The 55,607-nt window shown below is 62.2% G+C and carries 54 protein-coding genes and 1 tRNA gene (1 of these 55 running past the window's edge); 28 read left to right on the top strand and 27 right to left on the bottom strand.

The genetic code is table 11. The features are described from left to right. The 4 genes from ACIP1G_RS12580 to ACIP1G_RS12565 all read right to left on the bottom strand — a co-directional run. Nucleotides 1-457 carry the beginning of an OprD family porin gene (locus tag ACIP1G_RS12580; RefSeq protein ID WP_400737210.1) on the bottom strand. The gene continues 821 nt to the left of window position 1, outside the view, so 457 of the gene's 1,278 nt are visible here — the first part of the coding sequence; it begins with the start codon at nucleotides 455-457; the stop codon falls past the left edge of the window. 198 nt (nucleotides 458-655) lie between these two features. After that, entirely contained in the window at nucleotides 656-2,089 is a 1,434-nt protein-coding gene (locus ACIP1G_RS12575) for an MFS transporter (RefSeq protein ID WP_400737207.1), read from the bottom strand. Nucleotides 2,090-2,091: 2 nt separating this feature from the next. After that, nucleotides 2,092-3,168 carry an MBL fold metallo-hydrolase gene (locus ACIP1G_RS12570; protein WP_400737204.1) on the bottom strand — a complete coding sequence of 359 codons (1,077 nt, stop codon included), beginning with the start codon at nucleotides 3,166-3,168 and terminating at the stop codon, nucleotides 2,092-2,094. Between the two features lie 157 nt (nucleotides 3,169-3,325). After that, on the bottom strand, nucleotides 3,326-3,820 hold the full coding sequence (locus ACIP1G_RS12565; protein ID WP_400737202.1) for a cupin domain-containing protein: 495 nt from the start codon (nucleotides 3,818-3,820) through the stop codon (nucleotides 3,326-3,328). Nucleotides 3,821-4,065: 245 nt separating this feature from the next. On the opposite strand from ACIP1G_RS12565, the gene ACIP1G_RS12560 reads away from it, so the two are divergent. Further along, nucleotides 4,066-4,446, top strand: a complete 381-nt coding sequence (locus ACIP1G_RS12560) for a YidH family protein (protein WP_400737199.1) — start codon at nucleotides 4,066-4,068, stop codon at nucleotides 4,444-4,446. Between the two features lie 10 nt (nucleotides 4,447-4,456). Further along, the gene (locus tag ACIP1G_RS12555; RefSeq protein WP_400737196.1) at nucleotides 4,457-4,765 is read left to right on the top strand and encodes a DUF202 domain-containing protein; all 309 of its coding nucleotides are present in this window, start codon (nucleotides 4,457-4,459) and stop codon (nucleotides 4,763-4,765) included. A gap of 359 nt (nucleotides 4,766-5,124) precedes the next feature. Here the strand turns inward: ACIP1G_RS12555 and ACIP1G_RS12550 are convergent. The 7 genes from ACIP1G_RS12550 to ACIP1G_RS12520 all read right to left on the bottom strand — a co-directional run bounded on the left by ACIP1G_RS12550 (nucleotide 5,125) and on the right by ACIP1G_RS12520 (nucleotide 9,883). Then, nucleotides 5,125-5,200 (bottom strand) — tRNA-Gly (locus tag ACIP1G_RS12550). A gap of 63 nt (nucleotides 5,201-5,263) precedes the next feature. After that, complete coding sequence (pgsA, locus tag ACIP1G_RS12545) at nucleotides 5,264-5,824, bottom strand: CDP-diacylglycerol--glycerol-3-phosphate 3-phosphatidyltransferase (RefSeq protein ID WP_400737194.1); 561 nt, start codon at nucleotides 5,822-5,824, stop codon at nucleotides 5,264-5,266. A gap of 33 nt (nucleotides 5,825-5,857) precedes the next feature. After that, nucleotides 5,858-7,681: an excinuclease ABC subunit UvrC gene (gene uvrC / locus ACIP1G_RS12540; protein WP_400737191.1), complete on the bottom strand. Its 1,824-nt coding sequence runs from the start codon at nucleotides 7,679-7,681 to the stop codon at nucleotides 5,858-5,860. Between the two features lie 6 nt (nucleotides 7,682-7,687). Beyond that, entirely contained in the window at nucleotides 7,688-8,326 is a 639-nt protein-coding gene (uvrY, locus tag ACIP1G_RS12535) for a UvrY/SirA/GacA family response regulator transcription factor (RefSeq protein WP_003251380.1), read from the bottom strand. Nucleotides 8,327-8,389: 63 nt separating this feature from the next. Further along, on the bottom strand, nucleotides 8,390-8,779 hold the full coding sequence (locus ACIP1G_RS12530) for a helix-turn-helix domain-containing protein (protein ID WP_400737188.1): 390 nt from the start codon (nucleotides 8,777-8,779) through the stop codon (nucleotides 8,390-8,392). Between the two features lie 119 nt (nucleotides 8,780-8,898). Further along, on the bottom strand, nucleotides 8,899-9,330 hold the full coding sequence (locus tag ACIP1G_RS12525) for a GNAT family N-acetyltransferase (RefSeq protein ID WP_400737186.1): 432 nt from the start codon (nucleotides 9,328-9,330) through the stop codon (nucleotides 8,899-8,901). Nucleotides 9,331-9,496: 166 nt separating this feature from the next. Continuing rightward, nucleotides 9,497-9,883: a DUF488 domain-containing protein gene (locus ACIP1G_RS12520; protein WP_400737183.1), complete on the bottom strand. Its 387-nt coding sequence runs from the start codon at nucleotides 9,881-9,883 to the stop codon at nucleotides 9,497-9,499. Between the two features lie 127 nt (nucleotides 9,884-10,010). Between ACIP1G_RS12520 and ACIP1G_RS12515 the strand changes: the two genes are divergently transcribed. Beyond that, nucleotides 10,011-11,627, top strand: a complete 1,617-nt coding sequence (locus tag ACIP1G_RS12515; RefSeq protein WP_400737180.1) for an inorganic phosphate transporter — start codon at nucleotides 10,011-10,013, stop codon at nucleotides 11,625-11,627. A 106-nt stretch (nucleotides 11,628-11,733) separates the two neighbouring features. Here ACIP1G_RS12515 and ACIP1G_RS12510 read toward each other — a convergent pair whose 3' ends face one another. From ACIP1G_RS12510 to ACIP1G_RS12500, 3 genes are all read right to left on the bottom strand, one after another. Next, the gene (locus ACIP1G_RS12510) at nucleotides 11,734-12,429 is read right to left on the bottom strand and encodes a glutathione S-transferase N-terminal domain-containing protein (RefSeq protein ID WP_400737177.1); all 696 of its coding nucleotides are present in this window, start codon (nucleotides 12,427-12,429) and stop codon (nucleotides 11,734-11,736) included. A gap of 87 nt (nucleotides 12,430-12,516) precedes the next feature. After that, nucleotides 12,517-13,014, bottom strand: coding sequence for a PaaI family thioesterase (locus ACIP1G_RS12505; protein ID WP_400737176.1), 498 nt, complete (start codon nucleotides 13,012-13,014; stop codon nucleotides 12,517-12,519). Nucleotides 13,015-13,071: 57 nt separating this feature from the next. Next, nucleotides 13,072-14,454, bottom strand: a complete 1,383-nt coding sequence (locus ACIP1G_RS12500) for an amino acid permease (protein WP_400737174.1) — start codon at nucleotides 14,452-14,454, stop codon at nucleotides 13,072-13,074. Between the two features lie 255 nt (nucleotides 14,455-14,709). Between ACIP1G_RS12500 and gcvA the strand changes: the two genes are divergently transcribed. Together gcvA and ACIP1G_RS12490 are read left to right on the top strand one after the other, a co-directional pair. Then, nucleotides 14,710-15,606: a transcriptional regulator GcvA gene (gene gcvA / locus ACIP1G_RS12495; RefSeq protein WP_346646842.1), complete on the top strand. Its 897-nt coding sequence runs from the start codon at nucleotides 14,710-14,712 to the stop codon at nucleotides 15,604-15,606. Nucleotides 15,607-15,781: 175 nt separating this feature from the next. Then, a complete protein-coding gene (locus ACIP1G_RS12490) occupies nucleotides 15,782-17,032 on the top strand; it encodes an aspartate aminotransferase family protein (RefSeq protein WP_400737171.1) in 1,251 nt (416 codons plus the stop codon). Nucleotides 17,033-17,035: 3 nt separating this feature from the next. On the opposite strand, the gene ACIP1G_RS12485 is transcribed toward ACIP1G_RS12490, so the two are convergent. Beyond that, on the bottom strand, nucleotides 17,036-17,338 hold the full coding sequence (locus ACIP1G_RS12485) for a hypothetical protein (protein ID WP_201199645.1): 303 nt from the start codon (nucleotides 17,336-17,338) through the stop codon (nucleotides 17,036-17,038). A 245-nt stretch (nucleotides 17,339-17,583) separates the two neighbouring features. Here ACIP1G_RS12485 and ACIP1G_RS12480 point away from each other — a divergent pair, with 245 nt between their 5' ends. Next, on the top strand, nucleotides 17,584-18,009 hold the full coding sequence (locus ACIP1G_RS12480) for a hypothetical protein (RefSeq protein ID WP_400737169.1): 426 nt from the start codon (nucleotides 17,584-17,586) through the stop codon (nucleotides 18,007-18,009). A gap of 73 nt (nucleotides 18,010-18,082) precedes the next feature. Continuing rightward, nucleotides 18,083-20,194: an elongation factor G gene (gene fusA / locus ACIP1G_RS12475; RefSeq protein ID WP_400737167.1), complete on the top strand. Its 2,112-nt coding sequence runs from the start codon at nucleotides 18,083-18,085 to the stop codon at nucleotides 20,192-20,194. A 130-nt stretch (nucleotides 20,195-20,324) separates the two neighbouring features. Here the strand turns inward: fusA and ACIP1G_RS12470 are convergent, their stop codons facing one another. Beyond that, nucleotides 20,325-21,767 (bottom strand): SulP family inorganic anion transporter, encoded by a 1,443-nt coding sequence (locus ACIP1G_RS12470; protein ID WP_400737165.1) that lies wholly within the window; start codon nucleotides 21,765-21,767, stop codon nucleotides 20,325-20,327. 89 nt (nucleotides 21,768-21,856) lie between these two features. After that, nucleotides 21,857-23,017 carry a hypothetical protein gene (locus tag ACIP1G_RS12465; RefSeq protein WP_400737163.1) on the bottom strand — a complete coding sequence of 387 codons (1,161 nt, stop codon included), beginning with the start codon at nucleotides 23,015-23,017 and terminating at the stop codon, nucleotides 21,857-21,859. 157 nt (nucleotides 23,018-23,174) lie between these two features. Here ACIP1G_RS12465 and ACIP1G_RS12460 point away from each other — a divergent pair, with 157 nt between their 5' ends. Together ACIP1G_RS12460 and aceA are read left to right on the top strand one after the other, a co-directional pair. Next, nucleotides 23,175-23,909 (top strand): secretin N-terminal domain-containing protein, encoded by a 735-nt coding sequence (locus ACIP1G_RS12460; protein WP_400737161.1) that lies wholly within the window; start codon nucleotides 23,175-23,177, stop codon nucleotides 23,907-23,909. A gap of 490 nt (nucleotides 23,910-24,399) precedes the next feature. After that, the gene (gene aceA / locus ACIP1G_RS12455) at nucleotides 24,400-25,725 is read left to right on the top strand and encodes an isocitrate lyase (RefSeq protein ID WP_012273289.1); all 1,326 of its coding nucleotides are present in this window, start codon (nucleotides 24,400-24,402) and stop codon (nucleotides 25,723-25,725) included. Between the two features lie 264 nt (nucleotides 25,726-25,989). On the opposite strand, the gene ACIP1G_RS12450 is transcribed toward aceA, so the two are convergent. After that, complete coding sequence (locus tag ACIP1G_RS12450) at nucleotides 25,990-26,232, bottom strand: hypothetical protein (RefSeq protein ID WP_400737158.1); 243 nt, start codon at nucleotides 26,230-26,232, stop codon at nucleotides 25,990-25,992. Nucleotides 26,233-26,979: 747 nt separating this feature from the next. On the opposite strand from ACIP1G_RS12450, the gene ACIP1G_RS12445 reads away from it, so the two are divergent. The 14 genes from ACIP1G_RS12445 (at nucleotide 26,980) to nuoN (ending at nucleotide 43,004) form a co-directional block, all read left to right on the top strand. Beyond that, nucleotides 26,980-27,642 carry a lysoplasmalogenase gene (locus ACIP1G_RS12445; protein WP_400737155.1) on the top strand — a complete coding sequence of 221 codons (663 nt, stop codon included), beginning with the start codon at nucleotides 26,980-26,982 and terminating at the stop codon, nucleotides 27,640-27,642. Between the two features lie 381 nt (nucleotides 27,643-28,023). Next, nucleotides 28,024-28,437, top strand: a complete 414-nt coding sequence (locus ACIP1G_RS12440; protein WP_201199660.1) for an NADH-quinone oxidoreductase subunit A — start codon at nucleotides 28,024-28,026, stop codon at nucleotides 28,435-28,437. A 9-nt stretch (nucleotides 28,438-28,446) separates the two neighbouring features. Then, entirely contained in the window at nucleotides 28,447-29,124 is a 678-nt protein-coding gene (locus ACIP1G_RS12435) for an NADH-quinone oxidoreductase subunit B family protein (protein ID WP_008096180.1), read from the top strand. A gap of 79 nt (nucleotides 29,125-29,203) precedes the next feature. Next, complete coding sequence (gene nuoC / locus ACIP1G_RS12430; RefSeq protein ID WP_201199662.1) at nucleotides 29,204-30,985, top strand: NADH-quinone oxidoreductase subunit C/D; 1,782 nt, start codon at nucleotides 29,204-29,206, stop codon at nucleotides 30,983-30,985. 2 nt (nucleotides 30,986-30,987) lie between these two features. Next, nucleotides 30,988-31,485, top strand: a complete 498-nt coding sequence (gene nuoE / locus ACIP1G_RS12425; protein ID WP_003251433.1) for an NADH-quinone oxidoreductase subunit NuoE — start codon at nucleotides 30,988-30,990, stop codon at nucleotides 31,483-31,485. Next, a complete protein-coding gene (gene nuoF, locus ACIP1G_RS12420) occupies nucleotides 31,482-32,861 on the top strand; it encodes an NADH-quinone oxidoreductase subunit NuoF (RefSeq protein ID WP_400737152.1) in 1,380 nt (459 codons plus the stop codon). The genes nuoE and nuoF overlap by 4 nt, the downstream gene beginning before the upstream one ends. Before the next feature lie 132 nt (nucleotides 32,862-32,993). Next, nucleotides 32,994-35,708, top strand: coding sequence for an NADH-quinone oxidoreductase subunit NuoG (nuoG, locus tag ACIP1G_RS12415; RefSeq protein ID WP_400737149.1), 2,715 nt, complete (start codon nucleotides 32,994-32,996; stop codon nucleotides 35,706-35,708). Then, nucleotides 35,705-36,712, top strand: coding sequence for an NADH-quinone oxidoreductase subunit NuoH (gene nuoH, locus ACIP1G_RS12410; protein WP_172221305.1), 1,008 nt, complete (start codon nucleotides 35,705-35,707; stop codon nucleotides 36,710-36,712). The genes nuoG and nuoH overlap by 4 nt, the downstream gene beginning before the upstream one ends. Nucleotides 36,713-36,723: 11 nt before the next feature. After that, complete coding sequence (nuoI, locus tag ACIP1G_RS12405; RefSeq protein WP_003251442.1) at nucleotides 36,724-37,272, top strand: NADH-quinone oxidoreductase subunit NuoI; 549 nt, start codon at nucleotides 36,724-36,726, stop codon at nucleotides 37,270-37,272. Between the two features lie 10 nt (nucleotides 37,273-37,282). Beyond that, nucleotides 37,283-37,783 (top strand): NADH-quinone oxidoreductase subunit J, encoded by a 501-nt coding sequence (gene nuoJ, locus ACIP1G_RS12400; protein WP_060494616.1) that lies wholly within the window; start codon nucleotides 37,283-37,285, stop codon nucleotides 37,781-37,783. A gap of 3 nt (nucleotides 37,784-37,786) precedes the next feature. Beyond that, on the top strand, nucleotides 37,787-38,095 hold the full coding sequence (gene nuoK / locus ACIP1G_RS12395; protein ID WP_003251446.1) for an NADH-quinone oxidoreductase subunit NuoK: 309 nt from the start codon (nucleotides 37,787-37,789) through the stop codon (nucleotides 38,093-38,095). Beyond that, nucleotides 38,092-39,945, top strand: coding sequence for an NADH-quinone oxidoreductase subunit L (gene nuoL, locus ACIP1G_RS12390; protein WP_400737145.1), 1,854 nt, complete (start codon nucleotides 38,092-38,094; stop codon nucleotides 39,943-39,945). The genes nuoK and nuoL overlap by 4 nt, the downstream gene beginning before the upstream one ends. 49 nt (nucleotides 39,946-39,994) lie before the next feature. Further along, the gene (gene nuoM / locus ACIP1G_RS12385) at nucleotides 39,995-41,527 is read left to right on the top strand and encodes an NADH-quinone oxidoreductase subunit M (protein WP_400737142.1); all 1,533 of its coding nucleotides are present in this window, start codon (nucleotides 39,995-39,997) and stop codon (nucleotides 41,525-41,527) included. A 7-nt stretch (nucleotides 41,528-41,534) separates the two neighbouring features. Next, on the top strand, nucleotides 41,535-43,004 hold the full coding sequence (gene nuoN, locus ACIP1G_RS12380) for an NADH-quinone oxidoreductase subunit NuoN (RefSeq protein ID WP_025339926.1): 1,470 nt from the start codon (nucleotides 41,535-41,537) through the stop codon (nucleotides 43,002-43,004). Between the two features lie 69 nt (nucleotides 43,005-43,073). Here nuoN and ACIP1G_RS12375 read toward each other — a convergent pair whose 3' ends face one another. Further along, nucleotides 43,074-43,337, bottom strand: a complete 264-nt coding sequence (locus ACIP1G_RS12375) for an ogr/Delta-like zinc finger family protein (protein ID WP_400737139.1) — start codon at nucleotides 43,335-43,337, stop codon at nucleotides 43,074-43,076. A gap of 200 nt (nucleotides 43,338-43,537) precedes the next feature. Here ACIP1G_RS12375 and ACIP1G_RS12370 point away from each other — a divergent pair, with 200 nt between their 5' ends. Next, on the top strand, nucleotides 43,538-43,918 hold the full coding sequence (locus tag ACIP1G_RS12370) for a helix-turn-helix domain-containing protein (protein WP_400737136.1): 381 nt from the start codon (nucleotides 43,538-43,540) through the stop codon (nucleotides 43,916-43,918). Here the strand turns inward: ACIP1G_RS12370 and ACIP1G_RS12365 are convergent. From ACIP1G_RS12365 to ACIP1G_RS12355, 3 genes are read right to left on the bottom strand one after another with little or no spacing between them, the layout of a single operon-like run. After that, a complete protein-coding gene (locus ACIP1G_RS12365; protein WP_400737133.1) occupies nucleotides 43,915-44,277 on the bottom strand; it encodes a hypothetical protein in 363 nt (120 codons plus the stop codon). The two genes, ACIP1G_RS12370 and ACIP1G_RS12365, sit on opposite strands and share 4 nt — an antisense overlap. Then, nucleotides 44,270-44,617, bottom strand: coding sequence for a head completion/stabilization protein (locus tag ACIP1G_RS12360; protein ID WP_400737130.1), 348 nt, complete (start codon nucleotides 44,615-44,617; stop codon nucleotides 44,270-44,272). Before ACIP1G_RS12360 ends, ACIP1G_RS12365 begins: the two co-directional genes overlap by 8 nt. A gap of 11 nt (nucleotides 44,618-44,628) precedes the next feature. Continuing rightward, the gene (locus ACIP1G_RS12355; protein ID WP_133974121.1) at nucleotides 44,629-44,877 is read right to left on the bottom strand and encodes a helix-turn-helix transcriptional regulator; all 249 of its coding nucleotides are present in this window, start codon (nucleotides 44,875-44,877) and stop codon (nucleotides 44,629-44,631) included. A 220-nt stretch (nucleotides 44,878-45,097) separates the two neighbouring features. Here ACIP1G_RS12355 and ACIP1G_RS12350 point away from each other — a divergent pair, with 220 nt between their 5' ends. Next, nucleotides 45,098-47,164, top strand: a complete 2,067-nt coding sequence (locus ACIP1G_RS12350; RefSeq protein ID WP_400737127.1) for a TonB-dependent receptor family protein — start codon at nucleotides 45,098-45,100, stop codon at nucleotides 47,162-47,164. Nucleotides 47,165-47,337: 173 nt separating this feature from the next. Here the strand turns inward: ACIP1G_RS12350 and chrR are convergent, their stop codons facing one another. After that, complete coding sequence (gene chrR / locus ACIP1G_RS12345) at nucleotides 47,338-47,898, bottom strand: class I chromate reductase ChrR (protein ID WP_400737125.1); 561 nt, start codon at nucleotides 47,896-47,898, stop codon at nucleotides 47,338-47,340. Nucleotides 47,899-48,055: 157 nt separating this feature from the next. Between chrR and ACIP1G_RS12340 the strand changes: the two genes are divergently transcribed. Further along, nucleotides 48,056-48,274 carry a hypothetical protein gene (locus tag ACIP1G_RS12340; RefSeq protein ID WP_346643306.1) on the top strand — a complete coding sequence of 73 codons (219 nt, stop codon included), beginning with the start codon at nucleotides 48,056-48,058 and terminating at the stop codon, nucleotides 48,272-48,274. Here ACIP1G_RS12340 and ACIP1G_RS12335 read toward each other — a convergent pair. The 4 genes from ACIP1G_RS12335 to ACIP1G_RS12320 form a co-directional block, all read right to left on the bottom strand. Then, a complete protein-coding gene (locus ACIP1G_RS12335) occupies nucleotides 48,258-50,507 on the bottom strand; it encodes an Orn/Lys/Arg decarboxylase N-terminal domain-containing protein (protein ID WP_400737416.1) in 2,250 nt (749 codons plus the stop codon). The genes ACIP1G_RS12340 and ACIP1G_RS12335 overlap by 17 nt on opposite strands. 472 nt (nucleotides 50,508-50,979) lie before the next feature. Next, nucleotides 50,980-51,738 carry a DNA polymerase III subunit epsilon gene (gene dnaQ, locus ACIP1G_RS12330; RefSeq protein ID WP_400737122.1) on the bottom strand — a complete coding sequence of 253 codons (759 nt, stop codon included), beginning with the start codon at nucleotides 51,736-51,738 and terminating at the stop codon, nucleotides 50,980-50,982. Between the two features lie 51 nt (nucleotides 51,739-51,789). Further along, complete coding sequence (rnhA, locus tag ACIP1G_RS12325) at nucleotides 51,790-52,236, bottom strand: ribonuclease HI (protein WP_400737120.1); 447 nt, start codon at nucleotides 52,234-52,236, stop codon at nucleotides 51,790-51,792. Between the two features lie 15 nt (nucleotides 52,237-52,251). After that, nucleotides 52,252-53,025, bottom strand: a complete 774-nt coding sequence (locus ACIP1G_RS12320) for a class I SAM-dependent methyltransferase (RefSeq protein WP_400737117.1) — start codon at nucleotides 53,023-53,025, stop codon at nucleotides 52,252-52,254. 85 nt (nucleotides 53,026-53,110) lie between these two features. On the opposite strand from ACIP1G_RS12320, the gene gloB reads away from it, so the two are divergent. Together gloB and ACIP1G_RS12310 are read left to right on the top strand one after the other, a co-directional pair. Beyond that, nucleotides 53,111-53,890 (top strand): hydroxyacylglutathione hydrolase, encoded by a 780-nt coding sequence (gene gloB, locus ACIP1G_RS12315; RefSeq protein WP_400737114.1) that lies wholly within the window; start codon nucleotides 53,111-53,113, stop codon nucleotides 53,888-53,890. 100 nt (nucleotides 53,891-53,990) lie between these two features. Further along, on the top strand, nucleotides 53,991-55,421 hold the full coding sequence (locus ACIP1G_RS12310; RefSeq protein ID WP_400737113.1) for a transglycosylase SLT domain-containing protein: 1,431 nt from the start codon (nucleotides 53,991-53,993) through the stop codon (nucleotides 55,419-55,421). The last annotated feature ends 186 nt before the right edge of the window (nucleotides 55,422-55,607 follow it).

The following is a 55,607-nucleotide window of genomic DNA, read 5'->3' as shown; positions in this document are numbered from 1 at the left end:
TGAGCTGGCGCGTATCGTCGATAAAGGCAACCGGCAGCAGCGGGCGGTGCTCCCCGACTTTAAGCTCGGTCCTGGAGTAACGCACCTTGCCGGTCAAGGCGGCGCGGCCATAGTCGTGTACCTGTTGGCCTTTGCTGTCATCGTAGGGAATGACGCTATCCGGCCCCCGACCACCGCCGCCATCCAGGCGATAGGCATATTGCCCTGACACATCGAGACCGAATTGCAAGGGGCCTTCGGTGTAGCCAGAGATGGCACGAAAATCGAACCCCTGGGTCCAGCTACCGACCCGTGACTGTGGCGCGCCGTTTTGTTTGAAGTCGCGATCCAGGTAGAAGTTGCGCAGCCCCAGACTGATCTGGCGGTCTTTCACGAAGTCTGCCTGGGCAGAAATCGGCACGAACATCCCCATCAGGCCCGCAGCAACGCCGCTGGCCAGCCAATTTTTATGGAACATCGAGGTGAGCCCTTCTGAGGTGTGCAAAGCACAGCCGTGGGAGCAGATCAGTTGGCCGAAAGGCAGAGCTCCGGCACTCGACCTACCTTGTTATTTTTATGACCACTTACTGAATCGGAGGGGGCGGCCGGTGTGTGAATGCGTGCAGGAGCGACGTTGTGTCGCCCCTGCACGGGGCGGGAGCGAGCCCTCAGGGCGTCAGGCAAAACGCTGCTGCAGTTTCTTCGCTGTACGGTCAGGGTTGAGGCAAAGGATGCTGACAAAGCCCATTACCACCAGGTAACAACCAATGTAGGCGAACGAAGCATTCATCCCTTCGGCCAGCCGTGCGGTCATTTCCAGGCTTTGTGGCGCGCCCTTGGTCACTTGCAGGTACCCTGCCCGCTCCATCAGAAGGCCGACCATGACCGGCGCCACGATCCCGCCTAGCGACGCTACGGCCGTCAGCGTTGCCATGACCGCCCCACGTTGTTTGGACGCAACGCAAAAGGCCACTGCCGTTGGCGCGAGGGGAAAGGTCATCGCCAGCCCTGCGGCAACCACCAGCAGGGTGACTGCGGCGTACCCTTGCAGGTGCGGAAGAATCAGGAAACAGACCCCGGACAACAGCAGGACCAGGCCGAACGAGGCACCCAAGGACAGGTAAACCGAAACACCGCGGCGCATCATTACCCGTGACGCATAACCCAGTACACCCAAGGTCAACGCGCCGAACAACCACGGAAAGGTCGATACCAGCCCGACCATCTCGGGCGAAAGCGACACTACCGCCCCCAGGTAACGGGGCGACCAGGTGGTCAAAAAGCCCTGCGCCCAGAAGCAACCGGCACCTGCCAGCGTGGCAACGATGAACATTTGCGAGCAGAACACCCGAAAAATAGGCACCTGCTCAAGCGTGTCCGACTTTTCTGCAATGCTCGCTCGCGCCTTGGCAGGGGGCTGGTCTTGCGCCGGCTCCGCGCCTGGTGCGTCCTCCTGATGCTTGCCCTTGAGATGGCTGTAGGGGCCCTCCTTGGCGACCACCAGCCAGAGTACCGACCAGATCAAGCCGACCAAGCCGAGAAAACCGAATGCCCAGCGCCACCCCCACTGCGGGTGGGCAATGATATAGGCCAGGATTGGCGCTGCAACGATCGGCCCCAAGGTTGAGCCAATGGCGACCAGGGTGCTGGGCAAACCGCGCTCCCGCGCCGGGAACCAACCGTGCACATGGTGCAGGGTCGTCGGTGTAGCGGGCCCTTCGGCGGCGCCAAGCACTATCCGGGTCACCAGCAGTATTGCAGCGCCGCCGCCAAACAGCATTGGAAACTGCAACACCGACCAGAGCACCCCCATGGTCAACAAGATCCATCGGGTTGGCACCTTGGCCGCGAGAAAACCTACACACACTGCACTGATTGCAAACAGAAAGAAAAAAGCGCTGCCAATGAAACCGAACTCACTCGCCGACAAACCGAGCTCACTCATCGCAGGCTCGGCAACCAATCCCAGCACAGCCTTATCGGCAAAATTGATCATCTGAAAGATCACCAGCATGCCGGTGATCAACCAGGCGCGGCGATTCATCTGCCCCTTGGCGACCGCAGCACGCAGTGTATGAGGCGGATATGCGGTTTGAGTCAGCTCTGTCATGTTCACACCTCGACGGCTTCAGACGCATGCAAAACAGTGTTGGAGGAAGCTGCAGTTACAGGGCCAGCAACGCGGAAGCTATCGTTATCTTCTGCCGCGTAGACCATGCCGCTGAAGTCACGGCGGGCGGCCCGGAGCATTTTTTCGATGTCTGCCGCGCCCGGCACATTCGGCACGATATGGTGCAGGATCAATTGGCTGACACCCGCTGCCTGCGCCACCTTGCCGACCTGCTCGTACGAGGTGTGCGACTCCTCGAGGTGCACGGCAATACCTTGACGGGTCGGCCCTTCGGGGAAGGTGGCGAGGATAGCATCCAGGTCGATGACTTCATGCAGCAGCACGTCGGCGCCCTTGGCCAGGCGGATGCAGTTTTCCGAATACGTCGTGTCACCGGAAATCACCACCGACCCGTACTGGCTGTCGATACGGAAACCGAAGGCTGGGTAGCACAGGCGGTGATCAACCAGAATGGCCGAAACCACGACTTTCTCGTCTCGATAAACCTCGAATGGGTCCATCACCGGGTGACGGGCCAGCACGGGGTCAGCCTTGGCTTCGGCCGGCACTTCGATGTCGTGGCCATAAACCCACTGGCTGGGGCTGGAGCGCCCTTCGTCGGCCATGCGGATGGCAACGTCAGAGGCGAATACCCGGTTGATCAATGCATCCACGACATCAGCCGTGCCGACCATCGGGTGGTCCCCGCCGCAGCAACCGGGCACCACAGGGTGATCGCCGTGACTATGCAGGGCGGGTACGCGCGGCGGTTTGGCCGGGCCGTAAACGTGAATCGGCTGGCTGAAGGACTCGCCCGGTACCTGCCAGCCAGTCAGCAAATAAGAGCCCAGGTCGTAAATATGATCAGAATGGTGATGGGTGATAAAAATCGCGCGCAGTTGATCCCACGTGCAATGAGAGCGGTAGTTACGAATACTGCCCATGCCACAGTCGAATACATAGGAACAGCCATCAACGACAACCGCTGTCGAGATACCGGCGCGGCTGGCCGAGACCACTGGCCCACCACCAGTGCCGAGTGTGTGAACAGTCATTCCGGAATGATTTGCCTGGCTCATCTGACTACCTTCTTATTCTCATTAATTAAAAATGCGGGTTATTGCCAAATCAATTTAATTCAGGCATTGGGCATATCACTATGCGGTTCTCGCTGGGTTTATATTCATTTCTGCTTTGTGCAAACAGCCACCCCGGCGGGATGGCTGAGCCGCTGGTTCATTCGAAATTCGGCGAAGTACCGGGTTTGGCAAACAGGATGTTGCGCAGCCCGGACAGCCTGACCACCTCTTCGGGGCTGGCCTGGTTGTGCAGCTCATCGAACAGGCTGGACAGGTCGTTACCCGGGCTTACCCAGAACAGCCCGCGGGCGGGCTTGTCCGCATCGATGCGGTACCCATGGCTCGAACCGCGTGGCCAGCAGACGTGATCGCCAGGCTTGGCGGTAAGCCACTCGCCATCCTTGTACAGCGAATACTCGCCCTCCAGGACGAACACGTGCTCATCCTGGATAGGGTGCGTATGCGGCGGTATGAAGCTGCCGGGCGGGTCATAGGTCAACCAGGCAAAACTGCTCTGATCATCCCCACCAAGAATCGGCCAATACGAAGTACCCAGCACGTTCCAGACTTTACGGCCGATCATGGATTTTATGTCGTCAACACCGAAAGGCAGTGGCACGTCTTGCGCGGAGTGCAGTTTCCCGGACGCCATGTAGTTCACCTCTTTGAAATATAATTGATCGGATGCTTTACCCAGCCTGACCTTAGCCAACCGACCAATGTGTGGGCTATGCAGATATTCGAGCAACGCTGTGCTTTTTTAGTAAGGCCATTGCCAAGAAGTGCATAGCGTTCAGCAAGAACTGCCCTAGCCAGGCAAACAAAACCATTCAGAATGCCAACGCAGGCGGTCGATCGACCGTACAACACCGGTGTTTAAATAGAAGGTTTGTTGCCATGCAGCATCCACCCGCTGAAAAATCGCTGAAGTCCAGATTCCGTCAGGTCTTTGCACTGGCCGATGGATACGAGCCCGACCCACGCTTCACGCTCGCCAATGAGCGCACCTTTCTGGCCTGGATCCGCACGGCCCTTGCCCTGCTTGCCAGCGGCATCGCACTGGATGCATTGCCACTGGAGCTGTTGGCCGGGCGCCCCCAAACGCTGCTGTCCTATGCCCTGACTGGCATGGCGCTGCTGGTCAGCGTCAATGCGACCCTACGCTGGCTCAACGTCGAGCGCGCCCTGCGTCATCGGCAAGCGCTTCCGTACCCGATCCTGGCACCGCTGCTGGGCTTGTTCGGGCTGATCGTTTCCACCCTGCTGTTGCTGCCTTGAGGGCCCCCAAATGCCCCTGCATGACGACCAAGGCCTGCAGCCCGAGCGCACGGCGCTGACCTGGGAGCGCACGGTACTGTCTACCCTGGTATTGGGGTGCATCGTTTTTCGTCATCCCCTGGCCCATTACGTTGCCATGACCACACTCATGCTCATGGCATTGGCTATCGGCACCGTCTATTCGCTGTTGATTAGCGGCGGCTATCGCAGATCGGCGCGGCACATCCGCGAAGAAAGCTCGGCCCCCCGACTGGGCGCTGTGCTGGCATTGGGGTTGGGCGTTGTGCTGCTGAGTATTGCAGCGTTGTGCGGCGCTTGATCTGTGTACCACCGCAAACCTCAAGGTATGCACCTGGAAGTCCTAACTCGGCCTGATAAAGCATTTCGGCTGCCAGGTGCTTGGCACAACATTTTTATTGCCTTTGAGATCGAGCGCCGGCCGCGCGGCGCTTCGCGGCACAAGGCCGCTGTCTGTTTCGGGCCAGTTACGCCTGTGAGGTCAAGCGACCGCGCAGACCTGGAGCCTGATGCAGAATGCTTGAAGTTATTTTTGAGGGTGCGGGTCAACCGCCAGCTTGAGCCTGGGCAAAAATGCGCAAGGCATAAATTTCAGGCACAAAAAAAGAGGCCCTTAAGGCCTCTTCTTTGTGATCCCAGCGACGCACTGAGGATCGAATTTGGAGCGGGAAACGAGACTCGAACTCGCGACCCCGACCTTGGCAAGGTCGTGCTCTACCAACTGAGCTATTCCCGCGTCGTGATGGGTGCCATTCTAGCGATTTTCAAAACCGCGTCAACCCCTTGATTCAAAAAACTTTTATTTTTGTTCCGAACCTTCGCGCAGGTGCGGCCAGGCGGCCAGCAGGTAGTGCGCCATCGACCACAGCGTCAGCCCCGCTGCGACCAGCAACAGCACATAACCCACGATCACCCAGAACGTCACACCCGGCGGGTTGGCCAGCAGGATTACCAGCGCCAGCATCTGCGCGGCGGTCTTCCACTTGCCGAGGTTGGACACCGCCACATGCGCCCGCGCGCCCAGCTCAGCCATCCACTCGCGCAGCGCCGAGACCACGATCTCACGGCCAATGATCACCGCCGCCGGCAGGGTCAGCCAGAAGTTGGCGTGGGTCTGCACCAGCAGCACCAGGGCCACCGCCACCATCAGCTTGTCGGCCACAGGGTCGAGGAAGGCGCCGAACGGCGTGCTCTGCTGCAGGCGACGCGCCAGGTAGCCGTCCAGCCAGTCGGTGGCAGCGGCAACCGCGAACACGCTGCTGGCGGCCATGTAGCTCCAGTGATAGGGCACATAGAACAGCAGGATGAAGATCGGGATGAGCAGGACGCGTAGAACGGTGAGCAGGTTTGGAATATTCATCGGTACGACTGGCCGCAAGTTGAGCCCGGCATTCTACTCGCTATGCAGGCTGGCATAAATTGATTCGGCAAGCTTTTTACTGATGCCGGGGGCTTTGGCGATTTCATCGATACTGGCGCGGTTGAGCTCTTGCAGGCCGCCGAAATGTTTCAGCAGGTCGCGGCGGCGCTTGGGCCCTACCCCGGCGACATCTTCCAGGCTGGATACCCGACGGGCCTTGCCGCGGCGGGCACGGTGGCCGGTGATGGCAAAACGGTGGGCTTCGTCGCGGATCTGCTGGATCAGGTGCAGGGCCGCAGAATCGCCCTTGAGGGTGAATTCGTGGTGCACGTCGTTCAGGTACAGGGTTTCGAAACCGGCCTTGCGGGTGACGCCCTTGGCCACGCCCAGCAACGTCAGGTCGGTAAAGCCCAGCTCCTGCATCACGTCGCGGGCCATGTTCAGCTGGCCCTTGCCGCCGTCCACCAGCAGCACGTCAGGCAGCTTGCCCTCGCCGTCCTTGATGCGCCCATAGCGGCGGGTCAGGGCCTGGTGCATGGCCGCGTAGTCGTCGCCAGCGGTAACGCCTTCGATATTGAAGCGGCGGTAGTCGGACTTCAGTGGGCCTTCAGGGCCGAACACCACGCAACTGGCCACGGTGGCTTCGCCGCTGGAATGGCTGATGTCATAGCATTCCAGGCGCTGCGGCACTTCATCCAGGCCCAGCACTTCGGCCAGGGCCTCGAAACGTGCGGCCATGTGCTGGCGGTTGGCCAGGCGGGCGTTCAAGGCTTGCTCGGCGTTGGTTACCGCCAGCTGCTGCCAACGCGCGCGGGTGCCACGTACCCGGTGGCTGATGCTCAGCTCGCGGCCGCGCAGGGTGTGCAGTGCTTCGGTAATGGCGTCGAAGTCTTCGTGTACCACGTTGACGATCAGTTCACCCGGCAATTCGCGTTCGGCATTGCCCAGGTAGTACTGGGAGAGAAACGCAGCCATGACCTCGGCCACCTCCTCCTCGATGCCTACCTGCGGGAAGAAGTTCTTGCTGCCCAGTACCCGCCCGCCGCGCACGCTGATCAGGTGCACGCAGGCGCCGCCCGGGTTGACGAACGCCGCAATGACGTCGACGTCGCCGCTGCCGCCTTCGATGTATTGCTGGTCCTGTACACGTCGCAACAGGGCAATCTGGTCGCGCAACTCGGCAGCCTTTTCGAAATTGAGGGCCATGGCGGCCTTTTCCATTTCGGCATTCAGCTCGTTGCCCAGTTGCTGGCTGCGGCCTTCCAGGAACATGACCGAGTGGCGCACATCCTCGGCGTATTCCTCGGCAGTGACCAGGTCAGTGCAGGGCCCTTTGCAGCGTTTTATCTGGTACTGCAGGCACGGCCGGGTACGGTTGGCGTAGTAGCTATCCTCGCACTGGCGCACGGAAAAGGCTTTTTGCAGCAAGCTGAGGCTTTCGCGAATGGCACCGGCGCTGGGGTACGGACCGAAATAGCGGCCCTTGGCCTTTTTCGCCCCACGGTGGATCCCCAGCCGCGGGAACTCGCCATCGGACAGGAACACATAGGGGTAGGACTTATCGTCGCGCAACAGGATGTTGTACGGCGGCCGCCATTCCTTGATCAGGTTCTGTTCCAGCAACAACGCCTCGGTTTCGTTGGCGGTGATGGTGGTTTCGACCTGGGCAATGCGGGCTACCAGCGCGGCGGTCTTGGGCGCCAGGCCGGTCTTGCGGAAATAGCTGGCCAAGCGCTTCTTGAGGTTCTTGGCTTTGCCCACGTAAAGCAGCCGGGCTTCGCCGTCGAACATCCGGTACACGCCCGGGCGACCGCTGCAGGTGGCCAGGAAGGCGCTGGCATCAAAAACTTGGGACATGAGGTTTTACAGGCTTGCGTCAACCATACCGTGGCGAACGGCCAGCAAGGTCAGTTCGACGTCGCTGGTGACCGAGAGTTTTTCAAAGATCCGATAACGGTAAGTATTGACGGTCTTGGGCGAGAGACACAACTTGTCGGAGATGATCTGCACTTTCTGGCAGCCGACAATCATCAGGGCAATCTGGATTTCCCGCTCGGACAGCGCGTCGAACGGCGAGCCCTGGGGCTGGAACGGTTTCAGCGCCAGCTGCTGGGCAATCTGCGGGCTGATGTAGCGCTGGCCGGCAAAGGCCAGACGGATGGCCTGGACCATTTCGTCAAGGCCTGCACCTTTGGTCAGGTAGCCGGCTGCGCCGGCCTGCAGCAGGCGCGTGGGGAACGGGTCTTCCTCGCACACGGTCACCGCCACCACCTTGATGTCCGGGTGGCTGCGCAACAGTTTGCGGGTGGCTTCCAGGCCGCCGATGCCGGGCATTTTCACGTCCATCAGCACCACGTCCGGCTTTAGTTCGCGGGCCAGCTTGAGTGCCGACTCGCCCGAATCACCCTCACCCACCACCTGCAGGCCATCGATGTCGGCCAGCATGCGTGTAATACCGGTTCGTACCAGATCGTGATCGTCGACCACTAAGACCCTAATCAAGCACACACCTCGTCAGCAGGGCGATTGGATCCCGCCACCTTAACAAAATTTTTCAAAGCGGGCTTAACGCATTGCTTCTGTCAGAAACGCCTTACGCTCAACTGTGAGAGACCTCACTGTTTGCCGGGGCTTATCAGTGTTGGCCAAACGCCCCAGCAGGTGCCAAAGTGCCGCCTGATCGTCGAACGACAGCTGCCGGAAAGCCCCCAGCAAACCGGACTCATCCGTGCTCAGGCCTTCGAGTGGTGCCGGGGTGCGGATACCGCTGAGCACATACAGCGCATCCACGCCCTTGGCCGCCAAGGCCGCCAGGTAATCGACCCGCGGCGTGCGTTCGCCGCTTTCGTACTTGCCCTGTGCGTTGGGTTCGACCCCGCCGATATCGCCAAACACACGCTGGGTCATGCCCAGGCGCTCACGCTCTTCCCGCAGCCGCGGCCCGATTCCATTCATGGGGTCCCTCCTCAATCCTTGATTTCAATCATGCGTGGCCTGCCCGTTTGCAAGCAGCCGTGAATGCCTGAGTTCACTATGCCCATGCTCTTCGATGACGACAAGCCATCATTGAGCCATTATTCGATTGTGCGCTGCATGCGCACAAAGCAATCGTCCTCGCCCATCTCGACAAAGCCATGGCGCTGGTACAGCAGCCGCGCCGGGTTGCTGCGAAACACCATCAGCCGCAGCAGCGGCAAGCGACGCTGTCTGGCCCATAGCGCCAACTGCTCCAGCACCCAGCTGCCGACGCCACGCCCACGGTGTTCGGGTAGCAGGTGCAGTTCGCGGATGAACAATGCCTGGCGGTCCTGGCTGAGGCTGCAAAAACCCAGCAAGGTGTCGCCCTCGGTCACCAGCCACTGCTCGCGCCAGCCCCAGGCTTCGTCGAAGGCCTCCTCGATCCACAGCAGGTCGTATTCGCGGTAGTACGGCAGCATGGCACGGCGGGTGAGGTCGCGGGCGAAGGTGCAATGGTGGTCGTTGGCGGGGGTTAGCTGTAGGGGCATGGCTATTCAAGCTCTCAGACGCGTTTTTTTGTAGGAGCGGCCTTGTGTCGCGATAGGGCCGCAACGCGGCCCCACGGTTTCAGCGCCAAGGCATCAATTGTCGGGGCCGCTGCGCGGCCCTTTCGCGACGCAAGGCCGCTCCTACAGGAGCCAGTACACGCCCCCATCATCGGGCATAACACACCGGCGAACTCCCAGGCCCACGCCTGTCCAGCTCATCTTCCAGCCAATCGGCCAACACCCGGGCATTGTTATGCTCGGTGTCCTTGCCCGCATAAAGCAAGGTCAGCGTGCCCTTCCCGGCCAGGTCCAACAGCGGGTACCAATGCTGCGGATGGGCTGCCAGCTCTTGCTGGTAACGCTGGGTAAAACCGGCAAAATCCACTTCACCCTGGTGAAATGCCTTGCGCAATAAATCCGAAGGTGCCACTTCGCGCAACCACTGCCCGTGCAGGTCTTCCTTGCGTTTATTACGTGGCCACAGGCGGTCGACCAGCACGCGCTGGCCATCTTCTTGCTCTACCGCATCGTAGACGCGCTTGCAGCGAATCATGGCTTCTCCTGCCTTTACCGTCCGTCTTGAGCCTAGATAATTCATTGATCGAGGTCACGGCCGGGTTACGAATTGTTTCTATGCTCAAGGCCTTCGGCACCCTCCCCCAACGCCGACCGGAGCCCCCATGGCAACCCCGTCACTGGCCAGCCAGCCGCAACTGGCCCATCGCGATTCCCGCCCGCAGCTTGCCCATAAACCCGGGCGTGCAACCCTGGTGTTGTTCTTCGGCCTGCTATTGGCCGGTATCGCCTACACCGGCTGGAGCCTGAAACAGGATGTGACGGCCAGCGGCACAGTAATCACCACGGTAACACCCTTCCTGTTGCTGGGCCTGGCGCTGCTGATTGCCCTGGGCTTCGAGTTCGTCAATGGCTTCCATGACACCGCCAACGCAGTAGCCACGGTCATCTATACCCACTCGTTGCCGGCACCGGTGGCGGTGGTGTGGTCCGGCCTGTGCAACTTCCTGGGTGTGCTGCTTTCCAGCGGTGCAGTGGCGTTCGGCATCATCGCCCTGCTGCCGGTAGAGCTGATTCTGCAGGTCGGTTCCTCAGCCGGTTTTGCCATGGTCTTCGCCCTGCTGCTGGCAGCCATCATCTGGAACCTCGGCACCTGGTGGCTGGGCCTGCCAGCGTCGTCTTCGCACACCCTGATCGGCTCGATCATCGGTGTGGGCGTGGCCAATGCGCTGATGCACGGGCGTGACGGCACCAGCGGCGTGGACTGGGCCCAGGCCAGCAAGGTTGGATATGCCCTCCTTTTCTCGCCATTGATCGGCTTTGCCTGCGCCGCCCTGTTGCTGCTGGCACTGCGTGCGCTGGTCAAGCGTAAGGAGCTGTACCAGGCGCCTGAAGGCCGCACCCCGCCGCCGTGGTGGATCCGTGGCGTACTGATCCTGACCTGCACCGGGGTGTCTTTTGCCCACGGCTCCAACGATGGCCAGAAAGGCATGGGCCTGATCATGTTGATTCTGGTCGGCACCCTGCCAATGGCTTATGCGCTGAACAAGACCATGCCCAATGAACAGGCCCTGCAATTTTCCGCCATTGCCGAGGTGACTCGCCAGGCGCTGCTGGGTAGCGAGCCGCAGGCAGCTCCGGCCGACCCGCGTCAGGTGCTGACGCTGTTCATCGCCGAACCCAAGGCCAGCCCGCAACTGGTACCAGCATTGGCAGCGCTGACCGGGATGATCGGCGATCAAGTCAAAGGCTACGGCTCGCTCAAGCGCGTTCCGGCCGAAGCCATGGCCAACGTGCGCAATGACATGTACCTGGCCAGCGAAGCCATCCGCCTGATCGAGAAAAACCAGCTGGTGGCGTTCGATGCCAACACCCGCAGCCATGTGCTGTTGTTCAAGACCCAGCTGGACGACGCTACCCGCTACATTCCGTTATGGGTAAAGGTGGCCGTGGCCATTGCGCTAGGTCTGGGGACCATGGTCGGCTGGCGGCGCATCGTGGTCACGGTGGGCGAGAAGATTGGCAAGACTCACCTGAGCTACGCCCAAGGTGCTTCGGCCGAAGTGGTGGCGATGTGCACCATTGGCGCGGCGGACATGTTCGGGTTGCCGGTATCGACTACTCACGTGCTGAGTTCCGGCGTGGCCGGGACCATGGTGGCCAATGGGTCGGGGATTCAGAAGCGCACGCTGGTCAATTTGCTGATGGCCTGGGTACTGACCTTGCCAGCGGCAATGCTGTTGGCCGGCAGTTTATACTGGCTGCTGAACCAGATTTTCTGAACCTGTACACCAACCCCTGTAGGAGCGGGTTTACCCGCGAATGCGTCGGTAAACCCAACATCGCATTCGCGGGCAAACCCGCTCCCACAGGACCGGAGTCAACTACTCAACCTGGGATTTTCAGGCCCCGCTGCACCGCAGGCCGCTCAAGGAACGCCGCCAGCACCCGCTGCACTTCCTTGAACTGATCAAAGCCCACCAGCTCACGCGCGTTGTACCGCTCCACCAGGTTACGCACCCACGGGAAGATCGCGATATCGGCGATGCTGTACTCGTCGACCATCCACTCCCGGCCTTTCAAATGCCGGTCCAGCACACCCAGCAGGCGCTTGGACTCGTTGACATAACGGTCCCGCGGGCGCTTGTCTTCATATTCCTTGCCAGCAAAGAAATGGAAGAAGCCAACCTGGCCGAACATCGGCCCGATGCCGCCCATCTGGAACATCAGCCACTGCAGGGTCTGGTAACGCTGGGCCGGATCCTGGCTGAGCAGCTGGCCACTTTTCTCCGCCAGGTATTGCAGAATCGCCCCCGACTCGAACAGCGGCAGCGGCTGCCCGCCTGGGCCATTGGGGTCGAGAATAGCGGGGATCTTGTTGTTGGCGCTGAGCGAGATGAACTCAGGGCTGAGCTGGTCGTCGTTGTCGAAGCTGACCTTGTGCGGCTCATAGGCCAGGCCGATTTCTTCGAGCATGATCGACACCTTGACGCCGTTGGGCGTCGGCAGCGAGTACAGTTGCAGCAGTTCGGGGTGTTTGGCGGGCCACTTGCGGGTGATGGGGAAAGCACTGAGATCGGTCATGATCAACCTTGCCTGGGGAATGAACCTGTCACTCTAGAGACATCCCCGGCCGCTGACCATCACCGACCACTCATCAGCGCTGGCAGCTCAAGCTTGCCCATGGGCCTTGAGCTTGAGCTTTTCGGTATCGACACGGACGAACACCGAGTCGGCCGTCACGGTCAGCACATCGTCGGCCCAGACTTCGCAGACCACCCGGCTCTTGCGCCCCACTTCACCTTCCACACGCGCCTTGAGCAACAGCTCGACGCCCATCGGCGTGGGTTTCAGGTAGGTCAGGTTGAGCGTGCCAGTAACGCAGTCGATGCGCGGCAGGCTGCCCGGCTCGCGGCCTTCGTTGCGGTAGTGGTAGGCCATGGCCGTCCAGTTGGAGTGGCAGTCGACCAGCATCGCCAGCAGGCCGCCGTAGACCAGGCCGGGCCAGCCGATGAAGGTACTGTCGGGGGCGTGCCGGCACAACAGGTGGATGCCGTCGGCATCCCAGTGGCTTTGCAGGTGCAGGCCGCTGGGGTGGGAGCAACCGCAGCCATAGCAGGTGCCGTCGGGTGCAGCGAGGGCCTGGAGGGAAAGGGAGTGCTCGTTCATACGCTTCCTGTGCTTATAGATATGGGGGCGCGCAACGCCCCCATTAAAGCAGAATCATCAGGCCGTCTGCGCAACCACCTTGGCGCTGCGCTGGGTCAGCGAAACCAGCAGGATGAACGCGGTCACCCCGGCGGTCATCAGCGTTTCGTAGCGGTAGGCATCACTGAACAGCATGTAGCCCAGCACCATGACGATGGTGCCGATCACCAACCAGGTCAGGTACGGGAACAGCCACATCTTCAGCTCCAGCGGCCGCCCTTCACGCTCGGCACGGGCCCGCATGCGCAATTGCGACACGGCAATGACCAGGTACACCAGCAAGGCAATGGCGCCAGTGGTGGACAACAGGAAGCCAAACACCTTGCCCGGGAACACATAGTTGACCAGGCACCCGGCAAAGCCGGCCAGGGTGGAGAAGATGACCGCTACGGTCGGTACGCCAGAGCCCGAAATGCGCTTGGTCACGCTCAGCGCCTGGCCGCGGGCGCCCAGCGAATAGAGCATGCGCGACGCGGTGTACAGGCCCGAGTTCATGCAGCTGGTCACGGCCACCAGCACCACCAGGTCGACCAGCAACTTGGCGCCCGGCACGTTCAGCACTTCCAGCACGCGCTGGAACGAACCGACCGCTTTCAGCGCAGGGTCGTTCCACGCAACCAGCGAGACCACCAGGAAGATCGACGCCAGGTAGAAGATGGCGATGCGGTACACCACCAAGTTGGTGGCGCGGCGAATCTTGTCTTTCGGGTTGGCGGTTTCGTCAGCGGCGATGGTGACAATTTCGGCGCCGAAGAACGAGAAGATGGTGATCAGCACGCCACCCAGCACGGTGCCGAAGCCGTTGGGCATGAAGCCGCCGTTGTCCCACAGCCGGCTGACCCCGGACACCTCGGCCAGCGGCCAGAAGCCGAATACCGCCAAGGTACAAACGCCGATGAAACCAATGATCGCTACCACCTTGACCAGCGCGAACCAGTACTCGAAGGCACCGAAGTTCTTCACGCTTACCAGGTTGGTACCCGACAGCACCAGCATGATCAGGAAGGCGAACAACCACGACGGCACGCCGGGGAAGTAGGCATGCAGGATGTCAGCGCCGGCAATGGCCTCGACCGGAATGATCAGTACCCAGAACCACCAATACAGCCAGCCGATGGTAAAGCCGGCCCAAGGGCCGATGGCTTCGGAGGCATAGGTGGAGAACGAGCCGCTGTTGGGGTTGGCAATGGCCATTTCGCCCAGCATGCGCATTACCAGCAGTACCAGCAGGCCAGTCATGGCGTAGGAAATGAGAATGGCCGGGCCGGCGGTGGCGATGGCGTTGGAAGACCCGATGAACAGGCCGGCGCCGATGATACCGGCGATGGAAATCATGGAAACCTGACGGGAGGTCAGGCCGTGCTGCAGGGAACGCTGTTTCTTGTTGTCTTGCGAAGCCATGAAGAACCCTCGAATGGGTCGGCCGCAGCGTAGCGGCTGAAGGTCGGAGCAGAATTCTTATAAATTTCTGATGTTCGTTGTTGTTGTTTTGCAGGTGCCGGAAGCGGGTACTGACCTCCTCTTCGCATGACCGGTTGTAATCGTTGATCCAGGTCAGTATTAATCTATAGGGCGGGGTCAACAAACGACCTTTTCGAAACACATGATTCCGTTATGGAATGAACTCCTTCCTTTTTTGCTCGGTATTTGCCCGTCATGTCCAAACGCCTGATGCCTTCGACCACCGCCCTTCAGTGCTTCGAAGCGGCCGCCCGCCACCTCAGCTTCACCCGCGCGGCGCAGGAACTGCACCTGACCCAAAGCGCCGTCAGCAAGCAGGTGGCGCAGCTTGAGGACATGCTTTCGCACTCGCTGTTCCAGCGCATTCGCCGGCGCCTGCACCTGACCCCGGCCGGCGCGCTGTACCTTACCGAAGTGAACAAGATCCTCACCCAGATCGATATTTCCAGCCGCTACATCCTCAGCTACGGCGACGAAACCGAAGTGCTGCGCATCGCCACCCAGCCGACCTTCGGCGCACGCTGGCTGGTGCCCAAACTCAAGGGTTTTGGCGACCGCTACCCACGCATTCACCTGGACATCCGCAACGAGTTGGAGCCATTCGACCTGGTGCAGGCCAAGGCCGACATCGCCTTTTTCTTCGGCCAGGGCACCTGGCCTGGGGCAACCTGCATCGAGCTGTTCAGCGAAGAAGTGGTGCCGGTATGCAGCCCGCAGCTGCTGGCCAACCACCGTTTCGACAGCGCCCAGGCGCTGACCGAGCACCGCCTGCTGCAATGCGTGTCACGGCCGGAGGCCTGGCACGAATGGTTCCTGGGGTTGGGGCTACATAGCCAGAACAGCTACCACGGGCCGCGCTTCGACACGTTCTACCTGTGCATCCGCGCGGCCATCGCCGGTTGCGGCATTGCGCTGATTCCGCGGTATCTGGTGGCTGAAGAACTGAGTGAGGGCAAGCTGGTGGTGGCTTGGGACCACCCGGTGGCCAGTAATGGCCGGCACTTCATTGCCCATGCCGAACATGCGGCCGAAGTGCCCAAGATCAGGGCCTTTGTGCAGTGGATTCGGGAGCGGGTGGCTGAGGGGGACTGATGTTTCCTGATCCGGCCTCTTCGCGGGTGAACCCGCGAAGAGGCCAGCAAAGGCAACACAAATCAATAGCCAGATCACGAATCCATGGAATGACCGCAATCGAATAATTCGTTTGCGGAATAACCCGTCAACACGCTTGGATAATAAGAAACTCGAACAAGGTCCGCGTGCCCCCATGAACCAGGAAAGTATCAGCCAATCCATTGCCATCGTTCACCCGATCACACTTTCCCATGGCCGCAATGCCGAAGTCTGGGACACTGACGGCAAACGTTACATCGACTTCGTCGGCGGTATCGGCGTGCTTAACCTGGGCCACTGCAACCCGGCCGTGGTCGAGGCAATCCACGCCCAGGCCACCCGCCTCACCCACTACGCTTTCAACGCCGCCCCCCATGGCCCGTACCTGGCGCTGATGGAGCAACTGAGCCAGTTCGTACCGGTCAGCTACCCACTGGCCGGCATGCTCACCAACAGCGGCGCGGAAGCGGCGGAAAACGCCCTGAAAGTGGCCCGTGGCGCCACCGGCAAGCGCGCCATCATCGCCTTTGACGGTGGCTTCCACGGCCGCACCCTGGCCACCCTGAACCTCAACGGCAAGGTCGCCCCGTACAAGCAACGGGTCGGCGAACTGCCCGGGCCGGTGTACCACCTGCCCTACCCCAGCACCGACACCGGGGTTACCTGCGAACAGGCGCTCAAGGCCATGGACCGCCTATTCAGCGTTGAGCTGGCGGTGGAAGACGTGGCAGCGTTCATTCTCGAACCGGTGCAGGGCGAAGGCGGTTTCCTCGCCCTTGACCCGGCCTTTGCCCAGGCCCTACGCCGCTTCTGCGATGAGCGCGGCATCCTGATCATCATCGACGAGATCCAGTCGGGCTTTGGCCGTACCGGCCAGCGCTTCGCCTTCCCGCGCTTAGGGATTGAGCCCGACCTGCTGCTGTTGGCCAAGAGCATTGCCGGCGGTATGCCGCTGGGTGCAGTGGTCGGGCGCAAGGAACTGATGGCGTCGCTGCCCAAAGGTGGCCTGGGCGGCACCTACTCGGGCAACCCGATTGCCTGTGCGGCGGCCCTGGCCAGCCTGGCGCAGATGACCGACGAGAACGTAGCTACCTGGGGTGAGCGCCAGGAGCAGGCCATCGTCAGCCGCCATGAGCACTGGAAAGCCTCGGGGCTGAGCCCGTTCATCGGCCGCCTGACCGGCGTGGGCGCCATGCGTGGCATCGAGTTCGTCAATGCCGATGGCAGCCCGGCTCCGGCGCAACTGGCCAAGGTGATGGAAGCGGCGCGGGCCAAAGGGCTGCTGCTGATGCCCAGCGGCAAGGCGCGGCACATCATCCGCCTGTTGGCACCGCTGACCATCGAGACCGAAGTGCTTGAAGAAGGTCTGGATATCCTCGAGCAGTGCCTGGCCGAGCTGAACTGAGCTTTACAGGCCCAGTTCTGCCGGGGTGAGCATGTCAGACTCGAAGGCAATCCAGCCGCCTTCGAGTTCGGCGTGGCCGTTGACGATCGGGCCGTAGTAGGTCAGGCCGTTCTCCAGGGTCACGCAGATGTGCGTGGCGTTCTTTTCGGGCGCCGCGAGCGTACCGACGAAATGCACCTTTTTCAGGGTCTCGGTCACCGCCTCCAGGCCAACGCGCATGTTGGGGTTTTCCGAGGCCTCGGTATCACCCCCGCGGTCTTCGGCGCTGATGGTGACGGTGGCGATGTACGGGTACTTGGTGCTCAAGCGGGGTTACCTCAGTGGGGGTTTGGCGTATGGGCGCGTAGAGTACGGCAGGCGGTCTCGGTTGTCTCTACTGGCCTCTTCGCGGGTGAACCCGCTCCCACAGGTACAACACAGCCTTTGAATACTGTGCATTCCCTGTGGGAGCGGGTTTACCCGCGAAGAGGCCGGCCCTGCAAAAGATGATCTGCAGGCCCCGATCTGTTAGGGTGCCCGCCGATGCACGCCACACCACACGAGGATCCCGAGTGAGCGCCGAAGAACCCCTGATCGCCGACCTGTTCGATGTCGACAAACGCCTGTCCCTCAAGCCCGTCGTGGACTTCAACAGCTACCTGCGCAACGCCTTCGGCGAGGGCCCGTGCCGCTGCCACCGTTGCGTGGAAGGTGCCGACCAGAGCACTTACAGCCACGCGCACAATTTCACCTTCGAAGGCCGCCAGTGGCACCGCCGCTTCGCCAGCACCGCCGGCAGCGACGTCGCCCAGGTACTGAAGAAAGCCTGGCTGTCGTACACCAAGGCCGACCTCAACCTGATCGGCGCGCTGGACCTGACCACCCTCAAGACCTTCACCGAGGCCGCCCTGCACCCGCGCCTGCTGGCCCTGCTGCCGGCCAGCGGCCTGGCCCGTGAAGTGGATGGCCAGTGGATGCTGCAAGCCCAGGCCGACTGACGGCCCGGCGGCACGGCAGGATTCCACCGGTCTGCTAACGTGGGGGAATCCGCCCATCCGCAGGTAGTCCGCCATGGCCCGCACAACGCCCATCGAGCTGTACCGCAATATCGGCATCGTCGCCCACGTAGACGCCGGCAAGACCACCACCACCGAGCGGATCCTGTTCTACACCGGGGTCAACCACAAGATGGGCGAAGTGCACGATGGCGCCGCGACCATGGACTGGATGGCCCAGGAGCAGGAGCGCGGCATCACCATCACCTCGGCGGCGACCACAGCGTTCTGGCAGGGCTCGACCAAGCAGTTCGCCGACAAGTACCGCTTCAATATCATCGACACCCCCGGCCACGTCGACTTCACCATCGAGGTGGAGCGCTCGCTGCGCGTGCTCGATGGCGCGGTGGTGGTGTTCAGCGGCGCTGACGGCGTCGAGCCGCAGTCCGAGACGGTCTGGCGTCAGGCCAACAAGTACCACGTGCCACGCCTGGCCTACATCAACAAGATGGACCGCCAGGGCGCCGACTTCTTGCGTGTGGTCAAACAGATCGACCAGCGCCTGGGCCACCACCCGGTGCCGATCCAGCTGGCGATCGGCAGCGAAGAGCACTTCATTGGCCAGATCGACCTGGTGAAGATGAAGGCGATTTACTGGAACGATGCCGACCATGGCACCAGCTACCGCGAAGAAGACATCCCCGCCGAACTGCAGGCGCTGGCCGACGAATGGCGTGCGCACATGATCGAGGCGGCGGCCGAGGCGGATGACGAACTGACCCTGAAGTTTCTCGATGGCGAAGAGCTGAGCATCGAGGAGATCAAGGCGGGGCTGCGCAAGCGCACCCTGAACAACGAAATCGTGCCGACCATCCTCGGTTCATCGTTCAAGAACAAGGGTGTACCGCTGATGCTCGACGCGGTGATCGACTACCTGCCTGCCCCGTCGGAAATCCCGGCAATCAAGGGCACCGACCCCGACGATGAAGAAAAGCACCTGGAGCGCCACGCCGACGACAAAGAGCCATTCTCGGCCCTGGCTTTCAAGATCGCCACCGACCCCTTCGTCGGCACCCTCACCTTCGCCCGGGTGTATTCCGGCGTGCTCAGTTCGGGCAACGCCGTACTCAACTCGGTCAAGGGCAAGAAGGAACGCATCGGCCGCATGGTGCAGATGCACGCCAACCAGCGCGCCGAGATCAAGGACGTATGCGCTGGCGACATCGCCGCGCTGATCGGCATGAAGGACGTGACCACCGGCGACACCTTGTGCGACATGGACAAGCCGATCATCCTCGAACGCATGGATTTCCCCGACCCGGTGATTTCCGTGGCGGTGGAACCAAAGACCAAGGCCGACCAGGAAAAAATGGGCATTGCCTTGGGCAAGCTGGCCCAGGAAGACCCGTCATTCCGCGTGCGCACCGACGAAGAGACCGCCCAGACCATCATCTCGGGCATGGGCGAACTGCACCTGGACATCATCGTCGACCGCATGCGCCGCGAGTTCAACGTCGAGGCCAACATCGGCAAGCCGCAGGTGGCTTACCGCGAGAAAATCCGCAACACCTGCGAAATCGAGGGCCGCTTTGTCCGCCAGTCCGGTGGCCGTGGCCAGTATGGCCATTGCTGGATCCGCTTTGCCCCTGGCGACGAAGGCAAGGAAGGCCTGGAGTTCATCAACGAGATCGTCGGCGGCGTGGTACCGCGCGAGTACATCCCGGCGATCCAGAAGGGTATCGAAGAGCAGATGAAGAACGGCGTGCTCGCCGGCTACCCGCTGATCAACCTCAAAGCAGCGGTCTTCGACGGTTCGTACCACGACGTCGACTCCAACGAAATGGCCTACAAGATCGCAGCGTCGATGGCCACCAAGCAGCTGTCGCAAAAAGGCGGCGCGGTGTTGCTGGAGCCGGTGATGAAGGTGGAAGTGGTAACGCCCGAGGAATACCAGGGCGATATCCTCGGCGACCTGAGCCGGCGCCGCGGCATGATCCAGGACGGCGACGAAACGCCGGCCGGCAAGGTGATCCGCGCCGAGGTGCCGCTGGGCGAAATGTTCGGCTACGCTACTTCCATGCGATCGATGACCCAGGGCCGGGCCAGCTTCTCGATGGAGTTCACCCGCTATGCCGAGGCGCCGGCGAGTATTGCCGATGGCATCGTCAAGAAGAACCGTGGGGAGTAATTCATTCGCCTGTGCCGGCCTCTTCGCGGCTAAAGCCGCTCCTACAGGGACCCCACCGTTTTCGAAGCCGGTGAAATACTTGTAGGAGCGGCTTTAGCCGCGAAGAGGCCAGCACAGACAACCACCATGCTCAGTGCTGCTCCCCCGCCCGCTTCAACAACTTCTTGCACCGCTCCGACAGATGCATCACGCGCAAATGCTTGCCCGCCTTGGCATAGCGCTCGCGCAAGGTCTTCAACGCCGCAATCGCCGAGTAATCGACAAAGCTCAGGTGCTGGCAATCCAGCGTGACCTTGCCCGGGTCATTGGCCGGGTCGAACTGGTTCAGGAACGGCGCAGTCGAGGCAAAGAACAGCGTGCCATGCACCTGGTAATGCTTGCTCCCCTCCTCATCCACATGGCTGTCGGCATACAGTTCCCGCGCATGCTGCCAGGCGAAGTTCACCGCCGCGATGACGATACCGAACAGCACCGCCGTCGCCAGGTCGGTAAACACCGTGACCACGGTCACCGCAATGATCGCCAGCACATCGCTCACCGGCACCTTGTGCAGCACCCGCAACGACGCCCAGGCAAAGGTCTGCTGAGCCACCACGAACATCACCCCGACCAGCGCCGCCAGCGGAATACGCTCGATCAGCGGCGACAGGAACAACACGAACAGCAAAATCATCACCCCGGCCATCACCCCCGACAGCCGGCCACGGCCATTGGAGCTGAGGTTGATCACCGTCTGCCCGATCATCGCACAACCGCCCATGCCGCCGCACAGGCCGGAAACCATGTTCGCCGCGCCCAATGCCACGCACTCGCGGTCCGGGTAGCCGCGGCTCTCGGTAATTTCATCGGTCAGGTTCAGCGTCAGCAGGGTTTCCAGCAGGCCGACCATGGCCATCAGCACCGCGTAGGGGGCGATGATCTTCAGGGTTTCCAGGTTCCACGGCACATCCGGCAGCGCCAGCCCCGGCAGGCCGCCAGCGATGTGCGCCATGTCACCCAGGGTGCGGGTGGGCAGGCCGAGCAGGTACACCAGCAGGCCAACACCGAGGATCGCCACCAGTGCCGGCGGCACCGTACGGGTCAGTTTCGGCAGCACATAAACCACCGCCATGGTCAGCGCCACCAGGCCGATCATCAGGTACAGCGGCGCACCGCTCAGCCAGTGCTCGCCGTCCTTGAAATGCTCCAGCTGGGCCATGGCAATGACGATGGCCAGGCCGTTGACGAAGCCAAGCATGACCGGGTACGGCACCAGGCGCACCAGCTTGCCCAGACGCAGCAGGCCGAACAGGATCATTACCACCCCGCCCAGCAGCACCGTGGCCAGCAAGTACTGCACGCCGTGCTGCACCACCAGCGCAACGATCACCACCGCCATCGACCCGGCAGCGCCGGAAATCATCCCCGGCCGGCCGCCAAACAGTGCCGTCAGGGTACAGATGATGAACGCGCCATACAGGCCCATCAGCGGGTTGAGGTGGGCCACCAGGGCAAAGGCGATGCACTCGGGCACCAGGGCGAACGAGGTGGTCAGGCCGGCGAGCAGGTCGGCGCGTAGTCGGGCGGGTTTCATGGGCATCCTGTGGGGCGGTCCGGGCGGCGGTACAAAAACAAGGGCGCGATGTTACGAAATTTGTCCGGCAGCAGCCACCGCAAAGGCGCCTAGCGCCCGACCGAGGTCAACCATTCGGCCATTGCGGCATCTTCGAGTGCATACTCACCACGGTTGGCCTTCCAGACCAGTTCCTTGTCGCGCAGAGCATCAAGGGCTTTCTGTACGTTGGTCGTGCTGGCATTGGCCTCGGCGTGGGCCAGTTCCAGCTTGCGGCTGACATCGGCCAGGGTTTGCTCGGTAAAGGGCGAAAAAGGCTGCCGGCCAAGTGTGCGCTCGGCCATTACCTCAACCACTGCCTGCTGCAGGGGCGAAAGCTCGTTCCAGGCGCTTTCGTAGTCACTCCATACGCCGGCTTGATGATTGAGTGCCCCATTGCGCAGCAGTTCACCCAGGCTGCCCGCCTCGCCCAAACCGACACTGACCTCGGCCAGCAGCTTGTTGAGCATTTCCGGGCGGCGGCCCACCAGCTCGAAAGCGTATGCCAGGTCCTCGACCTTGAACTGGTTGCTGTCGGCCAGGCGCTGGTTCCACAAGGCCGTGATGAACTCCACATATTCACGCCCCAGCAAGGGAAATGGCGTGATACTGGCACCAAAGAACGGCTGCTTGCTCTTCAACACCAGGTTGGCCAGCTTGTCGCGACTGGAACCAGTGAACACCAGGCGCAATCCATCCGGACGGTCACCACGGTTGAGATGGTCCCGCGCGGCCTTTAGCGCGAACATCGCGTTCAGCCCATCTTCACTGTTGAGGGCATGCTGGGCCTCGTCGATGATCAGTACCACCATCTGCCCCGAGACTTGGTGCAACACGGCAAGCGCCTGAGCCAAGGTCGTACCCTCAGGCAGTTGCGGGCGGGTAAAGTCCCAGCTGAGGGTACGCAGCAGGTTCACCTTGTCGATACCGGCCTTTTTCGCTGCTTTGGCCAGCGCACCTTCGAAGTGCCCCAGCGCAGCACCGATGGCGCCACTGATCAGTTCTGCCGGCGCGGCGTCGCGGTCCGACCACAGGTCGACGTAAACCGGTAGCCAGCCGCGCCGAACGCATTCGGGGATGAAGTCATTGTTGAGGAAGGTGCTCTTGCCCGTACGCCGGGGCGCGGCGAGGAACATGCCCGAGCTGTAATCAACCAGCGACTCACCGGCCAAGTCCTGGCCCAAGGCCTTGGCCAACTGATCACGACGCAACATCGGGCGAATGGGCGACATGTGATTATCCTAAATTATCTTGATGACTATAATTTATAGCCTACAAGATAAAACCCGATAAATCACCCCGCCACCGCACATCACCGACGTGATCCAGATCCTGCACACAGCCGGTAATTTTGCCATCATGTTGGTTCACCCTGCGGAGATCATGGACATGCCGCTACGCCCCCTATGCGCCGCCCTGCTGCTGGCCGCCAGCCTCACCGCCCAGGCCGCCACCGAGGTGCTGCCGTTGCAGCACCGCAGCAGTGCCGAACTGCTGCCTGCCGTGCAGGCGTTCATCGCTAACGACGGCACGGTCAGCGCCTTTGAGAACAAGCTGATCGTCAACGCCAGCCCCGAGCGCATCGACGACCTGCGTGCCTTGCTGCAGCAGCTGGATACCGCGCCCAAGCGCCTGCTGATCAGCGTTGACAACAACGACAGCAACTTCCAGGACAATCGCGGCAACGCCCACGTCATCCATTACGGCACCAGCAACCGCGACGGCGGCATGCAGCAGGTTCAGGCCAGCGAAGGCCAGCCAGCACTCATCCAGGTTGGCCAGAGCATCCCGGTTACCAGCACCAGCACCGACGGCTACGGGCGCCTCCAGAGCAACACCGAATACCGCAACGTGACCCAGGGTTTCTATGTCACCCCGACTCTGAGCGGAGAAACGGTTCGTCTGCAAATAAGCACCAATAATGACCGCATCAGCCAGGAACGTGCAGATGTAGTAAAAGTGCAAAGTACCGACACAACCATCACTGGCAAGCTCGGCGAGTGGATCACCCTGGCGGGCTACAACCAGCAGAGCCAAGCCGACCGCAGTACGTCAAGCCGCACTTACAGCACCCAGCGCGGTGAAAACATGACTTTGCGTGTCAAAGTCGACCTTCTCGACTGATCCCACGCAGTTCAAGGCCTCGACCAAAGGCCTTGAAACTGACTGCCAAGTCGCATTAGACCAAAGATGTAGTAAGTGAAAAATTCCACTACAAAACATTTGACAGGGTCTTTTTCCCAAGGGCATGATGGCCTCGCTCCCGCTTATCAGGGGCCCTGGCAAGGGCCTTCGAGGCGTGCTCCTCCCACCCCTGGAGGCGCCTCGTGTCTATACGGCCCACAAGGCGGTTCGACGGGATTGCGACTGCAACGAAGAAGTTGTCCCGAGGGACGGAAGCGCATCACCGCAGTACTGGCAATCGCGTAGCACCGCAGCAGGCAACCACGAGCCGACCTGCCGGAGCACACCTTCGCCTGGCCTGCCACACCCTTCCCCTTCGAGCCTTCGCGTTCGCCGCCGCACTCCCCCGGACAGGACAGCCGCCAGGTCCCTGATCTGCCCCGAGCATCAGCACAATTAACCCAAGATCGATGCGACGAGGTTTATTTCCATGGCACTGACACGCGAACAGCAAATTGCAGCCCTCGAGAAAGACTGGGCCGAGAACCCGCGCTGGAAAGGCGTGACCCGTACCTACACCGCCGCTGATGTCGTTCGCCTGCGTGGCTCCCTGCAGCCTGAGCACACCCTGGCTCGCCAAGGTGCAGAAAAACTGTGGAAGCTGGTCACCCAAGGTGCCCACCCGTCCTTCCGCCCAGAAAAAGATTTCGTCAACTGCATGGGCGCCCTGACCGGCGGCCAGGCAGTGCAGCAGGTAAAAGCCGGCATCCAGGCCATCTACCTGTCCGGCTGGCAGGTTGCCGCCGACAACAACTCGGCCGAGTCCATGTACCCTGACCAGTCGCTGTACCCGGTCGACTCGGTACCGACTGTGGTCAAGCGCATCAACAACTCGTTCCGCCGCGCCGACCAGATCCAGTGGAAAGCCGGCAAGAACCCGGGCGACGAAGGCTACATCGACTACTTCGCGCCGATCGTGGCTGACGCCGAAGCCGGTTTCGGCGGCGTACTGAACGCCTACGAGCTGATGAAGAACATGATCGAAGCAGGCGCCGCCGGCGTGCACTTCGAAGACCAGCTGGCCTCGGTGAAAAAGTGCGGCCACATGGGTGGCAAGGTACTGGTACCGACCCAGGAAGCCGTACAGAAACTGGTGGCTGCCCGCCTGGCTGCTGACGTATCGGGCGTCCCGACCATCATCCTGGCCCGTACTGACGCCAACGCCGCCGACCTGCTGACCAGCGACTGCGACCCGTACGACCAGCCGTTCGTGATTGGCGAGCGCACCCGTGAAGGCTTCTACAAGGTACGCGCCGGCCTCGACCAGGCCATCTCCCGCGGCCTGGCCTACGCCCCGTACGCCGACCTGATCTGGTGTGAAACTGCCAAGCCGGACCTGGACGAAGCCCGCCGCTTCGCCGAAGCGATCAAGAAGGAGTACCCGGACCAGATCCTGTCGTACAACTGCTCGCCTTCCTTCAACTGGAAGAAGAACCTGGACGACGCCACCATCGCCAAGTTCCAGCGCGAACTGTCGGCCATGGGTTACAAGCACCAGTTCATCACCCTGGCAGGCATTCACAACATGTGGCACGGCATGTTCAACCTGGCGCACGACTACGCCCGCAATGACATGACCGCCTACGTGAAGCTGCAGGAGCAGGAATTCGCTGACGCCAGCAAGGGCTACACCTTCGTGGCGCACCAGCAGGAAGTGGGCACTGGCTACTTCGACGACATGACCACTGTGATTCAGGGTGGGGCTTCGTCGGTGACTGCACTGACTGGTTCGACTGAGGAAGAGCAGTTCCACTGATAGTGGATTGCGGTTGAACAAAGGCCCGGGGCTTGTGAAAGCCCTGGGCCTTTGTTTTTGCCCGTACCGGCCCTTTCGCGGCGGTTCGACGCCTCGATGAACCCGCCCACAGGACTGGACGGGACCATTGGTCTATCCCCTGATACTCTCGAATGCCTGTGCCGGCCTCTTCGCGGGTAAACCCGCTCCTACAACGATAGTTGTCCGATGTAGGAGCGGGTTTACCCGCGAAGAGGCCAGCCCAGGCAACACATCACTTATGCCCTAGTGCATAGCCCTGGGCTCGGTGGGCATCTGCACCTGAATCAATGCCGACTCAAGCAAAACCCGCAGCGCCTCCAGCTCATGCATCGAGGTCATCATCAGGATCGAAGCCGGTGATTTGGGCTGCAGCAGCAAGGTCTGATGCACCACGGTGGCTGCGCATAGCGCGTAGTCGGAGGCCTGGATCAGGGTGTCTTCGAGGGAATGGGGGTTGTGGGGTGGATCGGGGACAACTTTCAGCATGACTCGCTCCTTTCTTTCCTGTTTGGCCGCCACCCGCCCGCTGTCAAACGGTGGGGTGGCAGCTATGCGCGGGTTGACAGACCGGTGGAAAGAAAGAAAGACCGGCGCACGCGAACGTGCCCACACGCACAGCCGCCATTGAGGCAAAGCGAGTGCACCTTCTTTCAATTCCGGCCTGTCAAAGCCGTGTCGTTGATGTGCAACGACAGGTCGAGACTAGAGCCCTGCTACAGCAGCCGCAATGGAAAACAGGCGGCAGGAGTATGTTTGGGAAATGGCCTACAGGGAAGGGGTTAAATCCGACATGTGAGGTGTTCTGCGGTCGATTGCGTCAGGGCGGCGAGGTGCCTGCCTTGGTTTTTGCGGTGTTGCTCAAATCGAGCGCCGCCCGCGCGGCGCTTCGCGGGGCAAGCCCGCTCCCACTGTCTGTTTCGGGCCAGTCACGCCTGTGAGGCCACCGCTGTCCGCCTTGTTTGTTCCCTTTGATGTTGAAGGGGACGCCGCTACCCCTCATCAATCTCCAGCCATGCACCCAGGGTGCGCGCGCCAAAGGCACAGGAGTAACTGGCCAGAAACAGATGTGGGAGCGGGCTTGTCCCGCGAAGCGCCGCGCGGGCGGCGCCCGGTCTCACAGGCGCCACATTCCTTTCGCCATACCCATGCCAGCCCCCACACAATCCCAACGCATCACCAACAAACCCCACAATCAGGTCTATGCTTGTGGCAGCCCAGCAGCAAGGACCGCCCATGCCCCGTCCAAGCCACCTGACCACAATCGCCCTGGCCGCCGCTGCCCTCTATATATATGCACTGGCCAGCGACACCCCCTTGCTCGCCCTGCTGGCCAAACCCATCCCGGTGCTGGCCCTGATCGCCTGGCTGCGCAGCGCCCCAGCCTCGCCCTATCGCAACTGGATCTCCGTCGGCCTGGCCTTCTCGGTACTCGGCGACATCCTGCTGGCCATCCCCGCCGACCTGTTCGTGTTCGGCCTGGTCGCCTTCCTTTGCGCCCACCTGGCCTACCTGCGCGCGTATTGCAGCATAACCTTGCGCCCCGCCCTACCCGCACTCCTGTTCAGCGCCCTCACCGGCATCACGCTGTTCAGCGTACTCGCCAGCCACGGTCTCGGCCCGCTGCTGATCCCGGTCGCAGTGTACGCCCTGGCCATCAGCGCCATGCTCTGGCGCGCCCTGGCCTGCGGTGGCCTGGCCGCGCTCGGTGCCGGCCTGTTCGTATTCTCCGACAGCCTGATCGGCATCGACCGCTTCGTCAGCCCGTTTGCCGCCGCACCGTACCTGATCATCCTCGCCTACTGGCTCGGCCAATGGGCGATCGCTTCATCAGTCGGTCATCGCTCAACCGATAAAGTATTGACCCAGAGCGGTGCAAGCGGCGCTGGAAGCTGCTAGAACACGAGCCTTTCGCATTTGCAAGTAGGGGGAATCGCCAGATGAACTTTACAAGGTGCAGAACAGCCCAATTAAAAGGCATCAGGTCAAATGATATTAATTATCATTCCGAAACTTGTAATTCGTTACCAGTCGCAAGAAACATAATTAACAAAAGCGCACGCAATGCCCGAATTTCAAGGCTTTCAGCCAGTTACAAGCGGCTTTTGTACTTAATGCTACGAATAAATTTGCTACAGAAATTTTACTTGCACCGGGTTTACCCATAAAATCAGCGCGATTGACTCAGCTGCGACATTTGGTCACTGCACCTGCGACACCACGTCGCCGCTTTACTTATTTCAGACTGCAGAGCTGGGTCTCTGTATAAGGATCTTTAGCATGTCCGATTCGGCAGGACTCATCGCCCACAACTGGGGCTTTGCCATCTTCCTCTTGGGTGTCGTCGGCCTGTGTGCCTTCATGCTCGGCCTGTCCAGCCTGCTCGGTAGCAAGGCCTGGGGCCGCGCCAAGAACGAACCCTTCGAATCCGGCATGCTGCCCGTCGGTAGCGCCCGCCTGCGCCTGTCCGCCAAATTCTATCTGGTCGCGATGCTGTTCGTGATCTTCGATATCGAAGCCCTCTTTCTCTTTGCATGGTCTGTGTCCGTCCGCGAAAGCGGCTGGACCGGGTTCATCGAAGCTCTCGTTTTCATAGCAATTCTGTTGGCAGGTCTTGTCTACCTTTGGCGCGTCGGGGCACTTGATTGGGCTCCCGAAGGTCGCCGCAAGCGGCAAGCGAAGCTGAAACAATGAGGCTTTGGCATGCAATACAATCTCACCAGAATCGATCCGGATGCGCCCAACGAGCAGTACCCGGTCGGTGAACGGGAAACCGTCACCGATCAACTGCTAGAGGACCAGGTCCACAAGAACATCTACATGGGGAAACTCGAAGATGTGCTGCGTGGCGCGGTCAACTGGGGTCGCAAGAACTCCCTCTGGCCGTACAACTTCGGCCTGTCCTGCTGCTACGTGGAAATGACCACGGCCTTCACGGCACCCCACGACATCGCCCGCTTCGGCGCCGAAGTCATCCGGGCTTCGCCGCGTCAGGCCGACTTCATGGTCATCGCCGGTACCTGCTTCGTGAAGATGGCGCCGATCATCCAGCGCCTGTACGAGCAGATGCTCGAGCCAAAATGGGTCATCTCCATGGGTTCGTGCGCCAACTCCGGTGGCATGTACGACATCTACTCGGTCGTTCAGGGGGTCGACAAGTTCCTCCCCGTGGACGTCTATGTGCCTGGCTGCCCGCCACGCCCTGAGGCTTTCCTGCAAGGCTTGATGCTGCTGCAGGAGTCGATCGGCCAAGAACGACGCCCGCTTTCCTGGGTTGTTGGTGATCAAGGTATTTACCGTGCCGAGATGCCAGCCCAGAAAGACCTGCGTCGTGAGCAGCGCATTGCAGTAACCAACCTGCGCAGCCCCGACGAAGTCTGATCCAGCGACCTGCCGCCCGCTCCCCAAGGAGCCGGCGGCCTGGCTTCATTCTTAACGTTGACCCAAAGCGACCGAGACCATGACAGCGGACAACGCTATTTTCATTCCGCCCTACAAGGCTGACGACCAGGATGTGGTCGTCGAACTGCACAACCGTTTTGGCGCCGAAGCATTCGTCGCCCAGGAAACCCGCACCGGCATGCCCGTGCTGTGGGTCAAGCGCGCCCAGCTCAAAGAGGTGCTCAGCTTCCTGCGCGGTGTGGCCAAGCCATACAGCATGCTGTACGACCTGCACGGCGTCGACGAACGCCTGCGCACCCAGCGCCGCGGCCTGCCTGCCGCCGACTTCAGCGTGTTCTACCACCTGCTGTCGGTCGAGCGTAACAGCGACGTGATGATCAAGGTGTCGCTCAGCGAAGGCGACCTGAACCTGCCGACCGTGACCGGTATCTGGCCAAACGCCAACTGGTACGAGCGTGAAGTCTGGGACATGTTCGGCATCGACTTTGCCGGCCACCCGCACCTCAGCCGCATCATGATGCCGCCCACCTGGGAAGGTCATCCGCTGCGCAAGGACTACCCTGCCCGCGCCACCGAGTTCGACCCGTACAGCCTGACCCTGGCCAAGCAACAGCTTGAAGAGGAATCGGCACGCTTCAACCCGGAAGCCTGGGGCATGAAGCGTCAGGGCGCCAACGAGGACTACATGTTCCTCAACCTTGGCCCCAACCACCCTTCGGCGCACGGTGCGTTCCGTATCGTCCTGCAGCTGGACGGTGAAGAGATCGTCGACTGCGTACCGGACATCGGCTACCACCACCGTGGCGCCGAGAAAATGGCCGAGCGCCAGTCCTGGCACAGCTTCATCCCCTACACCGACCGTATCGACTACCTCGGCGGGGTGATGAACAACCTGCCTTACGTGCTCGCGGTCGAGAAGCTGGCCGGCATCCAGGTGCCGCAGAAGGTCGACGTGATTCGCATCATGCTGGCCGAGTTCTTCCGTATCACCAGCCACCTGCTGTTCCTGGGTACCTACATCCAGGACGTCGGCGCCATGACCCCGGTGTTCTTCACCTTCACCGACCGCCAGCGCGCCTACACCGTGATCGAAGCGATCACCGGTTTCCGCCTGCACCCGGCCTGGTACCGCATCGGTGGCGTTGCCCACGACCTGCCGCGCGGCTGGGACAAGCTGGTCAAGGACTTCGTCGAATGGCTGCCCAAGCGCCTCGACGAATACACCAAGGCTGCCCTGCAGAACAGCATCCTCAAGGGCCGTACCATCGGCGTTGCCGCGTACAACACCAAGGAAGCGCTGGAATGGGGTACCACCGGTGCCGGCCTGCGTTCCACCGGTTGCGACTTCGACCTGCGTAAAGCCCGCCCTTACTCCGGCTACGAGAACTTCGAGTTCGAAGTACCGCTGGCCCACAACGGCGATGCCTACGATCGCTGCATGGTCCGTGTCGAGGAGATGCGCCAGAGTATCCGCATCATCGACCAGTGCCTGCGCAACATGCCGGAAGGCCCGTACAAGGCGGATCACCCGCTGACCACGCCGCCGCCGAAAGAGCGCACCCTGCAGCACATCGAAACCCTGATCACGCACTTCCTGCAAGTCTCGTGGGGCCCGGTCATGCCGGCCAACGAGTCGTTCCAGATGATCGAGGCGACCAAGGGCATCAACAGTTACTACCTGACGAGCGATGGCGGCACCATGAGCTACCGCACCCGGATCCGTACCCCGAGCTACCCGCACCTGCAGCAGATCCCTTCGGTGATCAAAGGCAGCATGGTCGCCGACCTCATTGCGTACCTGGGCAGTATCGACTTCGTTATGGCTGACGTGGACCGCTAAGCATGAACAGCACGCTTATCCAGACAGACCGTTTCGCCCTCAGCGAAACCGAGCGCTCGGCCATCGAGCACGAAATGCATCACTACGAGGACCCGCGCGCGGCGTCCATCGAAGCCCTGAAGATCGTCCAGAAGGAACGTGGCTGGGTGCCGGACGGCGCCATCCACGCCATCGGCGAAGTGCTGGGCATCCCGGCCAGCGACGTCGAGGGTGTTGCCACCTTCTACAGCCAGATCTTCCGTCAGCCGGTCGGCCGCCACATCATCCGCGTGTGCGACAGCATGGTCTGCTACATCGGCGGCCACGAGTCCGTGGTCAGCCAGATCCAGAGCGAGCTGGGCATCGGCCTGGGCCAGACCACTGCAGACGGGCGCTTCACCCTGCTGCCGGTGTGCTGCCTGGGCAACTGCGACAAGGCGCCGGCGCTGATGATCGACGACGACACCTTTGGCGACGTACAGCCAGCTGGCGTTTCCAAACTGCTGGAGGGTTACGTATGACCATTACTTCCTTCGGCCCGGCCAACCGCATCGCGCGCACGGCCGAAACCCACCCGCTGACCTGGCGCCTGCGTGACGACGGCGAGCCGGTATGGCTGGCCGAGTACGAATCGAAAAACGGCTACGCCGCTGCCCGCAAGGCACTGGCGCAGATGTCGCAGGACGATATCGTGCAGGCGGTCAAGGACTCCGGCCTCAAGGGCCGTGGTGGTGCAGGCTTCCCCACTGGCGTGAAGTGGGGCCTGATGCCCAAAGACGAATCCATGAACATCCGCTACCTGCTGTGCAACGCGGACGAAATGGAGCCGAACACCTGGAAGGACCGCATGCTGATGGAGCAACAGCCCCATCTGCTGGTCGAGGGCATGCTGATCAGCGCCCGCGCCCTGAAGGCCTACCGCGGCTACATCTTCCTGCGTGGCGAATACACCACCGCAGCGAAAAACCTCAACCGTGCCATCGACGAAGCCAAGGCCGCCGGCCTGCTGGGCAAGAACATCCTCGGCAGCGGTTTCGATTTCGAGCTGTTCGTGCACACCGGTGCCGGCCGCTACATCTGCGGTGAAGAAACCGCACTGATCAACTCGCTGGAAGGCCGCCGCGCCAACCCGCGCTCCAAGCCGCCCTTCCCTGCCGCCGTTGGCGTGTGGGGCAAGCCGACTTGCGTGAACAACGTCGAAACCCTGTGCAACGTGCCGGCCATCGTCGCCAACGGCAACGACTGGTACAAGTCGCTGGCCCGTGAAGGCAGTGAAGACCATGGCACCAAGCTGATGGGCTTCTCCGGCAAGGTGAAGAACCCGGGCCTGTGGGAACTGCCGTTCGGCGTTACCGCCCGCGAGTTGTTCGAAGACTACGCCGGTGGCATGCGCGACGGCTTCAAGCTCAAGTGCTGGCAGCCAGGCGGCGCCGGTACCGGCTTCCTGCTGCCCGAGCACCTCGACGCGCAGATGTACGCCGGCGGCATCGCCAAGGTTGGCACCCGTATGGGTACGGGCCTTGCCATGGCGGTCGACGACAGCATCAACATGGTTTCGCTGCTGCGCAACATGGAAGAGTTCTTCGCCCGCGAGTCGTGCGGCTGGTGCACCCCATGCCGTGACGGCCTGCCGTGGAGCGTGAAGATGCTGCGCGCACTGGAGAACGGCCAGGGCCGCGCCGAAGACATCGAGACGCTGTTGGGGCTGGTCAACTTCCTCGGTCCAGGCCGCACCTTCTGTGCTCACGCACCGGGTGCCGTCGAGCCATTGGGCAGTGCCATCAAATACTTCCGCTCGGAGTTCGAGGCCGGTGTCGCCCCAGCAAGCGCTGGCGATGCACTGCGCCAGAACCTGGCGAAGCCAATCCAGGCCGGGCCGATCGTGGTCGGCGCATAACAAGATGATTAGGCGGGTGGTCCGTGCCACTCGCCAGCTTGCCGGCAGGCCCGAGCGATCGAGGCGTGTCGCAAGCTCACCGATTTCCATTAGCCACGCCCGCTCACGCGGGCCAACGAAGAACTTTGAACAATGGCCACTATCCACGTAGACGGCAAAGCGCTCGAAGTCAACGGTGCAGACAACCTGTTACAGGCGTGTCTGTCACTCGGCCTCGACATCCCCTATTTCTGCTGGCACCCGGCGCTTGGTAGCGTTGGCGCCTGCCGGCAGTGCGCGGTCAAGCAGTACACCGACGAGAACGACACCCGTGGTCGTATCGTCATGTCCTGCATGACCCCTGCCTCCGACGGCACCTGGATCTCCATCGAAGACGAAGAGTCCAAGGCGTTCCGCGCCAGCGTCGTCGAATGGCTGATGACCAACCACCCGCACGACTGCCCGGTGTGCGAGGAAGGCGGTCACTGCCACCTGCAGGACATGACGGTAATGACCGGCCACAACGAGCGCCGCTACCGTTTCACCAAGCGTACCCACCAGAACCAGGACCTCGGCCCGTTCATCGCCCATGAGATGAACCGCTGCATCGCCTGCTACCGCTGCGTGCGCTACTACAAGGACTACGCCGGTGGTACCGACCTGGGCGTGTACGGCGCCCACGACAACGTGTACTTCGGCCGCGTCGAAGACGGCGTGCTGGAAAGCGAATTCTCCGGCAACCTGACCGAGGTCTGCCCGACCGGCGTGTTCACCGACAAGACCCACTCCGAGCGCTACAACCGCAAGTGGGACATGCAGTTCGCCCCGAGCATCTGCCACGGCTGCTCCAGCGGCTGCAACATCAGCCCGGGTGAGCGTTACGGCGAACTGCGCCGCATCGAGAACCGCTTCAACGGTTCGGTCAACCAGTACTTCCTGTGCGACCGCGGCCGTTTCGGCTACGGCTACGTCAACCGCAAGGACCGCCCACGCCAGCCACACCTGGCCGACGGCTCCAAGCTGGGCCTGGACGCTGCCCTGGACAAGGCTGCCGACCTGCTGCGCGGCCGTACCATCGTCGGTATCGGCTCGCCACGCGCCAGCCTCGAAAGCAACTACGGCCTGCGTGAGCTGGTCGGTGCCGAGTACTTCTACTCCGGTATGGAAGCTGGCGAACTGGCCCGCGTACGCCTGGCCCTGAACGTGCTGAACAACAGCCCGCTGCCAGTGCCGACCCTGCGCGACATCGAAGACCACGACGCCGTGTTCGTGCTCGGTGAAGACCTGACCCAGACCGCTGCCCGCGTTGCCCTGGCCGTGCGCCAGTCCACCAAGGGCAAGGCCGAGGCCATGGCCGAAGCGATGAAAGTGCAGCCATGGCTCGACGCCGCGGTGAAGAACATCGGCCAGCACGCGCTGTACCCGCTGTTCATCGCCTCGCTGGCTGAAACCAAGCTGGACGACGTCGCCGAAGAGTGCGTACACGCTGCCCCGGCCGACCTGGCCCGCATCGGTTTCGCCGTGGCCCACGCCATCGACCCAAGCGCCCCTGCCGTTGAAGGCCTGGACGCCGAAGCCAAGGCCCTGGCCCAGCGCATCGCCGACGCCCTGGTCGCCGCCAAGCGCCCACTGGTGGTAGCCGGTACTTCGCTGGCCGACCCGGCGCTGATCGAAGCCGCCGCCAACATCGCCAAGGCCCTGAAGCTGCGCGAGAAGAACGGTTCGCTGAGCCTGGTGGTACCTGAAGCCAACAGCATCGGCCTGGCCATGCTCGGTGGCGAATCCGTCGATGCCGCGCTGGACGCGGTCATCAGCGGCAAGGCCGACGCCATCGTCGTGCTGGAAAACGACCTGTACGCCCGCGTACCGGCCGCCAAGGTCGACGCAGCCCTGGCTGCGGCCAAGGTGGTAATCGTTGCCGACCACTCGAAAACCCCGACGGTCGACCGCGCCCACCTGGTGCTGCCAGCCGCCTCGTTCGCCGAAGGCGACGGCACCCTGGTCAGCCAGGAAGGCCGTGCCCAGCGCTTCTTCCAGGTGTTCGACCCGCAGTACCTGGACAGCAGCATCCAGATCCACGAAGGCTGGCGCTGGATGCACGCCCTGCGTGCCACCCTGCTGAACAAGCCGGTCGACTGGACCCAGCTGGACCACGTCACCAGCGCCTGCGCCGAAGCCGCCCCGCAACTGGCCGGCATCGTCAACGCCGCACCAAGCGCCGCGTTCCGCATCAAGGGCATGAAGCTGGCCCGTGAGCCGCTGCGCTACTCCGGCCGTACCGCCATGCGCGCCAACATCAGCGTGCACGAGCCACGTACCCCGCAAGACAAGGACACCGCGTTCTCCTTCTCCATGGAAGGCTACTCGGGTTCGGCCGAACCGCGCCAGCAGGTGCCGTTCGCCTGGTCGCCGGGCTGGAACTCGCCACAAGCCTGGAACAAGTTTCAGGATGAGGTCGGTGGCCACCTGCGTGCCGGTGACCCGGGCGTGCGCCTGATCGAATCGCAAGGCGACCGCCTGAACTGGTTCAACGCCATTCCGGGTGCTTTCAACCCGGCCCGTGGCACCTGGACTGCCGTACCGTTCTTCCACCTGTTCGGCAGCGAAGAAAGCTCCTCGCGCGCCGCCCCGGTGCAGCAGCGCATCCCGGCTGCCTATGTCGGCCTGGCCAAGTCCGAAGCCGACCGCCTGGGCGTCAACGACGGTGCCCTGCTGAGCCTGAACGTCGCCGGTGTGGCCCTGCGCCTGCCGCTGCGTATCAATGAAGAGCTGGGCGCTGGCCTGGTCGCGCTGCCGAAAGGCCTGGCCGGCATCCCGCCTGCCATCTTCGGTGCATCCGTCGAAGGTCTGCAGGAGGCAGCACAATGAGCTGGTTCACCCCCGAAGTGATCGATGTGATCATCCAGGTCGTCAAGGCTATCGTGGTGCTGCTGGCCGTGGTGGTCTGCGGCGCCCTGCTCAGCTTCGTCGAACGCCGCCTGCTGGGCTGGTGGCAGGACCGCTACGGTCCGAACCGTGTCGGTCCGTTCGGCATGTTCCAGATCGCCGCCGACATGCTGAAGATGTTCTTCAAGGAAGACTGGAACCCGCCCTTCGTCGATCGCATGATCTTCACCCTGGCGCCGGTCGTGGCCATGAGCGCCCTGCTGATCGGCTTCTCGATCATCCCGATCACACCGGGCTGGGGCGTCGCCGACCTGAACATCGGCCTGCTGTTCTTCTTCGCCATGGCCGGCCTGTCGGTCTACGCGGTGCTGTTCGCCGGCTGGTCGTCGAACAACAAGTACGCCCTGCTGGGCAGCTTGCGTGCTTCGGCACAGACCGTGTCGTACGAAGTGTTCCTGGGCCTGGCGCTGATGGGCGTGGTGGTGCAGGTGGGCTCGTTCAACATGCGTGACATCGTCGAGTACCAGGCACAGAACCTGTGGTTCATCATTCCGCAGTTCTTCGGCTTCTGCACCTTCTTCATCGCTGGCGTCGCCGTGACTCACCGTCACCCGTTCGACCAGCCAGAAGCAGAGCAGGAACTGGCCGACGGCTACCACATCGAGTATGCCGGCATGAAGTGGGGCATGTTCTTTGTCGGTGAGTACATCGGCATCATCCTCATCTCGGCGCTGCTGGTAACCCTGTTCTTCGGCGGCTGGCACGGCCCGTTCGGCATCCTGCCGCAACTGCCGTTCCTGTGGTTCGCACTGAAGACCGCGTTCTTCATCATGCTGTTCATTCTGCTGCGCGCCTCGATCCCGCGCCCACGCTATGACCAGGTGATGGACTTCAGCTGGAAGTTCTGCCTGCCGCTGACCCTGATCAATTTGCTGGTGACCGCTGCGATCGTGCTCTACAACACGCCAGCCGTCGCGGCCCAGTGAGGATTTGACCCATGTTCAAGTATATCGGCGACATCGTTAAGGGCACCGGCACTCAGCTGCGCAGCCTGGCAATGGTGTTCTCCCACGGGTTCCGCAAGCGCGACACCCTGCAGTACCCCGAAGAACCCGTGTACCTGCCGCCGCGCTACCGCGGCCGCATCGTCCTCACCCGCGACCCCGACGGCGAGGAGCGCTGCGTAGCGTGCAACCTCTGCGCGGTGGCCTGCCCGGTTGGCTGCATCTCGCTGCAGAAGGCCGAGACCGAGGACGGCCGCTGGTACCCGGAGTTCTTCCGCATCAACTTCTCGCGTTGCATTTTCTGCGGCCTGTGTGAAGAAGCGTGCCCGACCACCGCGATCCAGCTGACTCCGGATTTCGAAATGGCCGAGTTCAAGCGTCAGGACCTGGTGTACGAGAAAGAAGATCTGCTGATCTCCGGCCCCGGCAAGAACCCTGACTACAACTTCTACCGTGTTGCGGGTATGGCAATCGCTGGCAAGCCGAAGGGCTCTGCACAGAACGAAGCCGAGCCGATCAACGTGAAGAGCTTGCTCCCATAAGGACAGAAAGATGGAATTCGCTTTCTACTTCGCATCCGGGATCGCCGTGGTCTCCACCCTTCGGGTGGTAACCGGCACCAACCCCGTGCACGCCTTGCTTTACCTGATCATTTCGCTGATTTCCGTGGCCATGATCTTCTTCTCCCTGGGTGCGCCGTTCGCCGGCGCCCTGGAAGTGATCGCCTACGCCGGCGCCATCATGGTGCTGTTCGTGTTCGTGGTGATGATGCTCAACCTGGGGCCGGCCTCGGTCGCCCAGGAGCGCGGCTGGCTAAAGCCCGGTATCTGGGCCGGGCCGGTGATCCTCGGCGCCCTGCTGCTGGCGGAGCTGCTGTACGTGCTGTTCGTCACCCCGAGTGGCGCCGGCATCAGCGGTACCACCGTGGGCCCGAAAGAGGTAGGTATCAGCCTGTTCGGCCCGTACCTGCTGGTGGTCGAACTGGCGTCGATGCTGCTGCTGGCTGCAGCCGTCACCGCCTTCCACCTGGGCCGCAACGAGGCGAAGGAGTAAATCATGGGTGCTATCCCTCTCGAGCATGGTCTGGCAGTCGCCGGCATCCTGTTCTGCTTAGGTCTGGTTGGCCTGATGGTCCGCCGCAACATCCTCTTCGTGCTCATGAGCCTGGAAGTCATGATGAACGCCTCTGCCCTGGCGTTCGTCGTCGCCGGTGCCCGTTGGGTCCAGCCCGACGGCCAGGTGATGTTCATTCTGGTGATCAGCCTGGCAGCCGCCGAGGCCAGTATTGGCCTGGCCATCCTGCTGCAGCTGTATCGCCGCTTCCACACTCTCGACATCGATGCTGCCAGTGAGATGCGCGGATGAACCTTATCTTCCTGACTTTCGTCTTCCCCCTCATCGGCTTCCTGCTGCTGTCGTTCTCGCGTGGGCGGTTCTCGGAGAACCTGTCTGCGCTGATCGGCGTCGGTTCGGTCGGCCTCTCGGCCGCCGTAGCCGCCTACGTCATCTGGCAATTCAACGTCGCCCCGCCTGAGGGCGGCGCGTACAGCCAGCTGCTGTGGCAGTGGATGTCGGTGGACGGCTTTGCGCCGAACTTCACCCTGTATGTCGACGGCCTGTCCGTCACCATGCTCGGCGTGGTCACCGGTGTCGGCTTCCTGATCCACCTGTTCGCCTCCTGGTACATGCGTGGCGAAACCGGCTACTCGCGCTTCTTCGCGTACACCAACCTGTTCATCGCCAGCATGCTGTTCCTGGTGCTTGGCGATAACCTGCTGTTCATCTACTTCGGCTGGGAAGGCGTGGGCCTGTGCTCGTACCTGTTGATCGGTTTCTACTACAGCAACCGCAACAACGGTAACGCGGCGCTCAAGGCGTTCATCGTCACCCGTATCGGCGACGTGTTCATGGCCATCGGCCTGTTCATCCTGTTCGCCCAGCTGGGTACCCTGAACGTGCAGGAACTGCTGGTGCTGGCACCGCAGAAGTTCCAGGCTGGCGACACCTGGATGGTGCTGGCAACCCTGATGCTGCTGGGCGGTGCGGTCGGTAAATCGGCCCAGCTGCCACTGCAGACCTGGCTGGCTGACGCAATGGCGGGCCCAACCCCGGTTTCGGCACTGATCCACGCGGCAACCATGGTGACCGCGGGCGTGTACCTGATCGCCCGTACCAACGGCCTGTTCCTGCTGGCGCCAGACATCCTGCACCTGGTAGGTGTTGTCGGTGGCGTGACCCTGGTACTGGCCGGCTTCGCCGCCCTGGTGCAAACCGACATCAAGCGTATCCTCGCCTACTCGACCATGAGCCAGATCGGCTACATGTTCCTGGCCCTGGGCGTTGGTGCCTGGGACGCGGCGATCTTCCACCTGATGACCCACGCCTTCTTCAAGGCCCTGCTGTTCCTTGCCTCTGGTGCGGTGATCGTTGCCTGCCACCACGAGCAGGACATCTTCAAGATGGGCGGCCTGTGGAAGAAACTGCCGCTGGCCTACGCCAGCTTCGTGGTCGGTGGTGCGGCACTGGCTGCCCTGCCAATCGTGACCGTGGGCTTCTACTCCAAGGACGAGATCCTCTGGGAAGCCTTCGCCAGCGGTAACACCGGCCTGCTGTATGCCGGCCTGGTCGGCGCGTTCATGACCTCGCTGTACACCTTCCGCCTGATCTTCATCGCCTTCCACGGCGAAGCCAAGACCGAAGCCCACGCTGGCCACGGCATCAGCCACTGGCTGCCACTGGGCGTGCTGATCGTGCTGTCGACCTTCGTCGGCGCCTGGATTACCCCGCCACTGGCAGGTGTGCTGCCAGAAAGCGCCGGCCACGCCGGCGGCGAAGCCAAGCACGCGCTGGAAATCACCTCGGGTGCCATCGCCATCGCCGGTATCCTGCTGTCGGCCCTGCTGTTCCTGGGCAAGCGCCGCTTCGTCAGCGCCGTGGCCAACAGCGGCATCGGTCGCGTTCTGTCGGCCTGGTGGTTCGCGGCCTGGGGCTTCGACTGGATCTACGACAAGCTGTTCGTCAAACCTTACCTGCTGATCTGCCATATCCTGCGCAAGGACCCTGTAGACCGCAGCATCGGCCTGATCCCTCGCATGGCTCGCGGCGGCCACGTCGCCATGAGCAAGACCGAGACCGGCCAGCTGCGTTGGTACACGGCCTCCATCGCCGTTGGCGCAGTGCTGGTACTCGGCGCTGTGGTAGTGGCTGCGGTATGACCATGAACTTTGCGAACCTTGCGACCCTGCAAAAGGAAACGAACCCGTCATGATTTTGCCTTGGCTGATCCTGATCCCCTTCATCGGCGGCTTCCTGTGCTGGCTGGGTGAGCGCTTCGGCGCCACCCTGCCGCGCTGGATTGCACTGCTGACCATGTCCCTGCTGCTCGGCATCGGCCTGTGGCTGTGGGCTAACGGCGACTACACCCTCGCGCCCGCTCCGGGCGCCGAACCTGCCTGGGCCGTGGAATACAAAGTCCAGTGGATCCAGCGCTTCGGCATCAGCATCCACCTGGCCCTCGACGGCCTGTCGCTGCTGATGATCCTGCTCACCGGCCTGCTCGGTGTGCTGTCGGTACTGTGCTCCTGGAAAGAAATCCAGCGCCACGTCGGCTTCTTCCACCTCAACCTGATGTGGATCCTCGGCGGCGTGGTCGGTGTGTTCCTGGCCCTGGACCTGTTCCTGTTCTTCTTCTTCTGGGAAATGATGCTGGTGCCGATGTACTTCCTCATCGCGCTCTGGGGTCACAGTTCGTCAGACGGCAAGAAGACCCGGATCTACGCGGCGACCAAGTTCTTCATCTTCACCCAGGCCAGCGGCCTGATCATGCTGGTGGCGATCCTGGGCCTGGTGCTGTTCAACTACAACACCACTGGCGTGCTCACCTTCAACTACAGCGACCTGCTCAAGGCCGAGCTGCCGGCTGGCGTCGAGTACGTGCTGATGCTGGGCTTCTTCATTGCCTTCGCGGTGAAGCTGCCGGTGGTGCCGTTCCACTCCTGGCTGCCTGACGCTCACGCCCAGGCGCCGACCGCAGGTTCCGTGGACCTGGCCGGTATCTTGCTGAAGACGGCGGCCTATGGCCTGCTGCGCTTTGCCCTGCCGCTGTTCCCCAACGCCTCGGCCGAGTTCGCGCCAATCGCCATGACCCTGGGCCTGATCGGTATCTTCTACGGTGCCTTCCTGGCCTTTGCGCAAACCGACATCAAGCGCCTGATCGCCTTCTCCAGCGTCTCGCACATGGGCTTCGTGCTGATCGGTATCTACTCCGGCAGCCAGCAAGCCCTGCAAGGCGCGGTGATCCAGATGCTGGCCCACGGCCTGTCGGCTGCCGCGCTGTTCATCCTGTCCGGCCAGCTGTACGAGCGCCTGCACACCCGTGACATGCGTCAGATGGGTGGCCTGTGGCACCGCATCGCCTACCTGCCAGCCATCAGCCTGTTCTTTGCTGCCGCTTCGCTCGGCCTGCCGGGTACCGGCAACTTTGTGGGTGAGTTCCTGATCCTGATCGGCAGCTTCGCCCATGTGCCATGGATCACCGTAATCGCCACCACTGGCCTGGTGTTCGGTTCGGTCTACTCGCTGATCATGATCCACCGCGCCTACTTCGGTCCGGCCAAGGCCGACACCGTGCTGGCCGGCATGGACGGTCGCGAGATGATCATGGTGCTGGGCCTGGCGGCACTGCTGATCCTGCTGGGCGTGTATCCGCAGCCGTTCCTCGACACCTCTGCCGCCACCATGAGTGGTGTGCAGCAGTGGCTCGGTTCCGCTTTCACTCAACTCGCTTCGGCCCGGTAAGAGCGCTATGGAATTCACCACTCAACACTTCATCGCATTGGCGCCGATGCTGATCACCACCATCACCACAGTGGTGGTGATGCTGGCGATCGCCTGGAAGCGCAACCACTCGCAGACCTTCCTGCTGTCCACCGTGGGCCTCAACCTGGCCCTGCTGTCGATCCTGCCGGCGCTGAAGGTCGCGCCGTTGGCGGTTACCCCGCTGATCACCATCGACAAGTTCGCCTGCCTGTACATGGCGATCATCCTGGTGGCCACGCTGGCCTGCGTCACCCTCGCCCACGCCTACCTTGGCGAAGGCTCCAAGGGCTTCCCGGGCAACCGTGAAGAACTGTACCTGCTGCTGCTGATGTCGGCCCTCGGTGGCCTGGTGCTGGTCAGCGCCAACCACCTGGCCGGCCTGTTCATCGGCCTGGAGCTGCTGTCGGTACCGGTCTACGGCCTGGTGGCGTATGCCTTCTTCAACAAGCGCTCGCTGGAAGCCGGCATCAAGTACATGGTGCTGTCGGCCGCAGGCTCCGCCTTCCTGCTGTTCGGCATGGCCCTGCTGTACGCCGACGCTGGCAGCCTGAGCTTCGACCAGATCGGCAAGGCCCTGGCCGCGACCAGCATGCCAAGCCTGGTGGCCCAATTGGGCCTGGGCATGATGCTGGTTGGCCTGGCCTTCAAGCTGTCGCTGGTACCGTTCCACCTGTGGACCCCGGACGTGTACGAAGGCGCCCCGGCACCGGTCGCCGCGTTCCTGGCTACCGCCAGCAAGGTGGCGGTGTTCGCCGTGGTCGTGCGCCTGTTCATGCTCTCCCCTGCTGCCAGCAGCGGCGTGCTGAGCACCGTGCTGGCCGTGATCGCAGTGGCCTCGATCCTGATCGGTAACCTGCTGGCACTGACCCAAAGCAACCTCAAGCGCCTGCTGGGTTACTCGTCCATCGCCCACTTCGGCTACCTGGTCATCGCCCTGGTCGCCAGCAAGGGCCTGGCCCTGGAAGCCATGGGCGTATACTTGGTCACCTACGTGATCACCAGCCTGGGCGCATTCGGTGTCATCACCCTGATGTCCTCGCCTTACGGCGGCCGTGACGCCGATGCGCTGTACGAGTACCGCGGCCTGTTCTGGCGCCGTCCGTACCTGACCGCGGTACTGACCGTGATGATGCTGTCGCTGGCGGGTATCCCGCTGACCGCCGGCTTCATCGGCAAGTTCTACATCATCGCCACCGGCGTCGAGTCGCACTTGTGGTGGCTGGTCGGTGCCCTGGTAATCGGTAGCGCCATCGGCGTGTACTACTACCTGCGCGTCATGGTCACCCTGTACCTGGTCGAACCGAACCTGCGTCGCCACGACGCCCCGCTGAAGTGGGAACAGCGCACCGGTGGCGTCATGCTGCTGGCCATCGCCATTCTCGCCTTCGTGCTGGGTGTCTACCCGCAACCGCTGCTGGAAATGGTCCAGCAAGCAGGCCTGCAACTGATCGGCTGATCGCCCCGGTAAAACAAAACACCCCGCTTATGCGGGGTGTTTTTTTATCTGCTCGGTGAGCATGATGGCTCATTCAGCAGGGCTGCCCTGCCCCGCACCCGGCAGCGCCGCCTTGCGCAAATCACCATTGGCTGAAGGCAGGTAGACTTCCGGGTTGGGCATGCCGCTAGGTGAAAGCTCATGGGTCATTTCGAACTCGGCACGCACTGACCAGCCACACGCTTCAGTTGTGCATTGCAAGTAAGCGATCCGCAGGAAAATATGGCGCCCTTCACTGGTGCGTATGCGCATCCGGCTGTGGCAATGCGGGCAAACCAGCTTGTAAGTACTCACGACAAGTACCTGCAAGCATTGTTCAGCTTCATCTTCTGTGAGAAGGGTCGCTTGGTTGTGTCAGTATTAACTGCAAATGTGGATCTATTCTTCAGTTTGATGTTGCTCATTGCTGAAATGCTCCTTGAAACGCAGGGCTGTATTCATAACGAGTAGTTTAAGCCCATGGAATATCATTAAACCAGTCATGGATATTTGTTATGAGTACTCACGTACTTGCTGCGGTGCTCACGCGCCTTAAGCTTCTCACCGGCGCCCAGTCCGATGCCGACCTGTCCCGTGCGCTGTCGATCAGCCCGCAGACGCTCAGCAGTTGGAAGGTTCGCAACAACATCCCATACTCACTCTGCATAGACGTAGCCAGGCAACATGCGTGCTCGCTGGACTGGTTGTTGCTGGGCGAGGCGCAACAGCACCCTGCATGCCAATGTGAAGCAGGCTGGGAGGGCGACATGCTTGAGCGGCTGCGCACGTTGTCACCAGGCGATCGCCAGGCCATCCTGCTGTTTATCAAGGACAAGCAACGCATCCAGCAACTGGAACAGCAGCTAAGTGAGCTTGGCGGGGCGGCCATTGGCTAACCCCGTCGGCGCCAGCGCTGGATGAGCTCACGCGGGTCCAGCGTATCCACCCAGACCATGACCTTGAGGCTGATGGGGATCACCACCACCGCAGCCACGAATGCGGCCATGCCGCGGGTCAGCAGAGGCACCAATGACGAAACCAGCGGCTCGAACAAGTGGCCCACACCCACGGTCACGAACACCAGCAGCAGTTTCTTGCCCAGCGTCAAACGCCTGGCCTTATTGGTGATCAACCGGTCGCGCGCCGCGCTCACCAGCAAAGCCCCCAGCAACGCTGCGAACAGCACATTGCCGTCTTCTCCTACAAGCTCCACCATTGCCGGGGTCAAGCCGTCGAGAATCCATTTTTCAGGCAAGGCCCACCTCCCGGCGCGCTGCGCGCAGGTAAGCGGTCGACCCCAGGCTATACATGACCGCCGCCTCGACAAAACGGATGTAGCACACGCGCAAAGCACGCCCATGGTCATGCCCGGCCACATCCTCAAGGCGCTTGTAACCCCGCTCACGCAACACTGCACGCCAACGGGCGAATTCGCGTGCCGCGTCAATCGCGGCGCAGCGTGCAGCCACTTCCAGCGCGGCGTCACTGACCGGTTGCGGCAGGTTCAGGCGCTGACGCAACCTGCAAAGGTCCACTCGTGGCCAGAACGGGTCATGGCAATCGGCAAAACGCGGAAACAGCGAATCATTGCTCATCCATCACCCCCTCACTGCTCGGCCAGCATGCCGTAGCGAATGGCCTTGATCACCGCCGCCACCCGGGTGGGCACATCGAATTTGCGCAGGATGTTGGACACGTGGAAGTTCACCGTCGATTCCTTGCACGCCAGGATCTGGCCTATTTCCCACGAGCTTTTACCGTAGGCACACCACAACAGCACTTGCTGTTCACGTGGCGTCAGGCGAACCGGGGCGTCCGCCAAGGGTTGCTGCGAGTGTCGAGCGTTGTCAGTCATGTTCGTACTCCACGGGTGATTGAGCGAGGCATCGCTGCCGATCTGCAGTCACCTTACGAAGCACAGACTGCCCGCCTCCACTGCCGCGGCTTGTAAAGAACTTTCGTACAAAACCGTCTGACGAAGGCTGCACGAAATTTGCCGACTTTCTTCGTGCTCCAAGCGGCATTTCGCTCGTCTCAACGCCGTTGTCCATTCGCCTTTCGCCTGGAGTCGTACAATGCGTCGCGTTTTGCCCCTATCGTCCTGCCTTGGCTTGCTGGCAGCTTTCAGTGCCACCCAGCCCGCCCTGGCAGCCTCTTCGGTCGAGTTGGGCCAGGTGCTGATCACCGATGAGGAGCAGAACGACCTGACGGCAGCCAGCGAACGCCTGCGCGAAGTGCCGGGCGCAAGCAACCTGGTGGACTTGCAGCGCGTAGGGCAAGGCCGGGTGGCCAGCAATCAGGACGTGTTGGCCTACCAGCCGGGGGTGTTCGCTCAGTCAGCGGGCAACGACGGCATCAAACTGTCGATCCGCGGCTCGGGCATCAACCGCGCGCCGGGGGCCCACGGCTCCGGTGTGTACACGATGTTCGATGGCCTGCCGCTGACCGGCCCGGGTGGTACCCCCTACGAGCTGTTCGAGCCGCTGTGGCTGAGCCGTGCCGAAGTGCTGCGCGGCGCCAATGGCTTCGACCAGGGCGCGCTGGCACTGGGTGGCGCGATCAATTACGTCACCCACACCGGCTACGACGCCGCGCCGCTGCAAGTACGCTACGAAGTCGGCAGCCGCGGCTACCAGCACCGGCACATCAGCTCGGGGCAGGTACTGGGCAACCTCGACTACTACGTGGCCCTGACCGATTCGGAATACGACGGCTACCAGGATCACAGCAGCGGCAGCGCCAAGGGCGTTGCCGCCAATGTCGGTTACCGCTTCAACCCGAACCTGGAAACCCGCTTCTACCTGCGCTACCGGGAAACCGAAAACGAGCTGGCCGGGCGCCTGACCAAAGACCAGATCAAGCACCACCCACGCGCAGCCAACCCGGCCTATCTGGCCCGCGACGACAGCCGCCCGCAGCCGGGCAGCACCTGGGTCGGCAACAAGACCACCTTCTACCTCGACGACGATGCACGCCTGGAAGCCGGCCTGGTCTATCACGACTACCCGATGGACTTGCGCGAAGGCCCGATGCGCCTGAAGGTGGCGTACACCGATGTCAGTGGCACGCTGAACTACATCCGCCGCAACACCCTGTTCGGGCATGAGAGCAAGACCACCATTGGCTGGCGTACTACCAAACACCTGCCCAACAGTGGCGCGTCGCAGTTTGCGCGCAATGGCGACGTATTCGGTGCACGTAGCCGTGACTTCACCTACCAGGGTTCGGATACGGTGCTGCATGTGGGCAACGACCTGGAACTGGTCCCCGATCTGTGGCTGACCACAGGTCTGGCAATGATCTATACCCGCCGCGAAAGTGATGTCACTTACCACCCTGCCGGAGGCGGCAAAGTGAGCCAGCATGACTGGGACTATGCGCCGCGCCTGGGGCTACGCTACGACATCAGCCCGGACTTGCAGGTGTACGGCAACCTGAGCCGCTCGGTCGAACCTCCCCATCCCTGGGCCCTGATCTGGAGCGCGCCCACAGCCAACCAGCCGATCGAAATGCAAAACCAGACAGCCACCACGCTGGAACTGGGCACACGCGGCGAATCGACCTTGGGGCATTGGGACCTGGCGTGGTACTACTCGCAAGTTCGCCATGAATTGCTGGCAGTGGAAATCGTGCAAGGCGCTCCGGCCAAGGAATTCAACGCCAGCGCTACCGTGCACCAAGGCGTGGAAGCCGGCCTCGACAACACCCTGTGGGAACGTGCCGGTACCGGCAAGCTCAGCTTGCGCCAGGCCTACGCCTTCAGCGACTTTCACTACCGTGATGACGACAAGTTCGGCGACAACCGCCTGCCCGGCATCCCCATGCACTATTACCAGGCCGAGCTGCGCTACGACTGGCCAAGCGGCTTCTATGCCGGGGTGAATACGCAGATGGCGTCGAAGGTGCAGGTGGACTACGCCAACAGCTACTACGCCGACGAATATGCCTTGCTAGGTGCGCGCCTGGGGTGGGACTCACCGAAGCAGGACTGGCAGACCTGGCTGGACCTGCGCAACCTTACCAACAAGCGTTATGCGGCGACGGTGACACCTGGCTACAACGATGCTGGAAAGGATGAGGCCCGCTCAACACCGGGCGAAGGCTTTGCTGTATACGCCGGGGTTTCCTACAGCTTCCGCTAGTTCGCTGCGCACAGCTTTTTGTAGGAGCGGCCTTGTGTCGCGAAAGGGCCGCAAAGCGGCCCCAGGATTTCAGCTTTAAATGCAAAAATTGCTGGGGCCGCGTTGCGGCCCTTTCGCGACACAAGGCCGCTCCTACAGGGATCGTGCGCTCAGCAATGTTTGCTCAAGGCAAGTCAAACCGCCCGGTTCAACTTCACCCACGAAGCAAACTTGTCGACAAACGCCTGCAAGAACGGCCGGGTCTTGTCGTTGAGCTTGCCCGAGTCCTCAAACAGGCTCGCCGCGCCACCGATATAGGCTTCGGGCATCTGCATGCACGGCATGTCCAGGAACACCAGCGACTGGCGCACCGCATGGTTGGCGCCAAAGCCACCAACGGCCCCTGGCGACACACTCACCACTGCCGTCGGCTTGCCACTCCAGGCGCTTTGCCCGTAGGGCCGTGAACCTACATCGATGGCGTTCTTCAAGCAGCCCGGCACCGAGCGGTTGTATTCCGGCGTAACGAACAGCACCGCATCACTGCGGCGGATTTCCTCACGAAAACGCTTCCACGCCTCCGGCGGCGCCTCGGCCTCGACATCCTCGTTGTACAGCGGCAGGTCGCCAATCTCGACAATCTTCAGGGCAAGGCTGGACGGCGCCAGCTCCGAAATTGCGCGGGCGACCTTGCGGTTGTAAGACTCCTTGCGCAAGCTACCGACGACAACCGCTACCGAATACACCTGGCTCATGGCAATTTCCAACCTTTGCTGGGTAAAGGGACGTTGTAGTTATAGATGACCGTTCCTCGGCGCTTTGGTTTTTTTTCCTTGCAGCGAAAACTTCCAACGCTGTTTTGCGGTCTATGCCCACAGACATTTCCTACGTAATTCAGAGGTTTCCACCCAAATGGCAGCAGTAATGGTCGGCCAGTTCCACGCCCGTGACGCCGAAGGCCGCATCTACCCCGTGCACGAGTTCCAGGAGTCCACCCTGCAACTCGACGGCAGCACGCAGGGAGCCCCCATCACCACCTACCGCCTGGCCATCGGCGACAAGGTCAACCACCTGGGTGAAAACCGCTTCGAACTGGCACGCAGCGGCGTCGAGATCACACGCATTCCGTAATGCAGTCCACAGTGTAACGGCCGCTTTCGTTCTGCAGGCCGTGCACGTCGGCGACAAAACCGGGGAAGCCCTGGTTGAACGCCCGGGCGAAGGCCAGGTAATCGAGTATCGAGCGGGTCGCCTCGGTGAACCGCTCCCCCGGCATGATCAACGGAATGCCGGGCGGGTACGGCACCAGCATTACCGCCGCCACCCGCCCCAGCAGCGCCTCGATCGGCACCGCCTCTACCTCGCCGCGCACCATCTGGTCATAGGCCCGGGCCGGGCTCACGGCCACCTCCGGCAAGCGCGTGAACAGCCGTTTCAGCTGCTTGGCCGTGGCATTGGTGCGGTAACAGCCATGCAACTGGTCGCACAGGTCGCGCAGGCCCATGCCCTGGTAGCGTGAGGCATCGACAGCTACCACACTGGGCAGGCAAGTGCTCAGGGCGGTATTACCGTCATAGTGGCGCTTGAACTCCAGCAACTCGGTGAGCAAGGTGCTCCACTTGCCCTTGGTGATACCCATGGAGAACAGCACCAGGAAGCTGTACAGGCCGGTTTTTTCCACCACCAGCCCCCGCTCCCAAAGGAACTTGCTGACCACCGCAGCCGGGATGCCATGCTCCCCCAACACCCCGCCCGCACTCAGGCCAGGCATCACCAGGGTCACCTTGAGCGGGTCCAGCAGCACATAGTCCTGCGCCACCTCGCCAAAGCCATGCCACTCCGCCCCCGGCTGCAGCAGCCAGCCCTGCGCGGCCAGGCAATGGATGCCTTCGGCGGTAGGCGGCTGCCAAATACTGAACCACCAGTCTTCCGCGGCAATGTGCTCGCGCAGGTTGGCCAGGGCCCGGCGAAAGCTTAGCGCCTCGTCAAACATCTCCTGCAGCAGCGAGCGCCCGGCCGGGCCTTCCATCATCGTCGAAGCCACGTCCAGCGAGGCGAGGATGCTGTATTGCGGCGACGTCGAGATGTGCATCATGAACGCTTCGTTGAAGCGGTCCCGGTCCAGCTGGCGCCTGGCCCCGTCCTGCACATGGATCATCGAGGCCTGGCTGAACGCGGCCAGCAGCTTGTGGGTGGAATGGGTGCTGAACACCAGTGGGCTGTCTGAGGCGCAGGCAGTGCCCATGGCATAGCGCCCGGTGAAGAACTCGTGAAACGCCGCATAAGCGAACCAGGCCTCGTCAAAGTGCAACACCTCGACACTGGCGCCCAGGGTCTGCTTGATCAGCCCGGCGTGGTAACACAGGCCGTCGTAAGTGGAGTTGGTCACCACTGCCAGCTTGATACGCTGCCCGCGATCACGGGCAAGCGGGTTGGCCTGGATCTTCGCCTGGATCGCCTCGGCGCTGAACTCGCTGAGCGGGATCGGCCCGATGATGCCCAGCTCGTTGCGCTCGGGGCACAGGTACAGCGGAATGGCACCGGTCATGATGATCGCGTGCACCACCGACTTGTGGCAGTTGCGGTCCACTAGCACCAGGTCGTCGCGGCCGACCATGGCATGCCAGACAATTTTGTTGGCCGTGGAGGTGCCGTTGATGACGAAGAACGTATGGTCGGCACCGAAGTTGAGCGCGGCCTTGGCCTCGGCTTCGGCCAGCGGGCCGGTATGGTCGAGCAGCGAGCCCAGCTCCGGCACGGAAACAGACAGGTCCGAGCGCAGGGTATTTTCCCCAAAGAACTGGTGAAAGGCCTGGCCGACCGGGCTTTTGCGGTAGGCCACGCCGCCACCGTGGCCTGGGGTGTGCCAGGAATAGTTGGACTGCGCGGTGTGTTGCACCAGGGCCTTGAAGAACGGTGGCAGCAGGCCATCGAGGTAGATGTGTGCGGCACGCGCCACCTGGCGGGCCAGAAACGGCACGGTATCCTCGAACAGGTAGAGGATGCCGCGCAGCTGGTTGAGCTCGCTCATGGCCTCGGCGGGGGCGTTTTCCAGGGTGACCTGCTCGCCCAGGGCGAAAATCGGCAGACTGGGTGCGCGCAGGCGGGCCAGGCGGATCAGCTCGGCCATGTTCTGCAGCAGGTGGGTATTCTCGCCGGCGCCTTCGGCGGCGATCAGCATGCAGGCCAGGCCGTGGTGGGTGGCGGCGACCAGGCGCGCTTCGGCGTAGTCGGCAGCCTTGATGATGGTGAAGCCGTCCTGGCCAAGCTCATCGGCAATGCCCCGCACACGCTCGCCGGCGACACTGTCGGCCTTGATGGCGCGGTGGACGATGAGGATGGGGAACTTGAGGTCCTTGTACATCAGGTGGCTACCTCCGAAGGACATGGCGTCCATTTCAGGGTAGTTGAGGTGTCTGACTCAAGTGTTGAGGTGGTGCGTAAATCGAGCGCCGCAGGTGTTCACCGAAACATTTTCAGCGCCTAGGAGATCGAGCGCCGTAGGTGTTCACCGCAACATTTTCAGCGCCTAGGAGATCGAGCGCCGCCCGCGCGGCGCTTCGCGGCTAAAGCCGCTCCTACGTTTGTTTCGGGCCAATTATGCCTGTGGGATTTGTGCGCGAACGCCTTGGCGCATGGCTCGATATCGCGTCGTACAAACAAGGCGGTCGCGCGCGCCTGGCACAGGCGATACTGGCCAGAAACAAACGTAGGAGCGGCTTTAGCCGCGAAGCGCCGCGCGGGCGGCGCTCGATCTCATAGGCGCTGAAAATGTTTCGGCGAACACTTGGCGGCGCTCGATCTCACAGGCGCCACACAACCCACGACAGACAAAACTAGCCAGCAGGCGCCTCGGTCAAAACCTGCCACATCGAAGGCCCACCCGCCGACTTGGCAACCGCCGCCAACCGCTCGGCATGCGCCTCAAGCTCTTCGGCACTGGCCATGATCACCCGCCCTGGCGCACGCCCGGTAATCCGGCGGATCTCGCTACCACCAGCCCCCTGCCCGTCACCTTCGGCATCTGCGCCATGCCCAGCCAGCGACAGGCTGGTCTGGCCACCGGTCATCGCCAGGTAGACGTCAGCCAGCAGTTCCGAGTCGAGCAGTGCGCCGTGCAGCTCACGGCCCGAGTTGTCGATGTCGTAGCGTTTGCACAGCGCATCCAGGCTGTTGCGCTGCCCCGGGTGGCGCGAGCGCGCCAGCAGCAAGGTATCGAGGATGGTGCAGTACTGCGAAGCGTCCGCGCGACCCTGCTGGCCCAGCAAGGCGAATTCGTTGTTGATGAAGCCAACGTCGAACGCCGCGTTGTGGATGACCAGCGTGGCGCCCTGGATGAACTCGAAGAACTCATCGGCAACATCACCAAAGCGCGGTTTGCCGACCAGGAAGGCATCGGTGATGCCGTGGACGTTGATCGCGCCCTCGTCACTCTCGCGGTCCGGCTGCAGGTAGACGTGGAAGTGCCGCCCGGTCAAGCGCCGGCCGATAACCTCGACACAGCCGATCTCGATGATGCGGTGTCCTTCGCCAACCGGCATACCCGTGGTTTCGGTATCGAGAATGACGAACCGTTTATCTTGCTGCTGCTCCACGCGGGGCGCTCCAACTTACATCAGTTACAAAGGCCGCGATTGTACCCCAGCTCAACGCTGGGCGCGCAGTTCATCGACCCCACGGTTGGCCAGCTGGTCGGCGCGTTCGTTGCCAGGGTGGCCGATATGGCCGCGCACCCACTTCCAGGTCACCTTGTGGCGGTTGACCTGCTCATCCAGCTGCTGCCACAGGTCGGCGTTCTTCACCGGCTCCTTGGCCGCGGTTTTCCAGCCGCGCTTCTTCCAGTTGACCATCCACTCGTTGATGCCCTTCATCACGTACTGCGAGTCGGTGGTCAACACCACTTCGCATTCGCGCTTCAACGACATCAGGCCCTGGATCGCCGCCATCAGCTCCATGCGGTTGTTGGTGGTATCACGCTCGCCGCCCCACAGTTCCTTCTCGACGCCCTTGTAGATCATCAGGACGCCCCAGCCACCCGGGCCTGGATTGCCCTTGCAGGCACCATCAGTAAACATCTCGACGCTATCGCTCATGTACCACTCTTGAATTCAGTGCTTGTCAGTATCGGGGTTGGCCGCGGTGCGGTTGACCTTGGCCAGTGGCAGCGGCAGCAGCTTGCCCATGGGTTCGCGGCGCTCCTGGCGCAACGGCCGCAGGCCGACCACCATCTTGCGCGCCACCAGCAGGTATACCCCGCCACCAGAGCCTTGCCAGTCGCCGGCCAGCCGTTCCCAGCCCTCCAGGCGTTGCTGCCAGGCCGGTGAGGCAAGCGGCGGACGATAGCACCCGAAGCGGCGTTTCTCCAGCGCGAAGCCCAGCAGGTTGAGCCAGTCGCCCACCCGCGACGGCGAGATGCAGCGGGCCTTGCGCAAGGCGCCATGGCTGAAGAAATGGCGCATGCCCCAGCTGCTCCACGGATTGATCCCGACGATCAGCAGGTGCCCGCCGGGGCGCACGGCGCTGGCCGCTTCGCGTAGCAGGCCATGCGGTGACAGGCAGAAGTCCAGGCCATGCTGCAGCACCACCACGTCAGCGGCGTGTTCGCTCAGCGGCCAGGCCTGCTCCTCGCACACAATCTCCACCCCTGGCAGCGGCGCGCCGAGGCGCACGTTGCGCTGCACCTGGGGGGCGCTGGGCGGTGGCTCGGCGCAGGGCCCATAGTGCACAAGGTAACCGCCGAAGAAGCGCCCGAGCTCTTCTTCCAGCAGTTTTTCCTCCTCTTTGAGTATCAGCTGGCCGAGTGGGCCGTTGAACCACTCACGGGCCAGGCTGATCAGCTTGACCCAGTCCGGGTCGGCCTGGGCAAAGGCTTGGTCGGTCATTGCGCTCTCCCTCGAAGGTTCTCGCACCGCGCCATCGCGGCTAAGATGCCCTCATGTGCCACGCTAGGCGAATCGGATCCGCACCATGATACAGATCGATGCTCTCCCCGCTTTCTCCGACAACTACATCTGGTTGTTACAGGATACTGCCAAACGCCGCTGCGCGGTGGTCGACCCGGGTGATGCCGGCCCGGTGGAACGCTGGCTGACAGCCAACCCCGAGTGGGTATTGAGCGATATCCTCATCACCCACCACCACAACGACCATGTCGGCGGTGTGGAACGGCTCAAGCAACTGACCGGCGCGCGGGTGTGCGGCCCGGCCAATGAGCGTATACCTTGCCGTGACCTCGCGCTTGGCGAAGGCGACCAGCTGAACGTGCTGGGCGTGACCTTCCAGGTGCTGGCGGTGCCCGGCCACACGCTGGGGCATATCGCGTTCTTCAGCGACCAGCCGGCAACACCCGTGCTGTTCAGTGGCGACACCCTGTTCGCCGCCGGTTGCGGGCGCATGTTCGAGGGTACCCCCGAACAGATGCAGCCCGCCCTCGCCCGCCTGGCGGCCCTGCCAGAGCAGACCGAGGTGTACTGCGCCCACGAATACACCCTCAGCAACCTGCGTTTCGCCAAGGCGGTGGAACCGACCAACCCCCACGTTCAGCAGCGCTTCGAGGACGTTACCCGTTTGCGCGCCGACAATCGCATCACCTTGCCATCAACGATTGGCCTGGAGCGCCTGACCAACCCCTTCCTGCGTACCTCTGAAACATTAGTTAAACAAAAAGCAGACGAATGGAAGGGACATTCAAACCCTACGCATGTCGCTGTTTTTGCTGCCTTGAGGTCTTGGAAGGACACCTTCTGATAACCTCAAGATATATCGCAAATGATGGTCAAAGGTTGACCAGGCCCGGAGCGGTTTCTAGAATCGCCGAAATTTTTCGCCCGGATACCTGTGTCAGCCGATGTCTTCCCGTAGCCGCAGAACCTCTCATTCCGTCGCCCTGACGCGCCTGGCCCAAGTCAGTGCGCTGGCCCTGGCCGCCACCTTGGTGGGCTGCCAGAGCACCCGTCAGCTCGACGAATCCGATAGCGTTCGCGCGCACAACTACCAGGCGCGGATCAAGCACAAGCCTGCCCCGCTGCTGGTCAAGCCGGCCGAGCAGGCGCCACAGGACGTATGGGAGCGCATGCGCCAGGGCTTTGCCCTGCAGGACAGCATCGACGTCAACCCGCGCATCGAGCAGCAGCGCTTGTGGTTCGCCAGCAACCCGACCTTCATCGAAAGCGCCGGCGAGCGTGGCAGCCTCTACCTGCACTACATCGTCGAGCGCCTTGAAGAGCGCGACATGCCGCTGGAGCTGGCCCTGCTGCCAGCCATCGAAAGCGCCTACAACCCAATGGCCTATTCACGTGCCAGCGCTGCCGGCATGTGGCAGTTCATGCCCGCTACCGGTCGCCACTTCAACCTGCGCCAGACCAACTTCTACGATGGCCGCCGCGATGTCACCGCGTCGACCAACGCAGCGCTGGACTATTTGACCCGCCTGCACGACATGTTCAACGGTGACTGGCTGCTGGCCCTGGCGGCCTACAACGCCGGCGAAGGCACGGTCAGCCGCGCCATCGAGCGCAACGAACGGCTTGGCCTGCCAACCGACTACTGGAACCTGCCGCTGCCGCAGGAAACCCGTGACTACGTGCCCAAGCTGCTGGCCTTGTCGCAGGTGGTACTTACGCCTGAAGCCTATGGCGTGAACCTGAACCCGATCGCCAACGAGCCCTACTTCGAGGCGGTGGCCATCAACGACCGCCTCGACCTGTCGCGGGTGGCGGCGTTTGCCAATATCGACGAAGACGAGCTGATCCAGCTCAACCCGGCGTTCAAAAAACGCATGACCGTGGACGGCCCGAAGCAGTTGCTGGTACCGACTGCCAAAGCGCAACTGCTGAGCGACAGCCTGTCCAACCTCAAGCCCGAGCAGCTGGTCAGCCTGCAGCCGAACAAGGCCGTATTCGCCCGCGCCGTGGCCGAAACCAAAGCGCCGGCGGCGGCACGCAGCTACCGGGTCAAGCGCGGCGACAACCTGGTTGCCATCGCCAAGGCCAACCGCGTTTCGGTCAAGGACATCAAGCGCTGGAACCGCCTGTCCGGCAGCAACCTGCGCGCCGGCCAGGTGCTGGCCCTGCGCGGTGGCAATGCACCGAGCGCAGCCGGCAACCGGGTAGCTGCCTCCGCGCAGCGCTCCACCCAATACAAGGTGCGCAAAGGTGATTCGCTGTACCTGGTGGCCAAGCGCTTCAATGTGGAAATGAAGCACCTCAAGCGCTGGAACCCCCGCAGCGGCCACGCCCTCAAGCCAGGCCAGACCCTGACCGTCTACCTCTCGCATTGATGTAGTTACAGGGGCTGCTTTGCAGCCCATTCGCGGGCACGCCCGCTCCCCCAGCTTTTTCACAGCCATCAAGGCCGATGCTGTACCTGTGCAGGCTGTGTGAAAACCTGAAATTTTGAGCCAGCTCCTGCAAAATGCCCCGCATCAACGATGCGGGGCATTTTTCATGGCGTACATCCAGGGTGA

It is taken from the genome of Pseudomonas sp. NPDC089392, from assembly GCF_044749595.1.
Taxonomy (GTDB): Bacteria; Pseudomonadota; Gammaproteobacteria; order Pseudomonadales; family Pseudomonadaceae; genus Aquipseudomonas.
This window is presented reverse-complemented; position numbering and strand designations above follow the sequence as displayed.

What these genes read in the sequence shown, in the direction of transcription:
- ACIP1G_RS12575 (WP_400737207.1), bottom strand. Translation starts at nt 2,089, where the DNA reads ATGACAGAGCTGACTCAAACCGCATATCCGCCTCATACACTGCGTGCT.
- ACIP1G_RS12570 (WP_400737204.1), bottom strand. Translation starts at nt 3,168, where the DNA reads ATGAGCCAGGCAAATCATTCCGGAATGACTGTTCACACACTCGGCACT.
- ACIP1G_RS12565 (WP_400737202.1), bottom strand. Translation starts at nt 3,820, where the DNA reads ATGGCGTCCGGGAAACTGCACTCCGCGCAAGACGTGCCACTGCCTTTC.
- ACIP1G_RS12560 (WP_400737199.1), top strand. Translation starts at nt 4,066, where the DNA reads ATGCAGCATCCACCCGCTGAAAAATCGCTGAAGTCCAGATTCCGTCAG.
- ACIP1G_RS12555 (WP_400737196.1), top strand. Translation starts at nt 4,457, where the DNA reads ATGCCCCTGCATGACGACCAAGGCCTGCAGCCCGAGCGCACGGCGCTG.
- pgsA (WP_400737194.1), bottom strand. Translation starts at nt 5,824, where the DNA reads ATGAATATTCCAAACCTGCTCACCGTTCTACGCGTCCTGCTCATCCCG.
- uvrC (WP_400737191.1), bottom strand. Translation starts at nt 7,681, where the DNA reads ATGTCCCAAGTTTTTGATGCCAGCGCCTTCCTGGCCACCTGCAGCGGT.
- ACIP1G_RS12530 (WP_400737188.1), bottom strand. Translation starts at nt 8,779, where the DNA reads ATGAATGGAATCGGGCCGCGGCTGCGGGAAGAGCGTGAGCGCCTGGGC.
- ACIP1G_RS12525 (WP_400737186.1), bottom strand. Translation starts at nt 9,330, where the DNA reads ATGCCCCTACAGCTAACCCCCGCCAACGACCACCATTGCACCTTCGCC.
- ACIP1G_RS12520 (WP_400737183.1), bottom strand. Translation starts at nt 9,883, where the DNA reads ATGATTCGCTGCAAGCGCGTCTACGATGCGGTAGAGCAAGAAGATGGC.
- ACIP1G_RS12515 (WP_400737180.1), top strand. Translation starts at nt 10,011, where the DNA reads ATGGCAACCCCGTCACTGGCCAGCCAGCCGCAACTGGCCCATCGCGAT.
- ACIP1G_RS12510 (WP_400737177.1), bottom strand. Translation starts at nt 12,429, where the DNA reads ATGACCGATCTCAGTGCTTTCCCCATCACCCGCAAGTGGCCCGCCAAA.
- ACIP1G_RS12505 (WP_400737176.1), bottom strand. Translation starts at nt 13,014, where the DNA reads ATGAACGAGCACTCCCTTTCCCTCCAGGCCCTCGCTGCACCCGACGGC.
- ACIP1G_RS12500 (WP_400737174.1), bottom strand. Translation starts at nt 14,454, where the DNA reads ATGGCTTCGCAAGACAACAAGAAACAGCGTTCCCTGCAGCACGGCCTG.
- gcvA (WP_346646842.1), top strand. Translation starts at nt 14,710, where the DNA reads ATGTCCAAACGCCTGATGCCTTCGACCACCGCCCTTCAGTGCTTCGAA.
- ACIP1G_RS12490 (WP_400737171.1), top strand. Translation starts at nt 15,782, where the DNA reads ATGAACCAGGAAAGTATCAGCCAATCCATTGCCATCGTTCACCCGATC.
- fusA (WP_400737167.1), top strand. Translation starts at nt 18,083, where the DNA reads ATGGCCCGCACAACGCCCATCGAGCTGTACCGCAATATCGGCATCGTC.
- ACIP1G_RS12470 (WP_400737165.1), bottom strand. Translation starts at nt 21,767, where the DNA reads ATGAAACCCGCCCGACTACGCGCCGACCTGCTCGCCGGCCTGACCACC.
- ACIP1G_RS12465 (WP_400737163.1), bottom strand. Translation starts at nt 23,017, where the DNA reads ATGTCGCCCATTCGCCCGATGTTGCGTCGTGATCAGTTGGCCAAGGCC.
- ACIP1G_RS12460 (WP_400737161.1), top strand. Translation starts at nt 23,175, where the DNA reads ATGCCGCTACGCCCCCTATGCGCCGCCCTGCTGCTGGCCGCCAGCCTC.
- aceA (WP_012273289.1), top strand. Translation starts at nt 24,400, where the DNA reads ATGGCACTGACACGCGAACAGCAAATTGCAGCCCTCGAGAAAGACTGG.
- ACIP1G_RS12450 (WP_400737158.1), bottom strand. Translation starts at nt 26,232, where the DNA reads ATGCTGAAAGTTGTCCCCGATCCACCCCACAACCCCCATTCCCTCGAA.
- ACIP1G_RS12445 (WP_400737155.1), top strand. Translation starts at nt 26,980, where the DNA reads ATGCCCCGTCCAAGCCACCTGACCACAATCGCCCTGGCCGCCGCTGCC.
- ACIP1G_RS12440 (WP_201199660.1), top strand. Translation starts at nt 28,024, where the DNA reads ATGTCCGATTCGGCAGGACTCATCGCCCACAACTGGGGCTTTGCCATC.
- ACIP1G_RS12435 (WP_008096180.1), top strand. Translation starts at nt 28,447, where the DNA reads ATGCAATACAATCTCACCAGAATCGATCCGGATGCGCCCAACGAGCAG.
- nuoC (WP_201199662.1), top strand. Translation starts at nt 29,204, where the DNA reads ATGACAGCGGACAACGCTATTTTCATTCCGCCCTACAAGGCTGACGAC.
- nuoE (WP_003251433.1), top strand. Translation starts at nt 30,988, where the DNA reads ATGAACAGCACGCTTATCCAGACAGACCGTTTCGCCCTCAGCGAAACC.
- nuoF (WP_400737152.1), top strand. Translation starts at nt 31,482, where the DNA reads ATGACCATTACTTCCTTCGGCCCGGCCAACCGCATCGCGCGCACGGCC.
- nuoG (WP_400737149.1), top strand. Translation starts at nt 32,994, where the DNA reads ATGGCCACTATCCACGTAGACGGCAAAGCGCTCGAAGTCAACGGTGCA.
- nuoH (WP_172221305.1), top strand. Translation starts at nt 35,705, where the DNA reads ATGAGCTGGTTCACCCCCGAAGTGATCGATGTGATCATCCAGGTCGTC.
- nuoI (WP_003251442.1), top strand. Translation starts at nt 36,724, where the DNA reads ATGTTCAAGTATATCGGCGACATCGTTAAGGGCACCGGCACTCAGCTG.
- nuoJ (WP_060494616.1), top strand. Translation starts at nt 37,283, where the DNA reads ATGGAATTCGCTTTCTACTTCGCATCCGGGATCGCCGTGGTCTCCACC.
- nuoK (WP_003251446.1), top strand. Translation starts at nt 37,787, where the DNA reads ATGGGTGCTATCCCTCTCGAGCATGGTCTGGCAGTCGCCGGCATCCTG.
- nuoL (WP_400737145.1), top strand. Translation starts at nt 38,092, where the DNA reads ATGAACCTTATCTTCCTGACTTTCGTCTTCCCCCTCATCGGCTTCCTG.
- nuoM (WP_400737142.1), top strand. Translation starts at nt 39,995, where the DNA reads ATGATTTTGCCTTGGCTGATCCTGATCCCCTTCATCGGCGGCTTCCTG.
- nuoN (WP_025339926.1), top strand. Translation starts at nt 41,535, where the DNA reads ATGGAATTCACCACTCAACACTTCATCGCATTGGCGCCGATGCTGATC.
- ACIP1G_RS12370 (WP_400737136.1), top strand. Translation starts at nt 43,538, where the DNA reads ATGAGTACTCACGTACTTGCTGCGGTGCTCACGCGCCTTAAGCTTCTC.
- ACIP1G_RS12360 (WP_400737130.1), bottom strand. Translation starts at nt 44,617, where the DNA reads ATGAGCAATGATTCGCTGTTTCCGCGTTTTGCCGATTGCCATGACCCG.
- ACIP1G_RS12355 (WP_133974121.1), bottom strand. Translation starts at nt 44,877, where the DNA reads ATGACTGACAACGCTCGACACTCGCAGCAACCCTTGGCGGACGCCCCG.
- ACIP1G_RS12350 (WP_400737127.1), top strand. Translation starts at nt 45,098, where the DNA reads ATGCGTCGCGTTTTGCCCCTATCGTCCTGCCTTGGCTTGCTGGCAGCT.
- chrR (WP_400737125.1), bottom strand. Translation starts at nt 47,898, where the DNA reads ATGAGCCAGGTGTATTCGGTAGCGGTTGTCGTCGGTAGCTTGCGCAAG.
- ACIP1G_RS12340 (WP_346643306.1), top strand. Translation starts at nt 48,056, where the DNA reads ATGGCAGCAGTAATGGTCGGCCAGTTCCACGCCCGTGACGCCGAAGGC.
- ACIP1G_RS12335 (WP_400737416.1), bottom strand. Translation starts at nt 50,507, where the DNA reads ATGTACAAGGACCTCAAGTTCCCCATCCTCATCGTCCACCGCGCCATC.
- rnhA (WP_400737120.1), bottom strand. Translation starts at nt 52,236, where the DNA reads ATGAGCGATAGCGTCGAGATGTTTACTGATGGTGCCTGCAAGGGCAAT.
- ACIP1G_RS12320 (WP_400737117.1), bottom strand. Translation starts at nt 53,025, where the DNA reads ATGACCGACCAAGCCTTTGCCCAGGCCGACCCGGACTGGGTCAAGCTG.
- gloB (WP_400737114.1), top strand. Translation starts at nt 53,111, where the DNA reads ATGATACAGATCGATGCTCTCCCCGCTTTCTCCGACAACTACATCTGG.
- ACIP1G_RS12310 (WP_400737113.1), top strand. Translation starts at nt 53,991, where the DNA reads ATGTCTTCCCGTAGCCGCAGAACCTCTCATTCCGTCGCCCTGACGCGC.